Here is a 55,658-nt window from a genome sequence, read left to right as displayed (position 1 = left end):
GTTCGGCCTCCCGCCCCGTGTCCTAGGGGTGGACTCGGCCGCCCGCCGGTCGTGCCCATCGTCGACCTGGCGTCGAGACCCCCTGCGCCGCGTCGGTTCGCTCAGTGCACGGGAGGCGTGCGGTGGCCCGACAGTCACAACCTTTTCCAGATCGCCTACGAACCACCCTCGGACAGCAGGAATGGCTGGACCGGCCGAGTTACCGGGTCGAGCACGGTCTGACCTTTCTTTTCGCCGCCCTGGGCCGCTACCGGGACCGGGTCAGCAACGCGCTGCACGGCACCTGGCTCGGTCATCCGCTGCACCCGGCGCTGACGTCCGTGCCCACCGGGGCGGTGGCCACGACGGTGGCCATGGACGCCGCCGGCCTGCTGCCGGGTCGCGCGCCGGGATGGCGTGACGCGTCGAGGTTCGCGTTGGGCGTCGGGATCGTCGGCAGCGTCGGCGCGGCCGCCACCGGCCTGACGGACTGGCAACACACCCACGAGCGGTCGCGGCGGATCGGCCTTGTCCACGGGGCGCTGAACGGCGTCGCGACGGTCCTGTACGCGGTGTCGTGGTGGGACCGTCGCCGCAACCGTCACCTGCGTGGCATGGCGAGCAGCGCCCTGGGTTATGGCCTCACCCTCGGTAGCGGGTATTTGGGTGGCGCGTTGGTGTTCGGGTCGGCCGCCGGGGTCGATCGCGCCGGCGCCAGGCTGAGCGGCGACCGCTGGACGCCGGTGCTGCCGGCGACGGCGCTGGACGGCCAGCCGCGGCGGGTCGAGGTCGACGGCGTCGGCCTGGTCCTGTACCGCAACGACGGCCGGGTGCTCGCCGTCGGTGAGCGCTGCCCGCACCTGGGCGCGCCGATGGGCGACGGCTGGATCGACCGCGACCGCATCGTGTGCCCGTGGCATGGTTCCAGGTTCGCGTGCGAATCCGGGCAGGTGCTGCGCGGTCCGGCGACGGCGCCGCTCCCGAGCTACCCGGTGCGGGTCCGCGACGGGCTGGTCGAGGTGCGCGGAGTCGCGAAATGAGCGCCTACGACGTGCTTTTCGAACACCACAAGGTCTTGCGCGGGCTGTGCGAGCAGATCACCGCGATACCGCCGGACGCCGATGAGCGCCAAAGCGCACTGGACGAACTGTTGATCGAGCTGGACATCCACATGCGGATCGAGGACGACCTGTTCTATCCGGCGGTCTCGGCGGCAACCGAACTCGTGGCGATCGCCCACGCCGAACACCGGCAGGTCTGGGATCAGCTTGCCGTGCTCCTTCGGACGCCGCCGACCGCACCCGGTTATGAGGACGAATGGCGCTCGTTCGTCCTGGTGCTGGACGCCCATGCCAGCGAGGAGGAGCGCGACCTGTGCCCGCCCCCAATCGATTTGGACGGCGACATGCTCGAGGCACTGGGGAATCAGATGGTCGAGCGCATCGCCCGGTTGCGGCAATCGGACCTGCACAAGCTGCGGGTGCGGGGCCGCAAGGCCTTGCTCAGCGCGCTGTAGCCGTCAGCTCGCCGCGCCGGTCTCCGCCGTCCACTGCGCGTACTCGTTGCCGGCCGCGAGGTCCCAGAACGTCGACGTGTGCAGCGAGCCGTCGTCGCCGAACCTGTAAATCTCGATGCTCTGAATGACGGCCGGCTCGCCGTTCACGGCGCCCGAGTTGCGAATGACGGCCGCGCCGGTCGCGCCGCACACGTAGAGCAGGTCGATGCCCAGTTTCCAGTCGGCGTTCGGCGAGGCGTCCCACACCTCCCCCATGACGTCCCACCCGCGTTTCACCGGCGTGCCGACGGGGTCCTCCATCGTGACCTCACCCGGCACGACGCGCTTCCAGTGCGCGAGCCACGCCTCCTTGTCGCCGGCGTTCCACAACTGGACGTGCCGCTCGAGCGCGGCGCGGATCTCCTCGGCCGTGGGTGCTGACATGTCGTCCTCCTAGTCCGGCCCCCACCTGCGTCGAGCATTGCGCGCGGCGGCGGGTTTGCATAGGGGCCGCGGCTCGTTTCGGCTTTCGCCAATTGGGGTAGGTCCGGTCAATGAATAAAGGTTTAGTGTTTGCCGCCGCGGCACTGACCGCGACCGTCGCACCGTTAGCCGCATGCGCCAACCAGAGCGGTAACCAGTCCGCGACGTCGTCCAGCGCGCCGCCGGGCACCGAGCGGATGACCACGCAGGTGAAGAGCTCCGACGGGACTCAGGTCGCCACCGCCACCTTCGATTTCGCGAACGGCTACGCGACCGTGACCGTGGAGGCCGGCCCCAATCAGGTCCTGAGCCCCGGTTTCCACGGGCTGCAGATCCACTCGGTGGGCAAGTGCGAGGGCAGCGATTTCAGCTCCGCCGGAAGCGTGTACCAGGCGCCAGGCCACACCGGTTACCCCGCCAGCGGCGACCTGACCGCGTTGCAGGTGCGCTCCGACGGTTCGGCGAAGCTCGTCACGACCAGCAACTCGTTCACCGCCGCGGACCTGAGAAGCAGCTCGGGCACCGCGCTGGTCATCCACCAGAGCGCGGACAACCTCGGCTCCGCCCCCGCCGGCGAGTCGAGCAAGCACATCGCTTGCGGTGTGATCGCCGCGGCGTCGGCGACGACGACGTCGTCGACCACGGAGACGACGAGCGTCACCACGGTCACGACGACCACCGCCGTGCCACCGCCGTCGACGAGCACCAGCACCAGCACCGTCACGGTCACCAGCGCCCCGACGGTCACGACCACGCCGAACTACACCGTGACGACGCCTCCCAGCCTTCCGCCCAGCCGCTGACCGACGTGGTCAACCCGGCTAGCGCCAGCAGCGATCCGGTCCGTCCCGAAGACGCCGCGGCGAACGCCGCGGTCGTCGGTTCGGTGGGGACGGTGGCCAGCGCCGCCGTCGCCGGTTCGGCGGGCACGGTGGCCAGCGCCGCGGTGGCCGGATCGGCGGCGACCGTGGCGAGTACGGCGGTGGCCGGATCGATCGCGACGGTAGGCAGCGCGGCCATCGCCGGCAGCATCGCGTGTGTGGCGTGCGCCTTGTGCCGGCGTTGTGTCGCGTGTCTGGGCTGCTTCGGCTGCACCAATTGCGTTGGGTGCGTGGGGTGCTACAACTGCTCGGGCGTGCGCTTCGCCGCCGGGCTTCGCGACGTGCACGTCTGACGCGCCGGCGCGTCAGAGGTTCGTCGGATTGGCGAGGGTGCCGGGTGCGCCCGCGCCGCGTTCGGTGAGCAGGTGGTGCATCTTGGTGGCGTCCCGCGCGGCGGCCACGGCGGCCCGCAGGTGCCACTCGTCGCCGTCTTCGGTGTAGGCGACCATCTGCCGCGCGGCAAAGCTGTACAGCGATTGGATCATCGGGAGGTTCCTCTTGCCGGCCACGTCGGCGATCCACAAATAGCTCGACGCCTGCCTGAGCGCCTCGGCCAACTGCGGTTCCGGGACCACAACCACACGCTCGCACACGGGCCCCGCGCGGAGTTCGCCCGGCGTCCCGCTCATATGCCTCTCATATTTTTGCCGCGATCGGCGAAGGCGGCGGCGGGCGCGGCCCCACGCCCCTACTGTGCTGACATGCAGACGGTGCTCTTCACGCTCGGATTGGTCCTGTTTCTCCTCGGCCTGCTCACCGGGTTTGCCATTCCCGCACTGAAGAACCCCCGCATGGGGCTGTCCAGCCACCTCGAGGCGGTACTCAACGGCATGTTCCTGGTGGTGCTCGGCCTGCTCTGGCCACACATCCACCTGCCCGCCGCGTGGGGGATCACGGCGGTCGCGCTGATCGTCTATGCCGCCTTTGCGAACTGGCTGGCGACGCTGCTCGCCGCAGCATGGGACGCCGGCCGCAAATTCGCGCCGATCGCGGCGACCGACAACGTCGCCTCGGCGGGCAGGGAAGGGTTGGTCGGCTTCCTGTTGGTGTCGCTCGCGGTGTCGATCGTGGCCGGGGTGGGCATCGTCATCGCCGGGCTCTGACGGCCACACCTCCGGGTCAGCTCGCGCCGGCCGCGATCACCTCGTCCACCTCGCTGGCCCGGTCGGCCATCTCGGCGTGCGCCTTGTCGAGCGCGTCGGCCTGGTCCTCGTCGGCCTTCATCAACGCCTCGATGTCGAAGCCGGCCATGTCGAGCACGCCCATGTCCCGGAAGGCCTGCTGGACCTTGTCGCCCCACAACCCGATGTCCTTGACGATCGGCACGATGCGGCTGAACAGGTGCGAGCGGAACTGGATCATCAGCGGCGACGAGTCGACCCACTCGGCGCACGCTTGGACGTCCATGCCGAGCGTCTCGAAGACCTCCTCGCCGCGGAACCGGTCGCGCATCAGGTAGCAGGCGTCCACGACGAACTCTTCCCGCTCGTCCCGTTCGGCCTTGGTCAGCGCGGCGTAGTAGTCCTTGAGCGAGATGCGGCCGAAGGCGACGTGCCGGGCCTCGTCCTGCATGACGTAGGCCAGCAACTGCTTGGCCAGTGAGTCCTGCGGCGCCATGTCGCGCAGCACCCCGAAGGCGGCGAGCGCGAGTCCCTCGATGAGCACCTGCATGCCGAGGTAGGGCATGTCCCAGCGCGAGTCGCGCAGGGTGTCGTCCAGCAGCGCGGTCAGGTGCTTGTTGATCGGGTAGACCAGGTCGACCTTCTCCTGCAGGAACCGCGAGAACGCCTCGACGTGCCGGGCCTCGTCCATGGTCTGGGTGGCCGCGTAGAACTTGGCGTCCAGGTCCGGGACGACTTCGACGATCTTGGCGGCGCACACCATCGCGCCCTGCTCGCCGTGCAGGAACTGCGAGAACTGCCAGGCCTGGAAGTGCTGGCGCATCTCGGCGCGACGCGCGTCGTCGGCGGCGTCCCACATCGGGCTGCCGAACAGCGGGTGGAATTCGTCGGGCAGCCCGACCGGGTTCATCGGGTCGACGTCTTGCGCCCAGTCGATGCGCGACTGGGCGTCCCACTGCTTGTCCTTCCCCTTTTGGTAGAGGGACAGGAGCCGCGCGCGGCCGTCGTCGTACTCCCACGTGAAGCGCGCGTCGCCGACGCTGGGAACCTCCCACGAGTACGGGGTCGGCACCTCTGTGTACTTGTCCTTGGTGGTCACGGACGGCCGCCTTTCTGCCACGTATGACCAGTGGTCATATGACGAGTATCACAGTGCACCCGAGCGCGGGGGCGCGTCAACCCTGTCGAAGGAGCCCGTCCCCGACCACCGGGGCGGACTAACCGTGTACGAAGGTGACGGTCTCGTCGAGCGGCGCCCGCCCGGTTCGTGCGTAGCCGACGGCTGGGTCCTCATACCCGATCGACCTGCCGCAGAAGAGGATCAGCCCGCTTCCCTGGTCGCCGTCCTCGTTGCCAACCCAACCAGAGACCGAGCCTCACGCCCAATGCACATGACGCCGACCGTGGGGCTTATGCATGAAAACCGTTGGGCTTTCGTACGTTAGCCCCACGGCCCAGCGGGCGTCGACTTCTCCTTCAGGGCTCGGGATCAGCCGAGGGGCGAGCTCCGCTGGCCGATCTTGTCAGTCGTTTCCATCGGAACCCTGGTGCCGTTGAGAAACAGACTCAGCAGGCTGAACCACGCAATGGTGGCGATGTATTTGCGCGTGGTCGTGGTCCCGAACCTGTCGAGCAGAGACCGCAACGTGTCGTCCGTCAGCGTGGCGGACGTGAGGAGCTCATCGGTGGCCGCGATCAACAGCCGATAGTCGGCGTCGAGGTCAGCCAGCCCCCCAGGGGCGTCGCCGGCGACGGCGTCTATCTCGGATGCCGTGAGGCCCGCGTTGCGGGCCATCAGTTCGTTCGCCTGCCACTCGTAGGGGCAGTTGAGTACCGACGCGGCGCGCAAAATGATGACCTCACGGTGCTTGGCGTCGATGTCTGGCTCACCAAAGACGGCCTTCACCATGCCGATCAGCGCGGGAAAGAAGTCTCCCGTCCCGCTCATCATCTTCAGGACGTTCAGCGTGGTGTCGGGGTCATACCCATCGCCGATGGATCGAGCGATCTCGTCCTCGTCCGGAAGTGGAACGACGACCGATGAGTCGTACGCAGCAGGCTTTCCCATGGGTCCTTTCTCCTCACTGTTCCGCAGAGTCGACGTTAGTGCGCAGCATTGCGAGTGAGCATCACGGACGGCCAAAAGAGAAACACCCCCGGCGATGAACCGGGGGTGTTTCCTTGGCACTACCTAGTGATGGTGGTGGTGATGCCCATGCCCATGGCCGTGGCCGTGGTCGTCGTCCGCCTCCGCGGGCTTGTCGACGACGGCCGTCTCGGTGGTGAGCACCATCCGGGCCACCGACGCCGCGTTGACGACGGCCGAGCGGGTCACCTTGACCGGGTCGATGACGCCTGCGCCGAGCAGGTCGCCGTACTCGAGCGTCTCGGCGTTCAGCCCCTGCCCGACGGGCAGCTCGCTGACCTTGTTGACCACGACCGAGCCGTCGAGCCCGGCGTTGGTGGCGATCCAGTACAGCGGGGCCGCCAGCGCCTCGGAGAACACGTCGACCCCGAGCGCCTCGTCGCCGCTCAGCGTCCCGCGCAGTTCCTTCAGCGCCTTGCGGGCGTGGATGAGCGCCGTTCCGCCGCCGGCGACGATGCCCTCCTCGACCGCGGCCTTGGCGGCCGCGACGGCGTCCTCGACGCTTTCCTTGCGCTCCTTGAGCGCGGTCTCGGTCGCGGCACCGACCTTGATGACGGCCACGCCGCCGGCCAGCTTGGCCAGCCGCTCCTGCAGCTTCTCGCGATCCCAATCCGAGTCGCTCTTCTCGATCTCGGCGCGCAGCTGCTTGATGCGGGCGTCGACCGCGTCCTTGGAACCGCCACCCTCGACGATGATGGTGTCGTCCTTGCTGACCACCACGCGGCGGGCCGAGCCCAGCACGTCGGTGTCGACCTCGCGCAGCAGCAGCCCGGCGTCGGGGTTGATCACCTGGCCGCCGGTGACCACCGCGAGGTCCTCGAGGAACGCCTTGCGGCGGTCGCCGAAGAACGGCGCCTTGACCGCGACGGCCTTCAGCGTCTTGCGAATCGAGTTGACCACCAGGGTCGCCAGGGCCTCGCCCTCGATGTCCTCGGCGACGATCAGCAGCGGCTTGCCCGATTCGGCGATCTTCTCGAGCATCGGCAGCAGGTCGGGCAGCGAGCTGATCTTCTCCTGGTGCAGCAGGATCACCGGGTCGTCGAGCACGGCCTCCTGCGAGTCGAAGTCGGTCACGAAGTACGCCGACAGGAAGCCCTTGTCGAAGCCGACACCCTCGGTGAACTCCAGCTCGGTGCTCAGGGTCGAGGACTCCTCGACGCTGACCACGCCGTCGGCGCCGACCTTGGTCATGGCCTCGCCGACCAGCTCGCCGATCTGCGGGTCGCGCGACGACACCGTCGCCACCTGCGCGATGCCCTCCTTGCCGGCCACCGGGGTGGCCTCCGCGAGCAGCGCCTCGGACACCGCGTCGCCGGCCTTGCCGATGCCGACGCCGAGTGCGATGGGGTTGGCGCCGGCGGCGACCATGCGCAGGCCGTCCTTGACCAGCGCCTGCGCCAGCACGGTCGCGGTGGTGGTGCCGTCACCGGCGACGTCGTTGGTCTTGGTGGCCACCGACTTGACCAGTTGGGCGCCCAGGTTCTCGAACGGGTCCTCCAGGTCGATGTCGCGTGCGACGGTGACGCCGTCGTTGGTCACCGCCGGTCCGCCGAACGCCTTGGCCAGCACCACGTGCCGGCCGCGCGGGCCCAGCGTCACCCGCACCGCGTCGGCGAGCTTGTTCACGCCGGCCTCCATGGCGCGGCGCGCGGTTTCGTCGTACTCGATAACTTTGCTCATCAGGTTCCTTCGTCCCGAACGCATGCCGCCCCGGAAATCACCCGCGGTGGTGTGCGGGGATCGCCGGGGCGGTACACGGTCCTTACTTGGATACGACAGCCAGCACGTCGCGGGCGGACAGGATCAGGTACTCCTCGCCGTTGTACTTGATCTCGGTGCCGCCGTACTTGCTGTAGATGACGGTGTCACCCTCCGAAACGTCCAGCGGGATCCGCTTCTCGCCGTCCTCGTCCCACCGGCCCGGGCCGACTGCGACGACGGTGCCTTCCTGCGGCTTCTCCTTGGCGGTGTCAGGAATGACCAGACCGGACGCGGTCGTGGTCTCGGCCTCGTTGGCCTGCACGAGAATCTTGTCCTCGAGTGGCTTGATGTTCACCTTCGCCACGATTGGAGCCCTCCACTAGTTTGTCGGGTCCGGGGCACGGTGCCCCGGCCGGAATTGGCGGTCGGTCCGGGGCAAGCCCCGAACCGCCCGAATTATCAGTTGATCCAGCATCCATCCGTTGCCCGAGCGCCGTCGTCGCGGGTGCCGGCGCAGGGCGTGGCCGATTGCCACCTAGCACTCTATACATGCGAGTGCTAGCACTCAAGGGCGCCCCGGTGCTTCTGAAACATTGGCGTGTCCGCGCTGAGCGAACATCAGTTCACCTGCGCTTTTACCACCGGCAGGCCGGGGTCGCTGGGCACGTCCAGGGGCGAGGGCGGCGCGCCCGCGGCCACCAGGTGCGCCGCGAAGGCGGCGATCATCGCCCCGTTGTCGGTGCACAGCCGGGGGCGGGGGATCCGCAGGGTCAGCCCCGCGGCCGCGCAGCGCTGCGTGGCGAGCTCCCGCAGCCGCGAGTTCGCGGCCACTCCCCCGGCGATGAGCAGCGTCGAGACGCCCAGCGCGGTGGCCGCGCGCACCGCCTTCATGGTGAGCACGTCGGCGACGGCCTCCTGGAAGCCGGCGGCGATGTCGGGGGTCGCCGCGTCGGGATGGCTCTCGACGTACCGGGCGACGGCGGTCTTCAGCCCGGAGAAGCTGAAGGCGTACGCGTCGTCGGCCGGGCCGGTCATGCCGCGCGGAAAGGCGATCGCGTCGCGGTCGCCGGTGCGGGCCAGGTCGTCGAGCACCTTGCCGCCCGGATAGCCCAGCCCCAGCAGCCGCGCCACCTTGTCGTAGGCCTCGCCGGCGGCGTCGTCGACGGTGCTGCCCAGCTCGATGATCGGTTCGCCGAGGGACCGCACGTGCAGCAGGTGCGTGTGCCCGCCGGACACCAGCAGCGCCACGCACTCGGGCAGCGGCCCGTGCTCGTAGACGTCGGCGGCCAGGTGCCCGCCCAGATGGTTGACGGCGTAGAACGGCACGTCCCAGGCGGCCGAATACGCCTTGGCGGCGGCGACTCCCACCAGCAGGGCCCCGGCCAGCCCGGGCCCGATGGTGGCCGCGACGACGTCGGGCTTGTCCAGGCCGGCGGCCGCCAGCGCGCGGCGCATGGCCGGGCCCAGCGCCTCGAGGTGCGCGCGGGAGGCGACCTCGGGGACGACGCCGCCGAAGCGGACGTGTTCGTCGACGCTGGAGGCCACCTCGTCGGCGAGCAGGGTGACGGTGCCGTCGGAGTCCAGGCGCGCGATGCCGACTCCCGTTTCGTCGCAGGAGGTTTCGATGGCCAGGATGACGGTCATTGGGGTTCCCGCCGCATCGTGTACGCGTCGGCGCCGCTGATTCGGTAGTAGCGCTTGCGCAGGCCGATCTGCTCGAATCCCGTGCTGCGGTACAGCGCGATGGCCGCCTCGTTGTCGGTGCGCACCTCGAGGTAGACGGCGCCGCCGTCGGCGAAGGCGAGCAGTTCGTCGAGCAACCGGCGGCCGATGCCCCGGCCCTGATAGGCCGGGTCCACCCCGATGGTGTGCACCTCGTACTCGAACGGCGGGGTGCGGCCCAGCCGCGAGATGCCTGCGTAGCCGACCAGCGTGCCGCCCACGCGGGCGGCCACGTAGTGGTTGTGCTTGGCGGCCAGTTCCCGGTTGAACGCGACCGCGGGCCACGGATCGTCGCCGGGGAACAGCTGCGCCTCCAGCTCGGCGCAGCGCGCGGCGTCGGCGGGCGCCAACGCGCCGAGGGTCACCGGCTCGCTGGGGGCGGTCATCGGGGAGCCGCCAGGGGTTTGGCGTCGGGCCGGCGCAGATAGAGCGCCACGAGCGGCAGCGGGCGCTCGGACCAGTCGGGCACCGCCGCGACCAGGCCGGCGGGCGTCGGGTGGACGGGGCCGCAGACGGGCAGGCCGAACAGCGCCGCGTGGTCGGGCGAGCCCGCCACCGCCCGCGCCGGCCCGGGGTCGACGTCGGCGGGCGCATCGACTCCCGGTCCCGCCATGCGGAAGCCGTCGCGGTAGCGCGCCCAGTACACCTCGCGGCGGCGGGCGTCGGTGACCACCAGGACGTCGCCGCTGGTGCGCACCCCGATCGCGTCCAGGCTGCACACCCCGCGCACCGGGATGCCCAGCGCGTGGCCGTAGGCGGCGGCGGTGGCCATCCCGGCGCGCAGGCCGGTGAACGGGCCCGGCCCGCAACCCACCACGACGGCATCGAGGTCGGCCATCGTCAGCCCGGCGTCGGCGAGGGCGGCGAGCGCGTTGGGTGTCAACCGCTCGGCGTGTGCGCGGGCGTCCACGGTGACCCGCTCGGCCAGCACCTGATCGGGCAGCCGTACGACGCCGGCGGTCACGGCCGGGGTCGAAGTGTCCAGGGCGAGAACGAGAGTCACGGCCCACCCCATTCCCAGGTGGCGATCCGCACGTCGGACTGGCTGACCCGCTCCAGGCGGACGTCGAGGTGCCGCTCGGAGAGGCGTTCGGCGAGTCCCTCACCCCACTCGACCACGACGACCGCGTCGTCGAGATCGGTGTCGAGGTCGAGGGAATCGAGCTCGCCCAGCAGGTCGGCGCGGCCCTGATCGAGGAGCCGGTACATGTCGACGTGGATCATCGCCGGCGCGCCGGACCGCCGCGGCGGGTGCACCCGGGCCAGCACGTACGACGGCGACGTGACCGGCCCGTCGACGTCCATCGCCGCGGCAATCCCCTTGGCCAGCACCGTCTTTCCCGCTCCCAGCGGGCCGGAGAGCACCACCACGTCACCGGCCCGCAAGTCCCGGCCCAGCCGCGAGCCGAGCGCGACGGTGTCCTCAACGCGCTCGAGCGTGGCCGTGCCGCCCTCACCCCGCGGCGATCGCAAGCGCGGCGCAGCCGGGCGCGGCGGGTCGACGCCCTCACCCATGGCGCCGCAGCCGTTGCTTGAGCCGCCGGTACCGCAGGGCCCACTTGCCCGGGACGGCCCGCCGCACCAGCCGAACCAGCCCGTCGTTGATGGCCTCTGGCTTGTCCAGCAGCGCCAGGTGGCTCGCGCCGCTGACGATGACCAGCTCGGAGCGCGGCAGCGAGGCCGCCATCTTCCGCGAGTATTCGTCCGGGGTGAGCAGATCGTGGTCGCCGCAGGCGATCAGCGTGGGCACCCTGAGCAACGTCCACAGCCCGGCGGTTTCGTCGTGCTTTTCCAGCGCGTCCAGGAAGCCCACCATGGTGGCGATGGGGGTGCCGTTCATCATCCGCTGGGAGAACGCGTCCAGGCTCCGGCTGACCTGCAGGTCGCTGTAGGACGCGGCGCGCAGGATCGGCCCGATCAGCGACCGCGACACGTTGCGGCCGCGGTGCATCAGCTTCGGCGCGGAGCGGGCGGTGAACCGGAACGCTTCCAGCGCAGGGTTTTTCAGGATCTCGCCCAGGGGCGAGCGGGTAACCCCCTCGGCCGCCGAGGAAATGATCGCGGCGCCGACGATCCTGCTGCCGTAGTGCTCGGGGAACTGGCGGGCGTGCGACAACACCGTCATGCCGCCCATCGAATGGCCGACCAGCACGACCACCCCGCGCGGGGCGACCTCGGCCAGCACGGTCTCCAGGTCCTCGCCCAGTTGGGTCAGCGTGTAGGTCTCGGGCTCGGCGGCGCCGGAGCGCCCGTGCCCGCGCTGGTCGTAGAACACCATCCGCACGGGCGCGCCCAACCGGTTGGGCAGCCGGGTCCGCTGGAAATGGAAGGCGCCCATCCGCAGGCAGAAACCGTGGACGAAGACCATGGTCACGTGGGCGTCCACCGGCCCCGCCTCGCGCACGGCCAGCGGCACCCCGTCGGGTGTGGTCACCACGTAGGCGCGGTCGTGGTCGATCCGCTCGAAATCCTCGTCGGCGTAAGGGTCTTCGAGAGCGGTGGCGCGCTGGGTCATCGACCGGCGGGCGGAGGCCCCGACGATGGTGGCGACGGCGGTCACCCCGGCGCCGCCCGCAAGCCAGGCCCTGCCCCTCTGGCGCCTGCGGGTCCTCTCAGCGCTCAACGGTTTCGGCCTCGCGATAGGTTCTGGTGATCCGCCCCCGGGGGCTGGTGACCACTTCGTAGTGGATGGTGCCGAGCAGGTCGGCCCAGTCTTGCGCGGTGGGTTCGCCGCTGGTGCCGGGCCCGAACAGGATCGCCTCGTCGCCCTCGGCGACGTCGAGCGGCCCGGGACCCAGGTCGACCACGAACTGGTCCATGCAGATCCGGCCCGCGCCTGGCCGCCGCCTGCCGTTGATCAGCACCTCGAGGCGCCCGCCCAGCGAGCGGAACACACCGTCGGCGTAGCCGATCGGCAGCAGCGCCAGGTTGGTGTCGGTTTGCGCCGTCCAGGTGTGCCCATAGGACACGCTCTCGCCGGCGCGAATCGACTTCACCAGCGCGACGGGACATTTCACCGTCATCGCCGGGACCAGCCCCATGTTGCCGAGCCCGGGCACCGGGCTCAGGCCGTACACCGCGATGCCGGGCCGCACCAGATCGAAGGCCAGGTCGGGCCGCGACATCGTGGCCGCCGAATTCGCCAGGTGGGCAACCTCGAACCGCACGCCCTCGGTGCGCGCCAGCGCCAGCATGTCGGAAAGCCGTTGGGCCTGAACGTCGTTGATGGGGTTGTCGGGCTGGTCGGCGTACACCATGTGCGACATCACTCCCCGCAGCCGGATGGCGTCCTCGGCGACGGCGGCGCGCAGCGCGCTCAGCATCGCGGGGTACTGCGCCGGGGCGACGCCGTTGCGGTTGAGCCCGGTGTCCACCTTGACGGTCACCGTGGCCGTCCGCCCGGTCCGGCGCACGGCGTCGACCACCTCGTCGAGCTGGCGCACCGAGGACACGGCGATCTCGACATCGCCCAGCAGGGCCGGCGCGAAGTCGATGCCGGGCGGGTGCAGCCACGCCAGCACCCGCGCGGTGATGCCGTCGGCCCGCAGCGCCAGCGCCTCGTCGACGGTGGCGACGCCCAGCTCCGCCGCCCCGGCGGCCAGGGCAGTGCGGGCGACCCGCGTCGCGCCGTGGCCGTAGCCGTCGGCCTTGACCACGGCCATCACTCCCGCGCCGCCGGCGTGCTCGCGCAGCACCCGGACGTTGTGCGCGACGGCGCCCAGGTCCACGACGGCCTCGGCGAGGATGCCGGGCGTCAGGGATATCGGCGTAGCGGACACGCCCGCCATTGTCCCAGAAGCGCCGCAAGCGTCGTCGAGCGTCGACTTGTTGTCGGGGATTCGGCCTGATCAGCGCCACAAGTCGACGTTCGGCGCTGAACGCCTAGTGGGCGAAGTGCTGGGCGTCGTAATGCCCGCCCGGCTTGAGCTTGTCCAGCGACGCCAGCGCGCTGCGGGCGTCGTCGTGCAGCGCCCGGGCCAGGTCGGCGGAGAGCCCCTCGCGCACCACGATCCTCAGCACCGAGACGTCGGTGGCGTTGTCGGGCATGGTGTAGGCGGGCACCTGCCAGCCGTACCCGCGCAGCTCGTGGGAGACGTCGAATTCGGTGTAGCCGCGGTCCTTGGCCAGCCGGAAGCTGATGACCGGGATCGCCGAGCCGTCGGAAATCAGCTCGCAGTGCTCGCCTTCGCGCAGCTGCTCTCCGAGCCAGCGCGCCGTCGACGACAGGCTCTGCATGACCTTGGTGTAGCCCTCGCGGCCCAGGCGCAGGAAGTTGTAGTACTGGCCGACCACCTGGTTGCCGGGGCGGGAGAAGTTCAGCGTGAAGGTCGGCATGTCGCCGCCCAGGTAGTTGACGTGGAACACGAGATCCTCGGGCAGATGCTCGGCGCCGCGCCACACCACGAACCCGACGCCCGGGTACGTCAGCCCGTACTTGTGGCCGCTGACGTTGATCGACACCACCCGCGGCAGCCGGAAGTCCCACACCAGCTCCGGGTGCAGGAACGGGACCACGAAGCCGCCGCTGGCCGCGTCGACGTGCACCGGGACGTCCACGCCGCCGCCGGCCGCCAGCTTGTCCAGCGCCTTGCAGATCTGTGCAATCGGTTCCAGCTCGCCGGTGTAGGTGGTGCCGAGGATCGCGACGACGCCGATGGTGTCCTCGTCGACGGCGTCGACCACCTGCTCGGGGGTGATGACGTAGCGCCCCTCCTCCATCGGCAGGTACCGCGGTTCGACGTCGAAGTAGCGGCAGAACTTCTCCCACACCACCTGGACGTTGGAGCCCATCACCAAATTGGGAGTGCGCGTGCGCCAATCCTTTCCGACCTTCTGGCGCCAGCGCCACTTCAGCGCCAGCCCGCCCAGCATGACCGCCTCGCTGGAACCGATGGTGGACACCCCGATGGCGCTCGAGGGGTCGTCGTCCTTGAGGCCTTCGGCGTGGAACAGGTCGGCGACCATGCAGACGCAGCGCTGCTCGATGGCCGCGGTGGCCGGGTATTCGTCCTTGTCGATCATGTTCTTGTCGAAGGTCTCGGCCATCAGCTTGCCGGCCTCGGGATCCATCCAGGTGGTGACGAACGTGGCCAGGTTCAGCCGCGAGCTGCCGTCGAGCATCAGTTCGTCGTGGATGAAGCGGTACGCCGCGTCGGGATCCATGGACTCGTCGGGGAGGCGCAGCGCGGGCACCGGCGCGGTGAACAAGCGCGTGGTGTAGGCGGGGGCGATCGAGTGGGCGGGCACGGACGGATGGCGTGGCACGGCGGATCCTTTCGGGTGCTAGAGGGCGGCCAGGGCGGCCCGGATGTGCGGGACGATCCGCGACGACGACGTCGGCGCCTCGCCGGGGCCCGGGTCGGCGGCCGACAGCGCCGCCGCCCGCGCGTGCACGAAGGCCGCGGCCGCGGCGGCCTCGGCGGCCGGCAACCCCGACGCCAGCAGCGCGCCGATCATCCCGGACAGCACGTCGCCGGATCCGGCGGTGGCCGCCCACGACTGCCCGGCGGGATTGAGGTACACCGGGCCGCCGGGGGCGGCGATGATCGTCACGTTGCCCTTGAGCAGCACCGTGGCGCCGAACGTGTCGGCCAGCTTGCGGCACGCGCCGACGCGGTCGTCCCCCGGTGGGTTACCCGCCAGCCGCGCGAACTCACCCGCGTGTGGCGTCAGCACCGTCGGTGCGCTGCGATCGACAACGAGCTCGGGGTGGGCCGCCAGGATGGTCAGCGCGTCGGCGTCGACGATCACCGGCAGGTCGGTGTCCAGCGCGAACCACAGCGCCGCGGCGCCGGTCTCGTCGGTGCCCAGCCCAGGTCCCACGACCCAGGACTGCACGCGGCCGGCCGAGGCCGGGGTCGGCGACGCGATCACCTCGGGCCACTGCGCCAGGACCTGCGTGTGCGCGCTACCGGCGTAGCGGACCATGCCCGAGTGCGTGGCGACCGCGGCGCCGGTGCACAGCACGGCCGCGCCGGGATAGGTGGACGAGCCGGCCATCACCCCGGTCACGCCCTGGGTGTACTTGTCGTCGTGCGGCCCGGGCACCGGCCAGCGCGCGAGGACATCGGCGGCCTCGAAACCCAACACGTCGGTCTTCGGTAGGTCCAGGCCGATGTCGATCAGTTCGACGCGCCCGCAATCGGCCAGCGCGTGCACGGGTTTGAGCCCGCCGAAGGTGACGGTCAGCGCGGCGTGCACCGCGGGGCCGGTGATGGCGCCCGTCGCCACGTCGATGCCGCTGGGGATGTCGACGGCGACGACGGGGATGCCCGCGTCGTCCACCGCGGCGAACACCTCGGCCGCCGCGGGCCGCAGCGGACCCGAACCGGAGATCCCCACCACCCCGTCGATGACGAGATTGGTTGTGGGCGAGACACTTTCAACGATACGGCCGCCGGACTTGCCGAACGCGGCCAGCGCCTTGCGGTGGGTGCGCTCGGGGTTGAGCAGCACCGCGTCGGCGGCAGCGCCGCGGCGGCGCACGAAGGTCGCCGCCCATAGCGCGTCACCGCCGTTGTCTCCCGAGCCGACGACCGCGCACACCCGTCGTCCGGCGACCCCGCCCGCCCGGGCGGTCAGCTCGGCGAGGATCTCGGTCGCCAGCCCGAACGCCGCGCGCCGCATCAGCGCGCCGTCGGGCAGGCTCGCCAACAGCGGGGCCTCGGCGTCGCGGATCGCGTCAACGCAGTAGTAATGCCGCATCACCGCAAGCATTCCATGTCCGGGCGTACAGTCGCGGGCGGCTTGATCCAAACGGCAGACGGGGGGCGCGCATGGCCCGGACCGACAACGACACCTGGGACCTGAGTAACGGCGTCGGCGCCACCGCCACCGGCGTCGCGGTGGGGCGCGCGCTGGCCAGCCGCGCGCCCAACCCGCTGATCAACGATCCCTTCGCCGAGCCACTGGTGCGCGCCGTCGGCGTCGACTTCTTCACCCGGCTGGCCAGCGGCGAGCTGGATCCCGCCGAGGTCGACGACAACGGCGACTTCGGCATGGCGCGCATGGGCGACATGATGGGGATCCGCACGCGGTTCTTCGACGACTTCTTCATGGCCGCAGCCGATGACGGGATCCGCCAGGCGGTGATCCTGGCGTCGGGGCTCGACGCCCGCGCCTACCGGCTGCCCTGGCCGGCCGGGACCACGGTGTACGAGATCGACCAGGCGCGGGTCATCGACTTCAAGACGACCACCCTCGCCGGGCTGGGCGCCTCACCGATCGCCGAGTTGCGAACGGTGCCGGTCGACCTTCGCCACGACTGGCCCGCGGCGCTGCGCGCGGCCGGACTGGACCCCAGCCAGCCCACCGCGTGGAGCGCCGAGGGCTTGCTGCCGTTCCTGCCGCCGGACGCCCAGGATCGGCTGCTGGACAACATCACTGCGCTGAGCCCCGCGGGAAGCCGGCTGGCCACCGAGAACCTGCGTGGACCCAGCGACGCGGTGCAGATCATGGCCGATCGCATGCGTGACGTCACCGACCAGTGGCGCGAACACGGCTTCGACATCGAGATGACCGACCTGTGGTACACGGGCGAGCGCAACGACGTCATCGAGTACCTGAACGGCCACGGCTGGGCGACGTCGGCCCGCAGTGTCGCGAGCCTGCTTGCCGCCCAAGGCCTCTCGCTGCCTCCCGATGCCGACGAGGACACCGAGACGCTGAGCGGACTGCACTACGTCACCGCCAAACGCGCTTAGGCGAACGCGTCGGTCAGCCATTCGGTCATCGCCGCGGCCAGCGCCTCGTGGTTCTCGCGCTTGACGATCTCGTGGCCGTCGTCGGCGAACAGCAGGTAGCGCACGGTGCGGCCGGCTTGTCGCAGCGCCGCGACGATCTGCTCGGATTCGCCGACCGGGACGTTGGTGTCGTGGGCGCCGTGCACCACGAGCAGCGGCGCGGTCAGGGCGTCGACCCGGCGTAGCGGGGACAGTCGCTCGAGCAGTTCGCGGTCGTAGACCGGGTGGCCGTACTCCGGGTAGGCGGCAGCGGCGATCCACGGCTCGGTGTTGCGGTAGAACGTGGTCAGGTCGCTCATCCCGCAGATGGTGACGCCCGCGGCGAACAACTCCGGGTAGAACGTCATGGCGGCCATCGTGAGGTAGCCGCCGTAGGACCAGCCCGCACAGGCGATTCGGCTGGGGTCGGCCACCCCGTTGTCCACCAGGAAGCGCACGCAGTCGGCGACGTCGTCGATGGCCGCGAACCGCTTCTCCTTGTTGTCGGCGTGCACGAAGGTGCGGCCCAGCCCGCCGGAGCCGCGCACGTTCGGCGTCAGCACGCTGATCCCGGCGTTGAGCACCTCCGGGAAGATCTCGCTGTAGTCGGGCCGGGCCTGCCCCTCCGGCCCGCCGTGCAGGTACACCAAAGCGCCTGGGCGGGAAGCGGTTACGGAGGACCGGTACAGCCACGACGGCAGGTTCAGCCCGTCGCGCGCGGTGATCGTCTCCAGCGTGGGCCGCGCGGAAAAGCCGCGGGCCAGCGGGCCGCGGCTGGGTTCGCGGTCCACGAGTTGCCATTCCCCGGTGCGCGGGTCGACCAGTTCGACGGTGCGCGGCATCGCCGGGCCCTGCACGGTCATCGCCACCATCGAGCCTCCGGCGCTCAGCGACAGCTCGCCCGCGACGTCGCCGGGCAGTGGAATCGGTTCGGCCAGCGTGTAGTCGGTGTGGTCGAGTATCTGTAACTCGCTGCGGCCCTGCAGGTTCCACAGCAGCGCGACGGTGGACATGTCGGCGCTGACGGCGAACTCGTCGAGATCGCAGTCGGGGCGCTCGGCCACCACGAAGTAGCTCACGCCGTCCAGCGTGGCGACCACCTCGAGCAGCCGGGCGTGTTCGCAGCCGTTGTCGCTGATGAGCAGCGCGCGGAAGTATCCGTCGGCGCCCACGCCGGGGTTGTACAGCCTGGTCAGTTCGCCGGTCGGGCCGTAGCGCAGGCGGCGGGGATGGTGGTCGTCGAGGATGGCGCCCTTGGCCGTCACGGCCCCGGGATCGGAAGGCAGCAGCGCGATTTCGGTCTCCCCGTGCAGCATGACCATTTCCTGGTAGCCGCGCGGCCCGACCCGGATCAGCGCCGCGCCCGCCCACGCGTCGACCAGCCGGGCGCCCGAACGCCGGTCCAGCACGGCGCAGTCGCCGTCGGCCGGATCGATCAGGCACGACCGGCCCACCCCGTCCTCGCCCGTCAGGATGGCCGCGATCCGGGTGCCGTCCCACCCGATCAGCTCGGCGGTCCCGTCGTCCTCGCGGTCGGCGCGCCAGGCCATCCGGTCCTCGGGATCGGTGGTGACGACCCAGATCTGCCTGCGGGTGCCGCCCTCGGGGGCCACCTCGCAGGCCAGCCAGTGACCGTCGGCGGAGTGGAGGACCCGCGAGACCGGGCCCTCGACCGGCAGCTCGACGTTGCGTGCCGCGCTGAACTGGCGGCCGTGCAGGAAGCGCTGCACCGCATGGGGATAGCCGCCGTCGTCGACGAGGTGGGCGAACGCGGTGGCGTCGGGTGACAGCGATGCACCGTAGAGCGCGCGGACCCCCATCGCTACCCCTCGCGCGAACCGATTCGCCGGAAGGCGGCTCGCAGGTGCGCCGGGTTCAGCGCCGGACGCTTGCGTTCGCGCGCCATCGGGTAGAAGCAGAGCCCGATGAGGATGGCGGCGAAGTGGCCGATCGCGGTGAAGTTCACGCCGTGGCGGGTCATGGTCAGCAGCGGAAAACCGAAGATGACGAACAGCACGCCGAGGTAGCCCCAGCGCCATGGCCGCGCGATGTGGTAGGTCAGCACGGCCATCACACCGACCAGGAAGTAGCTGACCCCGATGTCGCGGGCGTGCACCAGCCGCTCGGACGCCTCGTGCTCCTCGATCGCGTAGTACAGGATGCCCTCGCTGATGTAGGTCGCGAGAATGTGGGAGGTCAATCCCACCGTGAGCCAACGCAATTGGCCGAGCCAGTGCTCGGCCGGCGCCAGAAACAGGGTGAACAGCAGCAGGTACGGTTCCAGGTTCTTGCCGTCGAGCCACAGCAGGCTGGAAAACAGGACGTCGAGCGGATCGGTGCCCAGCGCGTGAATGTTGGTGGATCGGTGCAGCAGCACCGAGTGCAATTGGCGGCCGGGCAGTTCGTTCTGGATGATCGTGGTGATCGTCAGGACGACCAGCCACGCGTAGGTCAGCGGCGCGGTGACGACGAAGCGCCATGTGGCATGCCAGATGCGCCGCAGCCGCGTGCTCACCGATGCGTTTGCCACAAGTTCAACTGTTGCATGCCCGGCGTTGCTACGCGACGGTGACCGGCTCCGGTCTCAGGTGCCGCCACCAGCAGAAGATGTAGAGCAGCATCGCGTTGACGAGCGCGACGATCACCCACAACGTGACGGTGACGTCGACCCATGACCCGATGGGCGGCGCGTCGGGCAGCGCGTTGCGCAGCGGCATGATCGCGAACAACATCGCCGCATACCACGTCGTCATCGGCGGCTGGAATTTTCGCCGGTCGAGCGCCGTCAGCACGGCGACCGACAGACCGATCGCGGCGATCGCGATCATCATGGCGACGATGACGGCGGCGAACGCGGCCGTGCTCGGAGAGCGGCGCAGTTCCACCCGGTAGGGCGCGGAGATCGGCGCGGCGATATCCGATCTGCCGCTGACGGGTATGTCGACCCGCCAACCCGGAATGCGGTCGATGAACGTGACCGACGCCCGTTGCGGCACCGGGGAGGCGCCGCGGAACAGGTCAACGGTGATCGGCCCCGAGTGGTAGTGATCGAAGGGCCAGTCCGACGGGTCGCCCGTGATGGTCAGCGGAACGGGGGACACGCCGGGCACCGTGCCCTTCGGCCAGCTGCGCTTGGTGGGGGTCATCGCGGAATGGACCCAGACGGTGAGATCGTCGGTCAGGCCGCCGGTCTGCGGATCGAGCAGCTCGCGCCCCGGGGAAACGGTGACGTTGCCGTTCAGCCCGCCCTTGACCGACTGGAGCTCCTGCAGATCGATTGTCACGGTGGTCCCGTCGGTCGCCGCCTGCCCCTGGGTGATTTGGCGGGGGCAGCCGCACCCGGATCTGGCGTAGAGCCCGACCGTGATCGCGTAGGTCGCCACGAACAGCACCACCAGGCCGATGATCAGCAATCTTCCGGAGCGCCTGTCTCGCTTCGCCGAACCATCCGCCGACAATGTGCCTCCCCGTTCGCTCGCGTGACTTGACCGCCCGGAGATTGTACGGGCTATTCGACGGTGACGGACTTAGCCAGGTTTCGCGGCTTGTCGACGTCGTAACCGCGGGCCTGCGCGACCGACGCGGCGAACACCTGCAGCGGGATGGTCGACAGCAGCGGCTGCAGAAGCGTTGACACCGAGGGGATTTCGATGAGGTGGTCGGCGTAGGGGCGCACGGTGTCGTCGCCCTCCTCGGCGATCACGATGGTGACCGCGCCGCGGGTCTGGATCTCGCGAATGTTGGACAGCAGCTTGGCGTGCAGCGTGGCCTGCCCCTTGGGCGAGGGCATCACGACGATGACGGGCAGGTCGTCTTCGATCAGCGCGATCGGGCCGTGCTTGAGCTCGCCGGCGGCGAACCCCTCGGCGTGCATGTAGGCCAGTTCCTTGAGCTTCAGCGCGCCCTCCAGCGCCACCGGGTAGCCGACGTGGCGGCCCAGGAACAGCACGGTGGAGGACTGGGCGAACCGGTGCGCCAGCGCGGCCACCGGCTCGATCGTCCCCAGCACCCGGGCCACCATGTCGGGCATCGCCTCCAGCTCGCGGTACTCGCGCTCCACCTCGTCGGGGTACTTGGTGCCGCGGGCCTGCGCCAGCGCCAGGCCGACCAGATAGTTGGCGGCGATCTGCGCGAGGAAGGTCTTGGTGGACGCCACGCCGATCTCCGGGCCGGCGCGCGTGTAGAGCACCGCGTCGCATTCCCGCGGGATCTGCGAGCCGTTGGTGTTGCAGATCGCCAGCACCTTGGCCTTCTGCTCCTTGGCGTGGCGGACCGCCTCCAGGGTGTCGGCGGTCTCCCCCGACTGCGAGATGGCGACGACGAGGGTGCTGCGGTCCAGCACGGGGTCGCGGTAACGGAACTCGCTGGCCAGCTCGACCTCCACCGGCAGCCGGGTCCAGTGCTCGATGGCGTACTTGGCGAGCAGCCCGGAGTGGTAGGCGGTGCCGCAGGCCACCACGAACACCTTGTCGATCTCGCGCAGTTCCTGGTCGGACAGGCGCTGCTCGTCGAGGACGATCCGGCCGTTGACGAAGTGCCCGAGCAGGGTGTCGGCCACCGCGGTGGGCTGCTCGGCGATCTCCTTGAGCATGAAGTACGGGTAGCCGCCCTTTTCGGCGGCGGCCAGATCCCAGTCGATGTGGAATTCGCGGTACTCGACGTCGACGTTGCCGTGAAAGTCGGTGATGCGGTAGCCGTCCGCGTTGATCACGACGGCCTGGTCCTGGCCCAGTTCCACGGCGTTGCGGGTGTGTTCGATGAACGCCGCCACGTCGGAGCCGACGAACATCTCGCCGTCGCCGACCCCGATCACCAGCGGCGTCGAGCGCCGGGCCGCCACGATGGTGCCCGGCTCGTCGGCGTTGGCGAACACCAGGGTGAAGTGGCCCTCGAGCCGGCGCAGCACCGCCAGCACGGAGGCGACGAAGTCGCCCGCCGTCTCGCCGTGGCGGTACGCCTGGGCCACCAGGTGCACCGCCACCTCGGTGTCGGTGTCGCTGGCGAACTCCACGCCGGCCGCCTCCAGCTCATGGCGCAGCTCCGGGAAGTTCTCGATGATGCCGTTGTGGACGACGGCGATCTTGCCGGCGGCGTCGCGGTGCGGGTGCGCGTTGCGGTCGGTGGGGCGCCCGTGGGTGGCCCAGCGGGTGTGGCCGAGGCCGGTGGTGCCCGCCTTCGACGCCAGCGCCATCTCCGCGACCGCCTCTTCCAGGTTGGCCAGCCGGCCGGCGCGACGCCGGACGGTCAGTTTGCCCTGGCCGTCGACCAGTGCGATCCCCGATGAGTCGTAGCCGCGGTACTCCATCCGGCGCAGCGCGTCCATGACGACCTCGCAGGCCGGACGGTGTCCGACGTAGCCGACAATCCCGCACATCCTGAACAGGGTAGTGCAGCGAGCGCACCGAACCCGCCAGCACGCCGCCGACCTGCGGTTATCTCCGCCGGGGCGCGCCAAGAAATCGTTGAGAATCCCTGAAGGCGCGGGTCCGAAGCTAGAGCCATCGACACCAGGCACGGGAAGGACCGCCGCGATGCATTCACACCGCCTTCACGAAGGATCGGCGCTCATTTCACCGGATGTATTCGTGTCGTTCCCATTGGCTTCCGCTACCCAGCAACCGGTCGCTTTACACTGCGAAATGTCGGGTAACAGCTGGCAACAACCCGCGGCCAGCGGAAAGAACAACGGGGGTGACGGTCGGCCGCTACCGGCGAATCTACCTGCTAGACAAGGATTTAGCGCGACGCTGCGCCGCCGAAAATCCGGCCGGTAGTCCTTCGCGAAATGCCGATAGTTCAACTTTTCGTAAACCTCAAGAAAATGACCATCTAGCAAATGTTAATAACAGAAATCCGGGAGTCGGTAAACGACCCGTAAAGAGCTTTCAGGAGGGAATCATGACCGCTGTTCTGTTCGACGAAGTGGTGACCGCCACCGCGCCTCGGCCGAGCGTAGCGCCCGCCGCGAAGCGGACCCCTCGCCCGCCGGTCGGCGGGGGCGACCCGATGGTCGACGCGGCCTCTCGTTTGCTGAGCATCCCGCTGCGCCACCTGTACGCGGCGCTGTGGCGGGTGGGCGTCATCGAGGTCACGGCCTAGCGGCGCCATGCGCTAACGTCGACGGGTGGCTCGGATCCGGAAGCTCGTCGCAGCCCTCAGCCGCCGTGGCCCGCACCGAGTTTTGCGCGGTGACCTGGCCTTCGCCGGTTTGCCGGGGGTGGTGTACACGCCCGAGTCGGGGCTCAATCTGCCCGCCGTGGCGTTCGGCCACGACTGGCTCGCCGGCGCCGCCCGCTATTCGGGCCTGCTCGAGCACCTGGCGTCGTGGGGCATCGTCGCCGCGGCGCCCGACACCCAGCGGGGCGTGGCGCCCTCGGTGCTCAACTTCGCCTTCGACCTGGGCACCGCCCTCGACATCGTCGCCGGCGTGCGGCTGGGGCCCGGCAAGATCAGCGTGCATCCCGCCAAGCTCGGCGTGGTGGGCCACGGTTTCGGCGGCTCGGCGGCCGTGTTCGCCGCGGCCGGCATGCCCGACAAGCCCGCGGCGGTGGCGGCGCTGTTCCCGGCGGTCACCACTCCCCCGACCGAGCAGCCCGCCGCGACGCTGAAGGTGCCCGGCCTGATCCTGACCGCGCCGGGAGATCCGAAGTCGCTGAACTCCAACGCCCTGGCGCTGGACGCCGCGTGGGACGCCGCGACGCTGCGCATCGTGCACAAGGCCGAACCCGGCGGCCTGGTCGAGGGCCGCCGGCTGGCCAAGGTGGTCGGGCTGGCCGGCCCGGACCGGCGCACGCAACGATCGGTTCGGGCGTTGCTGACCGGCTACCTGCTCTACGCGCTGGGCGGCGACAAGACCTATCGCGCCTTCGCCGATCCGGACGCAAAGCTGCCGCGGACCGATCCTGTCGATCCCGAGGCCGAGCCGATCGGCCTGGAAGACAAGGTCGTCGCGCTGCTCAAGTAGGCGCGCGGGCGGCGCGTCAGCCTGCGGCGTCGCCCAGGCAGTGGCCCTGGTCCTTGAGGATCGTCCCGCCATGGGCGGCGGCCAGTGCCGCGCCCTCGGCCTCGTCGCTCGTCGGGCCCCAGCCCCCGAAGTACTTGGTTTGGGCGGCGTTCTTGGCCAGCGCGACGCAGCCGCCCGGCCCGCTGGCCAGAACACGGCAGTCGCTGACCCGCTTGCGGCACTCCGACATCACCAGCTGCTCGGCGGCGGATCGGCTGGATTGCCCCACATACATTCCCGAGATATGCCCCGTGGAATCCGATATCGCCATCGCGATCCAATTGTCGTCGGCATTCGCGATGGGCGTTGCTGCGAAGGCCCCGCCAATGGCGATCGCCGCCGCTACCAGCTTCTTCATCAGTCTTCCCGCCCCAATTTCTTTTGCCCCGCATTGTTGCCGCGCAAGCAAGAAGACTATTACAGGAGACGACTTCCCGCGACGGGAGCAATTCTGCGCAACGCCCGGCCGACCGCGGCGCGCCGCCGCCGTGGTATCTGTCGTGGATGCGAATCGGGATCGCTCTGGACTACTCGGGCGGGTTTCACGACGGCGTCGACCGCATCGTCGAACTCGAAAAGGCCGGCATCGACGTCGCGGTGGTAGCCGAGGCCTATTCCTTCGACGCCGTCAGCCAGCTCGGGTACCTGGCCGCCAAGACCAACACCGTCGAGCTGGCGTCGGGGGTGTTTCCCATCTACATCCGCACGCCGTCGCTGCTGGCGATGACCGCCGCCGGCCTGGATTTCGTGTCCGACGGGCGCTTCCGGCTCGGCATCGGCACGTCCGGGCCCCAGGTGATGGAGGGGTTTCACGGCGTCGAGTTCGACGCCCCGCTGGGCCGCACCCGCGAGATCGTGGAGATCTGCCGGCAGGTGTGGCGCCGCGAGCGGGTGCAGTACGCCGGCAAGCACTACCAGATCCCGCTGCCCGCCGATCGCGGCACCGGCCTGGGCAAGGCCCTGCAGCTGATCAATCACCCTGTGCGCGAACGCATTCCGATCTCCATTGCGGCGCTGGGCCCGAAGAACGTCGAGCTGACCGCCGAGATCGCCGAGGGCTGGCAGCCCGTCTTCTACCTGCCGGAGAAGGCCCACTTGGTGTGGGGCGAGGCGCTGGCCGCCGGGGCCGCCAAACGCGATCCGGCGCTGGGGCCGCTGGACGTCATGGTGCACGCGTCGCTGGCCATCGGCGACGACGTCGAGGAGCGGCTCGCCTGGGTCAAGCCGCAGCTTGCCCTCTACCTGGGCGGCATGGGCGCCAAGGGCCGCAACTTCTATCACAACCTGGCCACCCGCTACGGGTTCGGCGAGGTCGCCGACCGGATCCAGGAGCTCTACCTGTCCGGGCGCAAGGGCGAGGCGATCGCCCTGGTGCCCGACGAGCTGGTGCGCGGGATGTCGCTCGTCGGGCCCCGCGGGTATGTCGCCGAACGCCTGGCCGCCTTCGCCGAGGCCGGCGTGACGACGCTGTTGGTGAGCCCGCTGGCCACCAACGCGCGCGAAGGCCTGCGCTTCGTCGAGGACGCGCTGGCGCTGCGGCCCGCCTGAGCGCTCATCGCCCCGCCTGCGGGAGTTGGTCCGCGGCGATCTGGCACGGCGTTGCTGCCTCGGTCGCCGGGGGCGGCGGCTCGGCAACCGGAGCGGCCGGAGCGTCGACCGGAGCGGCCGGAGCGTCGACCGGCGCGGCCGGCGCGTCGACCGGCGCCGCCGGCGCCTCGTCCGGTATTGCCTGCTCGGCGGGCTGGGCCGCCGCGGTGTCCGGCGCCTTCTCGGCCTCGTTGACCTCTTTCGGCGCGTCGGGCTTGTCCTTGGTGTCTTCCGCATCATCGGGTCGGAACGGATCCTCGTCGCCGAGGGCATCTTCGGGGTCCGCCGGGTCACCCGCCGAATCCAGCAGGGAGCCCATCGCCTCGACGATCCGGTTGGCCAGCCCGCCCAGACCCCCCAGACCGCCCAGGCCGCCGCCCACGTCGCCCGCGGGCATGGCCGAGGCGGTCCCCAGGTCGGGCAGGGGCGGCGCCGGGATCGGCGCAGTTGGCGGCGGAATCGGCGTGGGTGGCGACGGGATCGCCGCGGGCGGAGCCGGAATGGGATCCGCCGCCGAACCGGGGAACGCCGCGGCGGGCGTGACCACCGCGGGCGGGGCCGGCGGGCTCGCCGGGCGCGGCTGGTAGTCGGGCCCGAAGTCGCCGGGCACCTCGAAACGCGCCGGCGGCGCGGCGGCCATCCGGTCGATGACCATGTCGTAGGACGTGTCCACCCCTTCGACGGTCGAACGCATCGTCGTCAGCCAGTCGTCGCGAATCTCGTTGTCCACGTACGGCTGTATCTGCTCACGGACCACGCCCTCGGCGCTCGTCCGGTCCCCCACCCCGGTGGTGACTGCGGCCGCCGCGGCCAACCACCCCGGTTGCTGGGCCCGCGTGCGATCGTCGATGGCGATGGCCGCCGCGACCTTCGAGTCGACCAGGTACCACAGGTTGTCGCGCAGGGACTCGCACCGCTGGGCCGCCGCGCGGACTTCCATGACCACCGCGCCCGCCGCGTCGCAATGACGCTCCAGGAACCGGACCGCGGATTCGCCGCCCGGGCCCGCCCACGCTGCGGCGAGGTCGGCAAGCTGGGCGCGCTGCAGTCGCAGCGCTTCGGCGACCGCCGCGCCCGCCGCCCGCAGCTCGGTGCAGTCGCGATCGAGCGCGCGAAGGTCGAGGCCTTCTTCGGTGTCGTACCACTCGCGAATCCGCAAGGGATGCGACGTCATTTCGGGATATTGGTAGCCGAGCGCGTGGCACGCCCGCACGTAGGTCTGGGTGTGCTCGACGGCGGGCCGGCCCTCGGCGAGGCGCTCGGCGACGTCCAGCCGTTCGGCCACGGTCAGGCGATCCGCGCCGCGGCGTACAGTTCGGCGTCGGCGTAGCGGTCGGCACCCGCGCGCAGCGCGGCGGCGGTCTCCGCGGCCGCCCGCGACCACCGCGTCACCTCGGCCGTCAATCGCTCCAGCTGGACGCGCAGGGCGTCGCCGCGAGCGGTGTGCGCCCGGCCCGCGCAGGCACCGCCAAAAGCCAACCGCGCCAAATGATCTCCCACGGCGCGGTCGAGGAGTTCGGCGACAGCGCCCAGCTGATCGGCGACCCTGTGTACCCCTGAGCTATCGAGTCTCATGCCTAATCCGACGCCCGGCTCGGCGTCGGGGTTCCCGCGCGAAACGATCAGCGCGCGGCGCTCACCGCTTCCGCGACGCGGGTGGCGACACGATGCGCGACATCTTCTTCGGGCGCCTCCACCATGACCCGGATCATCGGCTCGGTTCCCGAGGGGCGCAACAGGATTCGGCCGGTGTCGCCGAGTTCGGCCTCGGCCTTTTCGACGGCGGTCTGCACCGAGGGCGCCGCGGCGGCGGTGGCCTTGTCGGCGACCTTGACGTTGATCAGCACCTGCGGCAACGACCGCATCACCGAGGCCAGGTCGGCCAGCGACGAGCCGGTCTGCACCATGCGCGTCATCAGCCGCAGCCCGGTGACGATGCCGTCGCCGGTGGAGCCGACCGCGGGCATCACGATGTGGCCCGACTGCTCCCCGCCGAGGCTGTAGTCGCCGGCACGCAGCTCCTCCAGGACGTAGCGGTCGCCGACGCCGGTGGTGCGCACCGCGATGCCGGCCGAGCGCATCGCCAGGTGCAGCCCGAGGTTGCTCATCACGGTGGTCACCAGCGTGTCAGAGGCCAGCTCGCCGGCGTCCCGCATCGCCAGCGCCAGCACGACCATGATGTGGTCGCCGTCGACGAGGTCACCGTTGGCGTCGATGGCCAGGCAGCGGTCGGCGTCGCCGTCGTGCGCCAGACCGATGTCGGCGCGGTGCTCGAGGACCGCCGCCTTGAGCGAGTCCAGGTGGGTCGAGCCGCAGCCGTCGTTGATGTTGAGCCCGTTGGGCTCGGCGTTGATCGCGATCACCCGGGCACCGGCCGCGCGGTAGGCGCGCGGGGCCACCGACGACGCCGCACCGTGGGCGCAGTCGACCACCACGGTCAGGCCGTCCAGCCGCAGCGTGCAGGTCTTGGACAGGTGGCGCAGGTAGCGGTCGGCGGCGTCCTCGGCGTCGATGCGGCGGCCGATGCCGGCGCCGACCGGGCGCAACCCGGGCCCGGCCGCGACCAGCTCCTCGATCTGATCCTCGGTGTCGTCGTCGAGCTTGTGGCCGCCGGGGCCGAAGATCTTGATGCCGTTGTCGGGCATCGGGTTGTGCGACGCCGAGATCATCACCCCGAAGTCGGCGTCGTACGCGCCGGTGAGGTAGGCCACCGCGGGGGTGGGCAGCACCCCGACCCGCAGCGCGTCGACGCCCTGGCTGGTCAGCCCGGCGATCACGGCGGCCTCCAGCATCTCGCCGCTGGCCCGGGGGTCGCGGCCGATCACGGCGACCCGCCGGCCCGGCCGCTCGGAACTCGCCAGGTGCCGGGCCGCCGCGGCGCCCAGGGCCAGCGCCAGCTCCGCGGTCAACTCGCGATTGGCGACCCCGCGGACACCGTCGGTGCCGAATAGTCGACCCATGCGCTAAAACCTCTCACAGTTGCCGGTCGTTCACCTAACGTGCCCGTTCTTTTCTGACCGAAACCACGCGCGTGGGTGCGCAGACACGCCGCAACGTTGCCAAGTTGCGGCCAGAAAGAGACGCCGATCAGCGCTTGCTGTACTGAGGCGCCTTGCGCGCCTTCTTCAGCCCGTACTTCTTGCGCTCGGTGGCGCGCGGGTCACGCGTGAGGAAGCCGGCCTTCTTCAGGGCGGGCCGGTCCTCCGGGGAGGCCAGGATCAGCGCCCGGGCGATGCCCAGGCGCAGCGCGCCGGCCTGACCCGACGGGCCGCCGCCGTGCAGCAGGGCGAAGACGTCGAAGCTTTCCACCCGGTCGACGGTCACCAGCGGGGCCTTGATCAGCTGCTGGTGCACCTTGTTGGGGAAGTAGTCCTCCAGGCTGCGGCCGTTGAGGTCGAACTTGCCGGTGCCGGGCACGATGCGCACCCGCACCACGGCCTCCTTGCGGCGGCCGACGGTCTGGATGGGCCGCTCGAACACGAACGACTCGGCGGGACGGGCGGCCGGAGCCTCGGCCGGGGTCTCCGGGACCTCCGGGGTTTCCGGGGTCTCGAGCGCCTCGGTTGTTTCGGTCACTGGGCCACCTGCTTGATCTCGTACGGAACCGGCTGCTGAGCGGTGTGGGGGTGCTCCGGGCCGGCGTAGACGCGGAGCTTGCGCTGAATCTGACGGCTGAGCTTGTTCTTGGGCAGCATGCCGACGATGGCCTTCTCCACGACGCGGGTCGGGTGCTTCTCCAGCAGCTCGCCGGTGGTGCGCTTGTGCAGACCGCCGGGATACCCCGAGTGGCGGTAAGCCAGCTTCTGCTGCAGTTTGTCGCCGGACAGGGCGACCTTCTCGGCGTTGATGACGATGACGAAGTCACCGCCGTCGACATTGGGCGCGAACGTCGGCTTGTGCTTGCCGCGCAGCAGGTTGGCCGCCGCGACGGCAAGGCGGCCAAGCACCACGTCCGTGGCGTCGATGACGTACCACGACCGCGTGGTGTCACCCGCCTTGGGCGCATAGGTGGGCACAGCGCTTACCTTCTCTTCTTCTCGAGGTGGATCCCGGGTCGAGCCGGGTGCCGGTCAGGCGTTCGCGGTGGGGGTTGATCTCGGCGACCGACATTGACCCGAGGCCCCGGCGTACCGCACGCCAACCGAGCAGCTTACAGAGGCGCGTCCCCGCAGGTCAAAATCGGATCCGGACGCTCAGCCCTCCCGGTAGGACCAGGCGCGCAGTCTCGCCGCGATCTCGTCGAGATCCCGCACCGTGCCGGCGGCCGTTCCGACCACGAAGTCGAAGCGGTCGTCCTCCGGCGCGCCGATCCACTGCCCGTTGATCGCCAGGAACGTCCGGCAGGCGGTCCACGCGAGGCGTTTGTTCCCGTCGACCAGCGCGGGGTTGCGTATTAAGGAGTGCAGCAGCGCGGCGGCCTTCAGGTGCAGATCGCGGTAGGCATCCTCCCCGAACACCGAGGCGCGGGGCCGCGCCAGCGCCGATTCCAGCAGGCCGTAGTCGGCGACGACGACATCTGGACCGACCGCCGCCCGGGCGACTTCCATCAGGTCATCGAGATCCAGGTACTCGGTCACGCGTCCTTGAGTCGCTCCAGGACCGCGGCCTCCTCGCTCACCACGCGCCGCAGCGCCCCGGCGACCTTGGCCTGGTGCGCACGCCGGGCGATGTACTCGTCGAGGCCGAGAGCACGACGGCCTGCATCGAGCGCCCCTCCGCGGCCGCCTGCCGGCTTGATACCAGCTGACTGTGTGGTCCCGGCGGCTCTCCACCGCCGGGACCACACAGGGGCCAGCAGAGCTACCTCGCCCAGACGCCGGCGGCCCGGCGGTCGGCGTTCGCCATCTCCTCCGCGCCGTCACGCACCGCATTCCCGAGGTCGACCAGTATCTCGTTCAGCGCAGTCGCCGCCTGATGCCACTTCAGCTGCGCGACCTGGTACGCGGCGGCCGCCTCGCGGGTCCACAGCTCTCGCAGCGGGGCGATCTGCGAGCTCAACTCGTCCAGCGCCGCGTTGAAACGGGCAGCCGTGGCATGGATTTCCTGGCGAACCGAGTGTTCGATTTCGCCGAAGTTGTAGGACAGGACCTGATCCACCGTGATCCCTCCCTCACAGGTTTGCGCCGGCGGCGGCGATGCGATGGGCGTGGTTCTCGCCGGCCTCCAGCAGCGCGGCCTCGTTCTGCCGGATCGTCTCGGCGATCGAATGCAGGACGTGGTAGAGCCGCGTCGACTCGGCATTCCAGCGATCCACCACGTCTTTGAACCGAGCGGCCGCGATCCCACCCCACACAGAACGCGGCACCGTGTCCATGCGGCCGATGAAGGCCTGCAGCATCGCCCGGATCTCGTCGTTGCGCGCGTCCGTCGTGGCAGCGACCGAGCGCATGAGGCCGAAGTCGGTACTCAGAGTGTTCGCCATATCAGATTGGACCGTGCGGGACGCCATACGGTTCCGCCCGATTCGTCGGCTCAACCGATCGCGTGGGCGGATCGCACCGCCTGTTCGCACGCGTCGCGGACGGCCCCTTCGTCGGCGGGACGGCTCTGGCACCCGACGCTGATCCGCACCGGCCCGTCCAGCAGCACGGTCCATCGCACGTGGTGTGTGGCGCGCATCTCCCGGTAGGTCACCGCCGGGCGGCCCGCGCTGCTTCCCGTCGGGTTGAAGTCGACGAATACGCCCGTGGGTTCCGCGTCGATCGCACGTTTCAGACGCTCGGCGGTGCCACTCAGCGTTTCGCCGGGCACCGGCGACTGGGTGACGTGCAACGCCACTTCGGGATCCGACGGGGACGTGACCTGCACCCGGGCGGACCCGGGCCCGGTGATCACCCGCTGCGCGGACCAGTTCGCCGGCACCGTCAGCGCCACGCGGCCTTCGACCAGAAACGTCGTGGGCGCCATCGACACCGCGACCGACGGCGAGGGGCCATGCCCGCCGCGGGACGCCCCGCCCGACATCACCATCGGCAAGACGGTGAGCAGCAGGGCGGCCGCCGCCAGCCCGCCGGCCGTCCGCGCCCGGGATCGAACGCCAACGGTTCCGGCGCTGCCCGTTGAATCGCGCGTATCGTCCGGCAGCGAAGCAGCCGCCTGGGCCAACCGTGCCAGCCGGGCGTCTCCGATCTCGACCGCGGTTCGGCCGTTCTTGCGGACGGCCGCGGCGATCAACGCCGCCAGGGCCGGTGCGCCGGCCACCGTGCCGGGTGCGTCGATCACGACCACCGCGGCGCTCATGCCCGCGATGAGCGTCACGACCTCGTTGGCAACCGAATGCGGTTCTGCCACCCGCGGTATCGCGGCGACCTCTGAGCCGGTGATCGCGACGAGTCGCTCGGCGATCTCCACCGTCACGACTGCCCCGGCGCCACTCCGGGCCTCGGGCGCCCGCGCCAGCAGCCACGACCTGTGCCGGGCCATGGCGTCGGAGCCGAAGGTCTTGGCGGCGCGGGCCACCCGGTCGACACGCGCCGACGGCCACCAGGATGGATGAACGACGAGCAGGCCGTCGCCGTCGGCACACTTCACCGACCGCAGCGCGACGCACCACAGCGAATCGACGGTCACCGGGCGGCCATCGACCAGCGCCACCCGATCGTCTACCGCTGCCAGCGCCTCCCGCACGACCTCGCCAAGGTTTTCTTCGGCGGGTTCGCCTGTCCCGCAACACAATCGGCGGATGGTGCCCGGTCCGGCCTCGAGCACCGCCCGGTGGCGTGTCATGGCGGCGGGCTCCAGGCCACTTGCACAACTTGTTCGCCACCCGCGCGGGTCACCAGAACGCCACGCCCGGGAGGCATTGCCCGCGGGCGCCCGCCGCCCCACGATGCGCCCTCGTCCGGGCGCCGGCTCATCATCAGCGTCATGCAGCCGAGGTCGCGCAGGGCCGCCAACAACGGCTCGAACAGGGCACGCTCGGCGCCGCCGCTGCGCCGCGCCACCATCAGGTGCAAGCCCAGATCCCGTGCGTGGGGCAGGTATTCGACGAGGGCCGCGAGCGGGTTACCCGACGCGGCGGCCACCAGGTCGTAGTCATCGACCACGACGAACAGCTCGGGCCCGGACCACCACGACCTGGCGCGCAGCTGCGCCTGGCCGACATCCGGTGGCGGCATCCGGCGCCGCAGCGAATCGAGCAGGCCGGGTAACAGTCCTCCCAGCGCGGCCAGGGAGATGGCGTAGCCACCGAGGTGGTCCGATTCGACGACGCCCAACAGGGCGCGGCGATAATCGACGACCAGCAGCTGGGCTTCGCCTGCGGTTGTCGTCCGCACGATCTCGCGGCATAAGGCCCGCATCGTGGCCGTTTTCCCGCACTCGTTGCCCCCCATGATCAACAGATGCGAGTGTTGACCGAAATCCAGTGCGACCGGCGCCAATTCGCGCTCCTCCAGGCCGAGCAGGATCCGCGCACCGAGTTGCGCACCCGCTGCCCGGACGACGGCGTCGTGGTCCACGCGCGGGGGAAGCAGCGCTATCGGGGGCGCGGCCTTTCCATCATCACGGATTCGCTCGGTGGGCAATGCGATGATCATGTGCAGGCCCTCGCGGGATAGGCCACGGCCCGGGCTGTCGAGGGGCACTTGCTGTGCCCGCCTGCGGTCTATCTCGGAATCCGCGGGATCGCCGAGCCGCAACTCGATGCGGGTGCCGATCTGATCTCGCAGCGCGGGCCTGATCTCGGCCCAGCGCGATGCCGACAACACCACGTGCACACCGAACGAAAGCCCCCGCGCCGCAAGGGCGGCGACCGGGGCCTCGAGTTCCTCGAATTCCTGCCGTAGGGTCGCCCACCCGTCGACGACGAGGAAGACATCGGCGAGTCGATCGTCGTCTTGCTCGTCGTCACCCCGGTGGTTCTCTCGTTGGCGGACAACAGCTTCCATCTCCGCGACCATCCGCCGCGCCAGCCCCGGATCGGCCCGTCCGGCGACGGCGCCCACGTGCGGCCAGGGGCGCAGCGAGCCCAGCGCTCCGCCACCGAAGTCCAGGCAGTAAAAGCGCACCCGCCCCGGGCCGTGGGTGGCAGCCAACGCCGTGATGAGCGTGCGTAGCGCCGTCGATTTGCCCGATCGGGGCGCCCCGACGATCGCCACGTTGCCCGCGGCCCCCGACAACTCCACCAGCAGAGGCGTGCGGGACTGCTCGAAGGGACGGTCGACAATGCCGATCGGTACGGCCAGGCCGCCCGCCGCCGTCGGGGCGTCGTGCAGCAAGGTGTCCACGGCCGGCGCCTCACCGAGCGGCGGCAGCCAAACGTGGTGCGCCGGCGGCCCATGCCCGGCCAGCCGGTCGAGAACGGATTCCAGGACGGTCCGAGTGGCCGAGCCGTCACGCCCGGCCCTGCGCGCCAGGGGACCGGCCGGCCGAGTGCTGAATAGCCGCACCGACGCCGCCGGCGCGGACGTCTGCGTGTCCGCCGGCACCGTTCCCGACACGAACGAGGCCTGGAAGCGAACCGGCTCGCCGCCGCTCGCACGCAGAAAGCCCGCGCCGGGCGTGCCCGGTAGCTCATACGCGTCAAGCGTGCCCAGCACCGCACGTGATTCGGCGGCAGACAGGGTCTTCAGGCAGATCCGATACGAGAGGTGGGCGTCCAGGCCGCGCAGCCGCCCCTCATCGAGGCGCTGACTGGCCAGCAGCAGGTGAATGCCCAGCGACCGGCCGAGCCGGCCGATCGCGACGAACGTGTCGGCGAACTCTGGGTGGCGGCTGAGCAGTTCGGAAAACTCGTCGACGATGATCAGCAGCGCGGGTAGGGCGTGCAACCGGCCGCCGGCGCTGCGCGCGCGTTCGTAGGCCGCGACGCTGGCGCACCGCGCCGCTCGCAGAATTCGTTGCCGGCGGTCCATCTCGCCGGCCAACGCGTCATGCATCCGCGCCACCAGCGGCGCCTCGTCGGCGAGGTTGGTGACGACGGCGGCGACGTGTGGCGCGCGCGCCAGATCGAGAAACGTTGCGCCCCCTTTGAAGTCGATGAGCAGCAGGTTGAGCGCCGCCGGGGAGTTCCGGGCGACCATCCCCAGCGCGATGGTGCGCAGCAGCTCCGATTTGCCCGAACCGGTGGCGCCCACGCAGAGCCCGTGCGGGCCCTGGCCCTTTTCCGCCGCCTCCTTGATATCCAGTTCCAGTGGCGCGCCGTCGAGCGCGATCCCGATGGGAACGCGCAGCCGATCGCGGTCACCTTGGCTGCGCCACAAGGCCGCCGGATCGAAATCGGTGAGCCTGCCGATCCCCGCCGAGTCCTGCCAGGCGCCGTGCGGCGCGGGGCCGACCCGATACCCCGCGAGCCGGCGGGCACACGTCAGGGCGTCGACCATGTCCATCGCATCGGGGCAGTGCAGCGGTTCGGCCTCGTCGCCGCGCCGGATCGTCACCGGCGTGCCCTCGCCGCCGGCGCCGACCTCGAGGAGCGTGACGTCCGTGATCGCAGCGGGGGCCGCAGGCTCGCCGAGGTCGGCGACGACGATCGCGTGCGATCCCACGTCGGCGAGCGCGCTCCGCGCCTCGGCCGGACTGCGATACACCATCCGGGCGGAACCCACCGCATCGGTGGCGGTCGGATGTTGGTTGTGGGGCAACCACTTCAGCCAATCCCAATGCTCGCGATTCGCGTCGCTGACCACCCCGGCGATCCGCAAGTGATCCGGCGGGTGCAGCGCGGCGAGTTGGCAGATCATCGCGCGCAACAGTGCGCGCACCGCGGGCACATCGCCGTCGATCCTCACCGTCCCGGCGGCGGACAGGGCGATCGTGATGGGCACATCGGGCACAGTGGAATGCGTTTGCAGGAAGCGGCTCAGGGCCGCGGCGGTGACGGGATCCCAGGGCTCATGGGACGAGGGCTCCGCGGCCAGCAACCGGGTGGGCAGCGGCCGGCTGCCGACGCCGACTCGGGCCACGCAGAAATCCGGGTCCGAAGCGCTGCGCTCCCACATCCGCGCGCCGCCGATCAACGTCCACAACGTGTCGGGATCCGGATTGCTCCGCGCCAGCGAAAGGCGGTGCGCAGCCTCGATTTCGGTGACGGTGAGGCGGAGCCGGCTCAGGTAGCAGAGATAGTCGGCGCGGTCGGCGTCGACGCCTCGCCCCTGCCGTTGGCGACGTCCGGCGGCCATCGACACCGCCATGGAAACCAGCGTCATGGCCGGAAATGCCAGGAGCGCCGGATTGCGAGCGACCGTCGACCCCGAGTAGACGGCCGCCGCCATGACGCCGAGGGCCGCCACCGACGCCACAACGGGCAGCCATCCGGGTGATCGTGGCGGCGGACGACCTGACGGCGCGTCGATGACGATGTCGGCCGCGTCGTACGCCTGCGGCGGCCGCCGCGCCACCGGCGCGAACCACTGAGTCATCCCGGCCCTCCCACGGTTGGGGCGACGGTATGCAGTGCCGAAGTGGGCGGCAAGTCGCCTGTGGATAGCGGGATCTCGCGCGACGGGGAACCGGTTACCGTGCCCCTAGTCCGACAAAAGGAGGCATCGTTGCCGGGGACCGATCGGGGGCTACGCCGTGTGTCGGTCCACGCCGGCGGCACCGCCGTCGACGTGGCGCTGCCCGCGGACGTGCCGGTCGCCGTCCTGATGCCGTCGATCATCGACATCCTGGACGGCCGCGACGACGGCGCTTCCGCTGAACCCGTGCCGAGGCGCTACCGGCTGTCCCGGCCCGGCGCGGCCGCGTTGAGCACCTCGACGACGTTGGCGCAGCACGGTGTCCGGGACGGCGAAGTGCTGGTACTGACCGAGTCCGCCACGCCGCCACCCGCTCCGCGTTGCGAGGACGTGGCGGAGGCCGTTTCGGCGGTGCTGGACTCAACGGCGCGGCCCGGCAGCAGCTTGGGGCGCCGGCAAGCGATTCGCCTGACCGGCGCGCTCGCCGCGACCGTCCTGACCGGCATCGGTGGGCTGACACTCATCCGAAACGCGTTCACCGCCAAGGCCACCGGCGAGGCCGTCGCCGTCATGGTGTCGGCCGGGTTGGTGGCCGTGCATTTCGCGCGGATTGCGCACCGCACGCATGGGGATGCGTTGGCCGGGCTCACGCTGAGCGTGATCGCCACCACGTGCACTGCGGTCGCCGGCTACCTCGCGGTGCCCGGTGTGCCCGGTCTCCCCCACGCGGTGCTGGGCGCGATGACGGCGGCCGTCACCGCGGTCCTGGCGCTCCGCCTATCCGGCTGCGGCGCGGTCACATTGACCGCCCTCGCGTGCGTCGCGACGATCGTCGCGGCCGCGGCGCTGGTCGGTCTGATCACCGCCGCCCCGCCGCACGTCATTGGCTCGGTATCGGCGCTCACGTCCCTGGGCCTGCTCGCCCTGGCGGCGCGGATATCGATCGCCATTGCCCGGTTGTCGCCACAGCTGCCACCGGCACCGGACCTGGACGCCAAAGCGGTCCGGGCCCGGACCTGGTTGACCAGCTTGCTCGCCGCGTTCGCGTGCGCGGCCGCGCTGGGCGCCGTCGTGACTGTGCTCGCCGCCCCGCACGGTCCGCCCCGCATCGTTTTCGGCGCGCTCACGGGGGTGCTGCTGTTGCTGCGCGTTCGGCGCGGCGACGGCAGGGACGCCCCGGTGTTCGCCACGTGCGGAACGGCGGTCATCGCAACGACTTTCGTCGCATTGGGGTCATGTGGGGCATGGACGGCGGCGACGACGACGGCGCTGGCCGCCGCCGCGATGTGCCTGGGCTTTGTGGCTTCGGCGGCATCCCCATCGCCCGTGCTGCGCCGCACCGTCGACGCACTGGAGGGACTGGCCCTGGTGGCAATGGTGCCCATCACGTGCTGGGTATGCGGCCTCTACGGCGCCGTCCGCGGCTTGAGTCTCCCGTGAACGCGTCACGCGCCGCGCGGCTCTTGGCGGCGTCGGCACTGGTAGCGCTGGCTCAGCTGGGGGCCCCGACGGCACACGCGGTTTCGCCGCCGAGCATCGACGACAAGTGGCTGCCCAAGCCGGCTCCGCCGGCGCCGCCGTGGCCGACCCTGCAGCGCGAAACCTGCGCGCCGATGACGACGGACGCGACACGCGGCGACCGGGCCCCACTCGTCGGCGACCTGCCCCAGGTTTGGCGGCTTACCCGCGGCGCGGGACAACGCGTCGCGGTGATCGACACCGGGGTCTCACCGCACCCCAGGCTGCCGAACCTGGTGGCCGGCGGCGACTATGTATCGACCGGCGATGGGACCCAAGATTGCGACGCGCACGGCACCCTGGTGGCCGGAATCATCGCCGCCGCAGGCGATTCCACGCCCGACGGCTCCGCCGGGGTGGCGCCCGAAGCCACCGTGATCAGCATCCGCCAGTCCAGTTCGAAATTCGTCTCCGCCGGCGACCGTTCGCGGTCAGCGGTCGGCGACGTGGACACCATGGCAAAGGCCGTCCGCACCGCCGCCGACCTCGGCGCCTCGGTGATCAACATCTCCTCGATCGCTTGCGTTCCGGTCGGCTCGACCCTCGACGACCGAGCGCTGGGGGCCGCCTTGGCGTATGCGGTCGACGTCAAGAACGCCGTCGTCGTGGCCGCGGCCGGCAACAGCGGCGGCGCCGCCCAGTGCCCGCGCCAGCGGTCCGACGCGACCTGGCAGACAACCACTGTCGTGGTCAGCCCGGCCTGGTATGACGACTACGTGCTGACGGTCGGCTCGGTCAACGCCGAAGGCGCGCCGTCGGACTTCACCCTCGCCGGCCCCTGGGTCGATGTCGCGGCGCCCGGCGAGACCGTGACTGCTCTGGGCACACAACCGGTTTCGGGCACCAGCTACGCGGCGCCCGTCGTCAGTGGGCTGGCCGCGCTGATCCGAGCGCGCTTTCCGGCGTTCACCGCGCGACAGGTGATGCAGCGCATCGAGTCAACCGCGCACCACCCACCCGACGGATGGGATCCGCTCGTCGGCAACGGCACCGTCGATGCGCTGGCCGCGGTCAGCACCGACTCCAGTCCCCCCGAAACCGCCAGGCCGACACCGTCGCCCGTGCCGATCGTCACGCCGCCGCAACCGACACGCCCGGATCGGCACGCCCGTGACGTCGCGCTGCGGGGCGCCGCCATCTGTCTCGTTGCACTGATAGGGCTCCTGGCAGCGGGACGGTTACGGGCGTCCGCCCACCGTGTCGCGGGCGACTGACGCGCCCTGCCTGCTCAGTTCCGGTCCGGACGGCAGGGCCGCCAGCACCGGCCACGGCGCCGGAATAGGCTCCGGAAGGCCAAGATCGCGCGCGGCGTCGTCATCGTGGACGGCGAACCGCACCCCCGTGTCGGTGACGAGGTAGCGCGTGCCGGTTCGGTTACCGTCCCGCACGTAGGCGCTCCGGCCGGGCGGCAGATATGCCCCGTCCAGCGCGGGCCCGCGGCCATCGGCTTGAGCCAGGGTCACCGGGGTCCGACCGGCCGGCACCGGCAGGCCGCCGCCGATCAGGAACGCGGTGTCGAAATCTCCGGACGGCGCGGGCAGGGATGCGACGCACAGCGTGCCGCCAACGTCGAGTTCCGGTGCCCGGTCGGGGAAATCGCCCACCGGCAGCACGTTCGCGACCGCTGCGGCGCGGATCGCGTCGGGCGCGACGGTGATGGCGTTGGCGGTGCCCTGCGAATCGCGGAAACGCAGGAGGTCCGCGGCCACGCGCCCGATGCGCTGGACCCCGGCGGGCAAGACGACGTAGTACTCGTCGGCATCACCACGCGCGATGCGCAGCACGCTGCCGACGGAAAACCCGGGCAGCCCGGCCGCGGTGGTGCCCAGTCCGCGAATCCGTGGAGCGCGTATCGCCGGACCCTCGGGCACCGCGTTGAGCAACGCCTGCGAGACGAGTTGCGGTGCGCGGCCCTCCAGCCGGAGTGCGCGCACCACCGCGGCGTCGGAAAGGTCCACCACCGCGCGTTGCCCGTTGAAAAGCAGGTAGGCCGGCGAGCCCGATGCCGGCGTAACCAGGAGCCCGTGGCCGGAGGCCAGCCGGTGGGCCGGCGATCCTGCGGTGGGACCGACGACGACGGTCGTCCCGCCGCTGCCGTCCGTGTCGCAGATCGTCCAGGCCGATTCGTCCGCTCGCAGCGGCTCCCCGATCAGCTGCGGGGCGCCCGGAATGCCGAGCAACGGACCGCGCTTGGTGCGCGCCAAATCGGACTCTCGGACCGGCCGGGGGTTCGCGGCCGTCTGCGCGATCAGCCGCGCCGACGCCAGGTTCAGCACCGGATGCCAGGCCTCGCCCACCCGCACATACAAGGCGCCGGATTGTTGGCCCATGATGATCCGGGCCTGCGCGAGGTCCGCCTGCGGCCGCAGCACGCCCAGTAACGCGCAGCCCGCCACCGTGATGGCGGCCAGAACGCACCCGACTCCGAGCGCCGCCGAATCCGCGCGCAGCGGTTCGTCTGCGGCGTGAATGTCGCGCCCCAGCAACGCGCACTCGAGGCGGCGCAGCAGAAATCGGTAACCGCCGACCGGTAGCCGGGTCGTCGCCCGGCGCAGCTGCGAACGGTCCAAAATACCCTCGAAAAACTTGTGGAATCCGTCTCCCGGCTTTAGTTAAGCCGCAGGTAGACCGCGGCCGCGCCGGTTATCCACAGGCCGCCGAATTTCGATTCCCGCTGGTTGCCGGTAATATTTCGGCGTGTCTTCCCATCGCATAGGTCGCTGGGTGGGCCCGGGGGTTTCCGCAGTGCTCACCGCCACCGGCCTGCTCCTGTCCCCGACGGCGACGCCGGTCGCCTCCGCCTTCGACTGCCCGGACGTCGAGGTCATCTTCGCCCGCGGCACCAACGAGCCGCCCGGCCTAGGCCGCGTCGGTGACGCGTTCGTCGACTCGCTGCGCCAGCAGACCGGCCTGAACATCCTGCCCTACGGGGTGAACTACGCGGCCAGCAAGCTGCAGCTGCACGGCGGCGACGGCGCCAACGACACCATCGACCGCGTCAAGAAGAGCGTCGAGACCTGCCCCAACACCAAGATCGTGCTGGGCGGCTACTCGCAGGGCGCCTCGGTGATGGACATCGTGGCCGGCGTGCCGATCGGCGGCATCAGCTGGGGCAACTCGCTGCCGCCGCAGTACGCCAACAACATCGTGGCCGTCGCCACCTTCGGCGACGTGGCCGACCGCGCCGGCGGGACGCTGCCCGCCCAGAGCGCGCTGCTCGGATCCAAGGCGATCGACCTGTGCAATCCGCAGGACCCGATCTGCCACGCGGGTCAGGGCAACGAGTGGAGCGGCCACACCGAGGGCTACGTCCCCGCCTACACCACCCAGGCCGCGGCCTTTGTCGCGTCCAAGCTGATGGCCGGGACCAGTCCGCAGGTGCCCGGCTACGGCCCGCAGACGCCCGGCTATCCGCCGCAGTCGCCCGGTTACGGCCCGCAGACCCCGGGTTCCGGCCCGTCGGTGCCCGGCAACGTCCCGGCGCCCAACACGCCGAACACGCCGTACGCGCCGCCGACGCCGAATCCTCAAGCGCCGCTTGTCTAAATCGTTACCGGGCCTTGATTTTGGCCCCTTAGCCTCGTTGTGTGAGGCTTATCCGCTTGGGGCTGACCGCCGCATTCCTTGCGGCGGTCGCGCTTTTCGTCGTCCCTAAGCTGTTGCCGCTGGCGTCGGCGTCGTGCCCGGACGTCGAGGTGGTGTTCGCCCGCGGCACCGACGAGCCGCCGGGCGTCGGGAAGGTGGGCCAGGCCTTCGTCAACTCGCTGCGCCAGAACACCCGCAAAAGCGTTGGGGCGTACGGGGTTAACTACCCCGCGAACAAGGACTTCCTGGCCGCCGCCGACGGCGCGAACGACGCCAGCAACCACGTCCAGCAGATGGCCAACAACTGCCCGAAGACCAAGATGGTGCTCGGCGGGTATTCGCAGGGCGCCGCCGTCATCGACATCGTCACCGCCGCACCGCTTCCCGGCCTCGGCTTCCACCAGCCGCTGCCCGCTGCCGCGGCCGACCACGTCGCCGCCGTGGCCCTGTTCGGGAACCCGTCCGCGCGGGCGGGCACGCTGATGAGCGCGCTGACCCCGGATTTCGACGGCAAGACCATCGACCTGTGCAACCCCGGCGACCCGATCTGCTCCAACGGCAACAAGTGGAGCGCGCATTTGGGCTACGTGCCCGGGTTCACCAACCAGGCCGCCACTTTCGTCGCCAGCCGCGTCTAGCGCCGATGGTGGCGACCCGCATCGCCCGGCTAGGCCGCGCTCGCGATCGCCACTAGCCTCGCGTGCGCAGATCGCGCGTGATCAGAATCCGCGCGGCCAGCTGGTCGTCGGGCGGGTAGTCGACGCCGACCATCGTCAGCCCGTGCGCGGGCGCGGCGGCGAAGTCGCTGGACCGGTCCGTGGCCGAGAGCAAGTCGCGGCACCAGGACGCCGGGCGGCGGTGCTCGCCGACGGCCAGCAGCGCCCCGACCAGCGACCGCACCATCGACCAGCAGAACGCGTCGGCGGTGACGTGCGCCGTGATCAGGTCGCCATCACGTGACCAGTCGAACCGCTGCAGGTCGCGGATGGTGGTGGCGTTCTCGCGCTGCCGGCAGAATGCAGCAAAGTCGTGCAGTCCCACCAGATCCCGCGACGCGGCGGCCATCGCCTCGACGTCCAGGTCGCGCGGCCAGGCGGTGACATAGCGCGCCTGCTGTGGCTCCACCCCGTAGGGAGCCGTCGACAACCGATACACATAGTGGCGCCGCAGCGCCGAGAACCGGGCATCGAAAGCCGCTGGGGCGCGGGCGATGTCGAGCACCCGGACGTCGGTGGGCAGGAACCGGCCCAGGCGGCGCACCAGCGGCAGGAACTCCGGCTCACCGACCCGCGGCGCGCGCGGGTACGCGTTCGGCAGCGCGTCGGCAGGCACGTCGACGTGGGCGACCTGCCCGGTGGCATGGACCCCCGTGTCGGTGCGCCCGGCCGCGCGCAGCCGCACTGGAGCGCGAAAGACCGTCGTCAGCGCCTCATCGAGGACGCCGGCGACGGTCCGCTGCCCGGCCTGGGCAGCCCAGCCCGCGAATTCCGTTCCGTCGTAGGCGATGTCGAGCCGCAGACGGACCTGAAAATTCGGGTCGTTAACTCTCGTCAGCCTCGTCCGCTTCGGCGGCCTCGGCCTCGGCCCGCGCCGCGATGGCCTCGTCGTGCTTTTCCTCAGCGGCAGCCTCGGTCTCCGTCGCCTCGGTCTCCGTGCCTTCGGTCTCCGTGGCCTCGGTCTCGGCCGGCTCCACGACATCGTCGGCCGTCGGCCCCTCGGCCGCCTCCGGCTCGACCGCCGCCTGCGGCGCCGCGGCCGCGGCCACCGGCGCCTCCGCCTTCTTCGACGCCTTCACCCGTCGCGCCCGGTCGGCCTCCGACGTCACCGTCTTCTCCCGCACCAGCTCGATCACGGCCATCGGGGCGTTGTCGCCCTTGCGCGGCTCGACCTTGATGATGCGGGTGTAGCCGCCGTTGCGGTCGGCGAAGAAGGGCCCGATCTCCGCGAACAAGGCGTGCACCACGTCCTTGTCGCGGATCTTCTTGAGCACCTCTCGACGGTTGTGCAGCGTGCCCTTCTTGGCGTGCGTGATGAGCTTCTCCGCGTACGGCCGCAGCGCACGAGCCTTCGGCTCGGTCGTCTTGATCCGGCCGTGCTCGAACAGCGACGTCGCCAGGTTGGCCAGCAGGGCCTTCTGGTGGGAAGACGACCCGCCGAGGCGAGGGCCCTTGGTGGGCTTGGGCATTGCGCTATCTCCTAAGTGGGGCCGACCCCCGTATCAGGTAGGGCCGGGACGGACTTCAGTTATTGGTATCCGGTTCCTCAGCGGCCGCTGCACGGCCGCATCGTCACCGGACGGCTATTACAGCTGTTCGGTTTCCGCGTAGTCCTGGTCGTCGTAGGCGGCCTCGGTGGACCAGGTGCCGGTGGCGACGTCGTAGCCGGCGACCTCCGACGGGTCGAAGGTCGGCGGGCTGTCCTTGAGCGACAGGCCCAGCTGGTGCAGCTTGACCTTCACCTCGTCGATGGACTTCTGGCCGAAGTTGCGGATGTCGAGCAGGTCGGACTCGGTGCGGCTGACCAGCTCGCCGACGGTGTGCACGCCCTCGCGCTTGAGGCAGTTGTACGAGCGCACCGTCAGGTCCAGGTCGTCGATCGGCAGCGCGAACGACGCGATGTGGTCGGCCTCGGCCGGCGACGGCCCGATCTCGATGCCCTCGGCCTCGACGTTGAGTTCCCGTGCCAGGCCGAACAATTCGACCAGCGTCTTGCCGGCCGACGCCAGCGCGTCGCGCGGGGTGATCGAGCTCTTGGTCTCGACGTCCAGGATCAGCTTGTCGAAGTCGGTGCGCTGCTCGACACGGGTCGCGTCCACCTTGTAGGTGACCTTGAGCACCGGCGAGTAGATGGAATCGACCGGGATGCGGCCGATTTCGGCGCCCGACGCCCGGTTCTGCACGGCCGGCACGTAGCCGCGGCCGCGCTCGACGACGAGCTCGACCTCGAGCTTGCCCTTGTCGTTCAGCGTCGCGATGTGCATGGCGGGGTTGTGCACGGTCACGCCGGCCGGCGGCACGATGTCACCCGCGGTGACCTCGCCCGGACCCTGCTTGCGCAGGTACATGGTGACCGGCTCGTCCTCCTCCGAGGACACGACCAGGCCCTTGAGGTTCAGGATGATGTCGGTGACGTCTTCCTTCACGCCGGGCACGGTGGTGAACTCGTGCAGCACGCCGTCGATGCGAATGCTGGTGACGGCCGCGCCGGGGATCGACGACAGCAGCGTGCGGCGCAGCGAATTGCCGAGGGTGTAACCGAATCCGGGCTCCAACGGTTCGATGACGAACTGGGACCGGGTGTCGGTGAGGACTTCCTCGGACAGTGTGGGTCGCTGTGAGATCAGCATGGTGTTTCTTCTTCTCCTTCTCGGCACCCGCTATTTGATGCCGCTGTGTTGTCCGCTCCGACTCGCTGCGCCCGGCTTTGCCGCGCTTGCGATCGTCGCGAACCTGCGCCGGGTTCAGCGCAGGGGGTCTTTACTTCGAGTAGTACTCGACGATCAGCTGCTCGGTGAGCGGCACGTCGATCTGCGCGCGCTCGGGCAGCTGGTGGATGAGGATGCGCTGGCGCTCCCCCACGACCTGCAGCCAGCTCGGGATCGGGCGGTCGCCCGCGGTCTCCCGCGCGATCTGGAACGGCACCGTGTTGAGCGACTTGTCGCGCACCTCGACGATGTCGTACTGCGACACCCGGTAGCTGGGGACGTCCACCTTCACGCCGTTGACGCTGAAGTGCCCGTGGCTCACCAGCTGGCGGGCCATCCGTCGGGTGCGCGCCAGGCCGGCGCGGTAGACGACGTTGTCCAGCCGGCTCTCGAGGATGCGCAGCAGTTCCTCACCGGTCTTGCCGGGCTGCCGCACGGCCTCTTCGTAGTAGCGGCGGAACTGCTTTTCCATCACGCCGTAGGTGAAGCGCGCCTTCTGCTTCTCCTGCAGCTGCAGCAGGTACTCGCTCTCCTTGATCCGCGCGCGGCCGTGCTGGCCGGGCGGGTAGGGGCGCTTCTCGAAGGCCTGGTCGCCGCCGACGAGGTCGGTGCGCAGCCGGCGCGACTTGCGGGTGATGGGTCCGGTGTAACGAGCCATGTTTTTCTCCTCCTAGACCCTGCTAGACCCGACGTCGCTTCGGCGGACGGCATCCGTTGTGCGGCTGCGGCGTGACGTCGGAGATCGCGCCGACCTCCAGGCCCGCCGCCTGCAGCGACCGGATCGCGGTCTCCCGGCCCGAGCCCGGGCCCTTCACGAACACGTCGACCTTGCGCACGCCGTGCTCCTGGGCCTTGCGCGCGGCGTTCTCCGCGGCCAGCTGGGCGGCGAACGGGGTCGACTTGCGCGAACCCTTGAACCCGACGTGACCCGACGACGCCCAGGCGATGACGTTGCCCTGGGGGTCGGTGATCGTCACGATCGTGTTGTTGAACGTGCTCTTGATGTGCGCGGCGCCGTGCGGAATGTTCTTCTTTTCCCGCTTCCGGGTCTTGTGCTGCCCCTTCTTAGCGGAGCTTCCCTGCGCTTTTTTTGCTGGTGGCATCCGGTGTTACCTGGCCTTCTTCTTGCCCGCGATGGTGCGCTTCGGGCCCTTGCGGGTGCGCGCATTGGTCTTGGTCCGCTGGCCGCGCACCGGCAGGCCGCGGCGGTGCCGCAGGCCCTGGTAGCAGCCGATCTCGATCTTGCGGCGGATGTCGGCCTGCACCTCGCGGCGCAGGTCGCCCTCCACCTTGAGGTTGGCCTCGATGTAGTCACGCAGGTGGGTCACCTGGTCATCGGTGAGGTCCCGGGTGCGCAGGTCCTTGTCGATGCCGGTGGCGGCCAGGATTTCGTTGGCGCGGGTACGCCCGACGCCGAAGATGTACGTCAGCGCGATCTCCATCCGCTTGTCACGCGGGAGATCGACGCCTACTAGTCGAGCCATATGTGGCGTTTCCTCTTTTTCTAGGCGGAGGTCTTATCCCAGTCCGTTCCCGCTTCGACAGTTCGAGGCGGGGCCCGGCCTCCGTCCGGGCGTGGATGAGCGGGCCCATCTCTAAAGATGCGAGCCGCTCAGTGGTGCTGGGAGGTCTGCATTCAGTTGTGGGTGTTACTTGGCCCCGGCTTGCTGGGCATATAACGGCGACCCGCCGCGCCCGGCTACGCCGCGCTTGCGATCGCCGCTAGCCTTGCCGCTGCTTGTGGCGCGGATCGGAGCAGATCACCATGACCCGCCCATGCCGACGGATCACCCTGCACTTGTCACAGATTGGCTTGACGCTCGGGTTCACCTTCACGGCTGGTCGATCCTGTTCTGTCTTCTCGTCGGTGGTCGGTTCGGGCTTTTTGTCACTTGTACCGGTACACGATGCGGCCCCGGGACAGGTCGTAGGGAGACAACTCCACCACCACCCGGTCCTCGGGCAGGATGCGGATGTAGTGCTGCCGCATCTTGCCGCTGATGTGGGCGAGCACCTTGTGGCCGTTCTCCAGCTCAATGCGGAACATCGCATTGGGCAGGGGCTCGACCACGCGGCCCTCGACCTCGATGGCACCGTCCTTCTTGGCCATACTTGTCAGCAATCCTCGTCATTCGTTTCGTTCGCGTCAGCGCCCGGATCGGCGCGACATACACACCGACTTCAAAACGTGAGCCGGTGACAGGAAATTCCTAGGGACTGGGCACACAAAAAGTCGGCGCGGAAACCGCACCGTTGGTCAACGATACCTGGTAATGGGCCCTTACCCAAAATCGCTGCCAGAGAAATCCGGCCCGCCTTTACGACCTGCCAAACCGGGCCTGACGAGGGCATACTTAACGCCGATGAGCAGTCCCGCAGACTCCGCCGTGCAGCCCCGCAAACCCGTCCTGCTGACCGTCGACGACGATCCCTCGGTTTCCCGCGCCGTCGCCCGCGACCTGCGCCGCCATTATGGCGACCGGCACCGCATCGTGCGGGCCGAATCGGGCCCCGACGCCCTCGAGACGCTCAAGGAGCTCAAGCTGCGCGGCGAGACGGTCGCGGTGCTCATCGCCGACTACCGCATGCCGCAGATGAGCGGCATCGAATTCCTCGAGCAGGCGATGGACCTGTACCCGGCGGCACGGCGGGTGCTGCTCACCGCCTACGCCGACACCCACGCCGCCATCGACGCGATCAACGTCGTCGACCTCGACCACTACCTGCTCAAACCGTGGGACCCGCCGCAGGAGAAGTTCTACCCCGTCATCGACGGGCTGCTGGACGCGTGGCTGGCGGCGCCCGAACACCCCATCCCGCACACCAAGGTGATCGGGCACCGCTGGTCGGAGCGGTCCTGGCAGGTGCGCGACTTCCTGGCCCGCAACGGGCTGCACTACTCGTGGTTCATGGCCGACGATCCCGACGGCGAGCGGTTGCTGAAGGCCGCCGGCGCGGACTGCCTGCGGCTCCCGGTCGTCGTCACCGAGCGCGGCGACACCCTGGTCGAACCGACCGACGCCCAGCTCGCCGACACCCTGGGCCTCACCACGACGCCGTCGCAGGAGTTCTACGACCTGATCGTCATCGGCGGCGGACCCGCGGGCCTGGCCGCCGCCGTCTACGGCGCGTCCGAGGGCCTGCGCACGGTGCTGATCGAACGCACCGCCACAGGCGGGCAGGCCGGCCAGAGCTCGCGCATCGAGAACTACCTCGGCTTCCCCGACGGCGTATCGGGGGGCCAGTTGGCCGAGCGCGCCCGGCGCCAAGCCGAGAAGTTCGGGGCGGAACTCATCACCGCCCGCACCGCGACGGCGCTGGAGGTCAACGGCGCCAAGCGCACAGTGCGGTTCGCCGACGGCGGCTCCATCGACGCGCACGCGGTCATCCTGGCCACCGGCGTCGCCTACCGCCAGCTGCCCGCCGAGGGCTGCGGCGAGCTGACCGGCCGCGGCGTCTACTACGGGGCCGCGGTCTCCGTCGCCTCCGAGTGCGCGGGCGAGGAGGTCTACGTCGTCGGCGGGGCCAACTCCGCCGGGCAGGCCGCGATGTACCTGTCCCGCGAGGCCAAGTCGGTCACCATCGTGGTGCGCGGCCCCTCGCTCGAGGCCTCGATGTCGTACTACCTGATCCAGCAGATCGAGCAGCGACCCAACATCACCGTGCGCACCTGCACCGAGGTGCGCCGCGCCGTCGGGGAAGACCACTTGCAGCGCCTGACCCTGGTCGACAACCGGACCGGGGACACCGAGGACGTCACCTGCGCGCGGATGTTCATCTTCATCGGGGCGGCGCCGCGCACCGAGTGGCTGGACGGGGTGGTCGCCCGCGACGACCACGGCTTCATCCTCACCGGACCGGACCTGCGCAACGTGTGCGGCTGGGCGCTGGACCGGCCGCCCCACCACCTGGAGACCAGCGTCCCCGGCGTCTTCGCCACCGGCGACGTCCGTGCGGAGTCCGCCAAGCGCGTCGCCGCGGCCGTCGGCGAGGGATCCATGGCGGTGATGCTGGTGCATCGCTACCTCGCCGAATCATGACCGAGACGCCGTGTCAGCCCGGCGAGCTGCGCAGCCTGTTCCTCTTCGAGGCCCTCTCCGACGAGCAGCTCGAAGCGTTGTGTGCCAGCGGGCACATCGCCCAGTACCAGCCCGGCCCGATCTGCGTCGAGGGTGAACCGGCGACGTGTTTGTACGTCCTCATCGAGGGCGAACTGGCGATGTTCAAGCTCTCCGGCGGCCAGGAGATCGAGACGAACCGGACCGCACAGCGCGGCGTGTATTGCGGCGCCTGGCGGGCCTTCACCGGGAACCTGCAGCACCAGAGCTACGACGCGACCGTGTACGTCACCAAGCCGTCCCGGTTCTTCGTGCTCGACGCGCCGGCGTTCGCCCACTTCATGAAGGATCAGTTCCCGATGGCGGTCCACCTGCTCGACGGGATGGCCGTCGGCCTGGAGCGCACCCGCCGGATCATCGACAACCGGGAGAAACTGCTCGCCCTCGGCCAGCTGTCCGCCGGGCTGACGCACCAGCTGAACAACCCGGCCGCCGCCACCGTCCGCGCGGCCTCCGAGCTGCGGCAGCGGGTCGCCGGCATGCGCCAGAAACTCGCCATGCTCGCCGACGGGACCGTCACCCCGGAGGCGCTGCGGGCGCTGGTTGCGCTGCAGGAAGAGGTCGCGGCCCAGGTGACGAAGTCGGCGTCGGTGAACATGACGGCGATCGAGACGGCCGACATGGAGGACGCCGTCGGCGAATGGCTGGAAGACCATGGCGTCGAGGGCGGTTGGGACATCGCCCCGACGTTCGTCGAGGGCGGCCTCGACACGGATTGGCTGGAACGCATCGCGGCGGCGACCGAGGAGCTCGGCGCGTCGACCTCGCTGGAGAAGGCCATCCGCTGGCTGACCTACACCGTCGAGGGCGAGCTGCTGCTGAACCAGATTCTGGAGGCGAGCAAGCGGATCTCGGCGCTGGTCGCCGACGCCAAGCAGTATTCGCAGATGGACCGCGCCCCCTTCCAGGTGGCCGACGTCCACGAGCTGCTGCACAGCACGCTGACGATGTTCGCCGACCGGTTGGGCCCGCATTCGAGCACCGACGCCAAGGTGGCGGTGGTCAAGGAATTCGACAAATCGCTTCCGGAAATCCCCTGCTACCCAGGCGATCTCAACCAGGTGTGGACGAACATCATCGACAACGCGCTCGCCGCGATGCGCGACGAGGGCGGCACCCTGACCATCCGCACCGGCCGGCAGGGCAACATGGCCCGAATCGAGATCTGCGACACCGGGCCCGGGATCCCCGACGACGTGCGCGACCGGATCTTCGAACCGTTCTTCACCACCAAACCGTTCGGGGAAGGCACGGGCCTGGGGCTGGACCTGGCGTTCAACATCGTCGTCAAGAACCACCGGGGTGACCTGCGGGTGGAATCGGCGCCGGGCGACACCCGGTTCATCGTGCTGCTGCCGCTGGAGGCGCCCGCAGCCCCCGACGTGGAGGCTCTCGACCCCGCGGAATAGGCGCGTCACCGCCCCGGTTGGGAACAACCATGACCAAGCCCAACCTCGGCCGGTTCGGATCGTTCGGACGCGGCGTGACGCCCCAGCAAGCCAAAGAAATCGAATCCCTGGGTTACGGGGCCGTCTGGGTGGGCGGTTCCCCGCCCGCCGAGCTGGCCTGGGTGGAGCCCCTGCTCGAGGCCACGACGACGCTGCAGGTGGCCACCGGCATCGTGAACATCTGGACGGCGGCCGCCGGGCCGGTGGCCGAGTCGTTCCACCGCATCGACCAGGCCTACCCGGGTCGGTTTCTGCTGGGCATCGGCGTCGGCCATCCCGAGGCGCACACCGAGTACCGCAAGCCCTACGACGCGCTCGTCGGATATCTGGACCAGCTCGACGAGTACGGCGTGCCGGCCGACCGGCGCGTGGTGGCTGCGCTGGGCCCCCGGGTGCTGAAGCTGTCGGCCGACCGGTCCGCCGGCGCCCACCCCTACCTGACCACCCCCGAGCACACCGCGCAGGCCCGCGAGCTGATCGGCCCGTCGGCGTTCTTGGCCCCCGAACACAAGGTGGTGCTGACCACCGACGCCGAAAAGGCCCGCGCGGTGGGCCGCAAGGCGCTCGACATCTACTTCAACCTGGCCAATTACCGCAACAACTGGAAGCGGCTGGGCTTCTCCGACGACGAAGTCGTCCGCCCGGGCAGCGACCGCCTGGTCGACTCGGTGGTGGCCTACGGCACCGTCGAGCAGATCGCGGCGCGGCTGAAAGAGCACCTCGACGCGGGCGCCGACCACGTCCCCGTGCAGGTCCTCACCAAGGATGAAAACCTGGTGTCGGCGCTGGCCGAATTGGCGGGGCCGCTCGGACTGAGCTAACCGGACCGGAGGGGGACACCGATGACCGAGGCAGTGGCACTGAAACCCGATCTGGGGCGGTTCGGGGTTTGGCTGCCCACCCGCTCCATCACGCCCGAGTTCGCGGCCGAGATCGAGGCGCTCGGGTACGGCGCGATCTGGGTCGGCGGGTCGCCGGACGCGGACCTGGCGTGGGTGGACCCGGCCCTCGCGCAGACGACGTCGTTGCAGCTGGCCACCGGGATCGTCAACATCTGGTCCGCGCCGGCGCCGGCGGTCGCCGAGTCCTACGCGCGCATCGAAAGCGCCCACCCCGGGCGCTTCCTGCTCGGGGTCGGGGTGGGCCACCGGGAGCGCACCGAGGAGTACATCAAGCCCTACGACGCCCTGGTCAACTACCTCGACGCGCTCGACGCCGCGATGGTGCCGACCAGCCGGCGGGTGCTCGCGGCGCTCGGGCCGCGGGTGTTGCAGCTGGCCGCGGAACGCAGCGCCGGCGCCCACCCGTACCTGACCACGCCGGAGCACACGGCCAAGGCGCGCGAACAGCTGGGTAAGTCGGTGTTCCTGGCGCCCGAGCACAAGGTGGTGCTGACCACCGACGCCGCCGAGGCCCGGGCGATCGGGCGGCAAACGGCCGACCGCTACCTGGGGCTGAGCAACTACGTCAACAACTGGCTGCGGCTCGGCTTCACCCAGGACGACGTGCGCAAGCCCGGCAGCGACAAGCTGATCGACGCGGTGGTGGCCCATGGCACGCCGGAGGACATCGCGCGGCGCCTGGGTGAACATTGCGAAGCCGGGGCCGATCACGTGGCCGTCCAGGTGCTGGGCACCTCGAACGACGAGGCGCTGGTGTCGGCGTTGCGCGAGCTGGCGGGACCATTAGGGCTAACTGCCCCAAACTGATCATCAGGCTCGGTTAGGGTGTGTGACCATGCGATTGCTGGTCACCGGTGGAGCCGGCTTCATCGGCGCGAATTTCGTGCACAGCACGGTGCGGGAGCATCCCGAGGATTCCGTGACGGTGCTTGACGCCTTCACCTATGCCGGGCGGCGCGAGTCGCTGGCCGACGTCGAGGACGCCATCACGGTGGTCAAGGGCGACATCGCCGATGCCGCGCTGGTCGCCGCGCTGGTCGCCGAGTCCGACGCGGTCGTGCACTTCGCCGCCGAGACCCACGTCGACAACTCCCTGGAAGACCCGTGGACGACCCTGCAGACCAACGTGGTCGGGACCTTCGCGATCCTGCAGGCGGTGCGGCGCCACGACGTGCGGCTGCACCACGTCTCCACCGACGAGGTCTACGGCGATCTCGAGCTCGACGAGCCCAGCCGGTTCACCGAGTCGACGCCGTATAACCCGTCGAGCCCGTACTCGGCGACCAAGGCCGCCAGCGACCTGCTGGTGCGGGCCTGGGTGCGGTCCTACGGCGTGCGCGCGACGATCTCCAACTGCTCGAACAACTACGGGCCGTATCAGCACGTCGAGAAGTTCATCCCCCGGCAGATCACCAACGTGCTCACCGGGCGCCGCCCCAAGCTGTACGGCGCGGGCGCCAACGTTCGGGACTGGATCCACGTCGAGGACCACAACAGCGCGGTCCGGCGAATCCTGGAAAAGGGTGAGAACGGCCGGACCTACCTCATCGCTGCCGAGGGTGAGCGCGACAACCTGACGGTCATGCGCGCGATCCTAGAGGCGCTGGGGCGCGATCCCGACGACTTCGACCACGTCACCGACCGTGTCGGCCACGACCTGCGGTACGCGATCGACCCGACCACGCTGTACAACGAATTGGGTTGGACGCCAAAGCATGCCAACTTTGAGGAGGGCCTGCGCGCCACCATCGACTGGTACCGCGAGAACGAGGCGTGGTGGCGGCCCCTCAAGGAGGCCACCGAGGGCCGCTACGAAGAACGGGGTCAGTGACATGGGCGCGCGCGAGCTGAAGATCCCCGGGGCGTGGGAGATCACGCCGACCATCCACGGCGATTCCCGCGGCATGTTTTTCGAATGGCTCACCGACCGGGCGTTCACCGAGTTCGCCGGCCACCGGCTCGACGTCCGGCAGGCCAACTGCTCGGTGTCCTCGGCCGGCGTGCTGCGCGGCGTGCACTTCGCGCAGGTGCCACCGAGCCAGGCGAAATACGTGACCTGCGTGTCCGGTTCGGTCTTCGACGTCGTCGTCGACACCCGGGTCGGCTCCCCGACGTTCGGCCAGTGGGACTCCGTCCTGCTCGACGACAAGGACCGCCGGACGGTCTACATCTCCGAGGGCCTGGGGCACGGGTTCCTTGCGCTGCAAGACAATTCGACGATCGTGTACCTGTGTTCGTCGGAATACAACCCGCAGCGCGAGCACACCATCTGCGCGACCGACCCGACGCTGGCGATCGACTGGCCGCTGGTCGACGGCGCCGCCCCCACGCTGTCCGACCGCGACGCCGCGGCGCCGAGCTTCGAGGAAGTGCGCGCGTCCGGCGTCCTGCCCACCTGGGAGGAGACGCAGGGGTTCATCGCGGGTCTGCGCGATACCTGAGCGATCGATGAAGCGCGGATGGCTGATCGCCTTCGCGACCGCGGCCATCGCCACGGGCCTGGGCGGCTGCGCCAAGGCCGACAACCCTTCGAGCGCAACGCCTTCCGCCGCGACCTCATCCGGTAGCCCCGCCGCGGCCGGGCCCGTGCGGGTCACCATCGGCGGGCGGCCGCAGAACGTCGGCGGCCCGGTGGTGTGCGGCACGAACAACGGCAAGTTCTCCATCGCGGTCGGCGACATGGCCACCGGCATCATCGTCGGGCTCGAGCCCGACGGGTCGGTGGTCCACGGCGCGGGGCTCGGCACCGTCGACGGGGTGGTGATGAGCTTCACCGAGGGCGTGCCCGGCGAAAGCGCCACCGCCACCAAGACCGGCAACACCTACAAGATCACCGGCACGGCCAGCGGCACCGACAACGCGGGCGCGCAGGTGCACAAGCCTTTCGAAGTCAGCGTCACCTGCCCGTAGGCGAGTTATCCTGCCCCAATGGCGTCGAGCTTCTCGGGCAAGATCGCATTCGTCACCGGCGGCGCGTCCGGCATCGGCGCCGCGCTGGCCACCAGGCTGGTCGACGAGGGGGCCGAGGTGTGGATCGCCGACCGCCAGATCGGGGCGGCGCAGGAGCTGGCGGAACGCCTGGGCAGCGGTAACGCGAAGGCGCACGCGATCGAGCTCGATGTGCGCGACGACCCGGCGTTCGAAAGCGCAGTCGCGGAGGCGGTCCGGCACTCCGGGCACATCGACTACCTGTTCAACAACGCCGGCATCGGCGTGGGCGGCGAGGTCGACTCGTACACGCTCGACGACTGGAACGACGTCTTCGACGTGAACCTGCACGGCGTGGTGCACGGCATCCAAGCGGTATATCCGATCATGATCCGGCAGCGCTCGGGCCACATCGTGAACACGGCGTCGATGGCCGGCCTGCTCGCCTCGCCCGGCGCCGTGAGCTACACCGCCGCCAAACACGCCGTCGTCGCGCTGTCCCGAGCCCTGCGATTGGAGGCCGAGCGCCACGGCGTCGTGGTCTCGGTGCTGTGCCCCGGCGCGATCCGGACACCGATCCTCACCGGCGGGGTGTACGGGCGAATGACGAAGACCGGCGCCGGCGACGAGGCGCTGCTCAAGTTCTGGGAGCCGATGCGGCCGATGGCACCCGAGAAGTTCGCCGAGCGTGTCCTTCGTGCCGTGTCGCGCCGCGACGCGATCATCATCGTGCCGGGCTGGTGGAAGGCGTTGTGGTATCTGGAACGTTTCTCGCCGGCCTTGTCGGCGTGGAACGCGAGGCTCGCGCTCCGGCGCCTCCGGGCGATGGATTCCGGTGGCTCCGAAGCGGAGCCGAATAACGCTTGAAAACAACCGCTTTCGCCGACTAGTGGCGTTACGATCACCCTTGTCGCAGTAGTCGGGCCGCGACCGCTTCACGTGAGCCGTTGAGGGGTCGGATGTCGTTTGTGCTTGCGGTTCCGGATGTAATGGCCGATGCGGCAACACGTTTGGCGAGCATCGGCTCGGCGATCGGCGCCGCCCAGTCGGCGGCCGCCGCACCGACGACGGGGGTGCTGGCGGCGGCCGGTGACGAGGTGTCGGCGGCCGTCGCGGAGGTGTTTTCGGGTTACGCCTCGGCGTATCAGGCGCTGGGCTCTCAGGCGGCGGCATTTCACAGCCAGCTGGTGCAGACCCTCACCGCGGGTGCGGGCGCCTATCTGGCGGCCGACGCCGCCAACGCCTCGCCGCTGCAGACCCTCCAGGACGACCTGCTGGGCCTGATCAACGCTCCCACCAACACGCTTTTCGGGCGTCCGCTGATCGGCAACGGCGCCAACGGCATAACCAACGCCCAAGGGATCGGAACACCCGGCGGCGCCGGCGGATTCTTGTCCGGCAACGGCGGCAACGGCGGCAACAGCACCGCCGTCGGCGCGCCCGGCGGGGCGGGCGGGCCCGCCGGCCTGTTGGGCAACGGCGGGAACGGCGGGGCG

Annotated in this window: 60 protein-coding genes and 1 pseudogene; 21 read left to right on the top strand and 40 right to left on the bottom strand. The window is 70.2% G+C overall.

The features are described 5' to 3' along the window. Window positions 1-122 precede the first annotated feature (122 nt). Both AWB89_RS00840 and AWB89_RS00835 read left to right on the top strand, forming a co-directional pair. On the top strand, window positions 123-1,019 hold the full coding sequence (locus AWB89_RS00840; protein ID WP_085171161.1) for a Rieske (2Fe-2S) protein: 897 nt from the start codon (window positions 123-125) through the stop codon (window positions 1,017-1,019). Then, window positions 1,016-1,495, top strand: coding sequence for a hemerythrin domain-containing protein (locus tag AWB89_RS00835; protein ID WP_085171160.1), 480 nt, complete (start codon window positions 1,016-1,018; stop codon window positions 1,493-1,495). Before AWB89_RS00840 ends, AWB89_RS00835 begins: the two co-directional genes overlap by 4 nt. A 3-nt stretch (window positions 1,496-1,498) precedes the next feature. Here the strand turns inward: AWB89_RS00835 and AWB89_RS00830 are convergent, their stop codons facing one another. Beyond that, window positions 1,499-1,918, bottom strand: coding sequence for a nuclear transport factor 2 family protein (locus AWB89_RS00830; protein WP_085096353.1), 420 nt, complete (start codon window positions 1,916-1,918; stop codon window positions 1,499-1,501). A 110-nt stretch (window positions 1,919-2,028) separates the two neighbouring features. Here AWB89_RS00830 and AWB89_RS00825 point away from each other — a divergent pair, with 110 nt between their 5' ends. Next, window positions 2,029-2,760 (top strand): superoxide dismutase family protein, encoded by a 732-nt coding sequence (locus AWB89_RS00825; protein ID WP_085171159.1) that lies wholly within the window; start codon window positions 2,029-2,031, stop codon window positions 2,758-2,760. Here the strand turns inward: AWB89_RS00825 and AWB89_RS28415 are convergent. Further along, window positions 2,702-2,977: a hypothetical protein gene (locus AWB89_RS28415; protein ID WP_158089793.1), complete on the bottom strand. Its 276-nt coding sequence runs from the start codon at window positions 2,975-2,977 to the stop codon at window positions 2,702-2,704. The genes AWB89_RS00825 and AWB89_RS28415 overlap by 59 nt on opposite strands. A gap of 166 nt (window positions 2,978-3,143) precedes the next feature. Continuing rightward, the gene (locus AWB89_RS00815) at window positions 3,144-3,413 is read right to left on the bottom strand and encodes a hypothetical protein (protein WP_158089792.1); all 270 of its coding nucleotides are present in this window, start codon (window positions 3,411-3,413) and stop codon (window positions 3,144-3,146) included. 126 nt (window positions 3,414-3,539) lie between these two features. Here AWB89_RS00815 and AWB89_RS00810 point away from each other — a divergent pair, with 126 nt between their 5' ends. After that, window positions 3,540-3,941: a hydrogenase gene (locus AWB89_RS00810; RefSeq protein ID WP_085171156.1), complete on the top strand. Its 402-nt coding sequence runs from the start codon at window positions 3,540-3,542 to the stop codon at window positions 3,939-3,941. Between the two features lie 16 nt (window positions 3,942-3,957). On the opposite strand, the gene AWB89_RS00805 is transcribed toward AWB89_RS00810, so the two are convergent. The 13 genes and pseudogenes from AWB89_RS00805 to AWB89_RS00750 all read right to left on the bottom strand — a co-directional run bounded on the left by AWB89_RS00805 (window position 3,958) and on the right by AWB89_RS00750 (window position 16,233). Continuing rightward, window positions 3,958-5,058 (bottom strand): ferritin-like domain-containing protein, encoded by a 1,101-nt coding sequence (locus AWB89_RS00805; RefSeq protein WP_085171155.1) that lies wholly within the window; start codon window positions 5,056-5,058, stop codon window positions 3,958-3,960. 118 nt (window positions 5,059-5,176) lie between these two features. Beyond that, window positions 5,177-5,284: pseudogene (locus AWB89_RS27800) on the bottom strand (nitroreductase); the annotation flags it as partial. A 164-nt stretch (window positions 5,285-5,448) separates the two neighbouring features. Next, the gene (locus AWB89_RS00800; protein WP_085171154.1) at window positions 5,449-6,027 is read right to left on the bottom strand and encodes a carboxymuconolactone decarboxylase family protein; all 579 of its coding nucleotides are present in this window, start codon (window positions 6,025-6,027) and stop codon (window positions 5,449-5,451) included. 123 nt (window positions 6,028-6,150) lie between these two features. Beyond that, the gene (groL, locus tag AWB89_RS00795) at window positions 6,151-7,785 is read right to left on the bottom strand and encodes a chaperonin GroEL (RefSeq protein WP_085171153.1); all 1,635 of its coding nucleotides are present in this window, start codon (window positions 7,783-7,785) and stop codon (window positions 6,151-6,153) included. Between the two features lie 82 nt (window positions 7,786-7,867). Next, window positions 7,868-8,170: a co-chaperone GroES gene (groES, locus tag AWB89_RS00790; RefSeq protein ID WP_007167930.1), complete on the bottom strand. Its 303-nt coding sequence runs from the start codon at window positions 8,168-8,170 to the stop codon at window positions 7,868-7,870. Between the two features lie 254 nt (window positions 8,171-8,424). After that, complete coding sequence (gene tsaD, locus AWB89_RS00785; protein ID WP_085096370.1) at window positions 8,425-9,450, bottom strand: tRNA (adenosine(37)-N6)-threonylcarbamoyltransferase complex transferase subunit TsaD; 1,026 nt, start codon at window positions 9,448-9,450, stop codon at window positions 8,425-8,427. After that, complete coding sequence (rimI, locus tag AWB89_RS00780; RefSeq protein WP_085171152.1) at window positions 9,447-9,914, bottom strand: ribosomal protein S18-alanine N-acetyltransferase; 468 nt, start codon at window positions 9,912-9,914, stop codon at window positions 9,447-9,449. The genes tsaD and rimI overlap by 4 nt, the downstream gene beginning before the upstream one ends. Then, window positions 9,911-10,543 (bottom strand): tRNA (adenosine(37)-N6)-threonylcarbamoyltransferase complex dimerization subunit type 1 TsaB, encoded by a 633-nt coding sequence (tsaB, locus tag AWB89_RS00775; RefSeq protein WP_142282388.1) that lies wholly within the window; start codon window positions 10,541-10,543, stop codon window positions 9,911-9,913. The genes rimI and tsaB overlap by 4 nt, the downstream gene beginning before the upstream one ends. Next, window positions 10,528-11,043: a tRNA (adenosine(37)-N6)-threonylcarbamoyltransferase complex ATPase subunit type 1 TsaE gene (gene tsaE, locus AWB89_RS00770; RefSeq protein ID WP_085171151.1), complete on the bottom strand. Its 516-nt coding sequence runs from the start codon at window positions 11,041-11,043 to the stop codon at window positions 10,528-10,530. Before tsaE ends, tsaB begins: the two co-directional genes overlap by 16 nt. Then, entirely contained in the window at window positions 11,036-12,088 is a 1,053-nt protein-coding gene (locus AWB89_RS00765) for an alpha/beta fold hydrolase (protein ID WP_170929101.1), read from the bottom strand. Before AWB89_RS00765 ends, tsaE begins: the two co-directional genes overlap by 8 nt. 52 nt (window positions 12,089-12,140) lie before the next feature. Then, a complete protein-coding gene (gene alr, locus AWB89_RS00760) occupies window positions 12,141-13,307 on the bottom strand; it encodes an alanine racemase (RefSeq protein WP_193791097.1) in 1,167 nt (388 codons plus the stop codon). 103 nt (window positions 13,308-13,410) lie between these two features. Beyond that, window positions 13,411-14,793 carry a glutamate decarboxylase gene (gad, locus tag AWB89_RS00755; RefSeq protein WP_085171150.1) on the bottom strand — a complete coding sequence of 461 codons (1,383 nt, stop codon included), beginning with the start codon at window positions 14,791-14,793 and terminating at the stop codon, window positions 13,411-13,413. Between the two features lie 18 nt (window positions 14,794-14,811). Continuing rightward, a complete protein-coding gene (locus AWB89_RS00750; RefSeq protein WP_085171201.1) occupies window positions 14,812-16,233 on the bottom strand; it encodes an NAD(P)H-hydrate dehydratase in 1,422 nt (473 codons plus the stop codon). 71 nt (window positions 16,234-16,304) lie between these two features. On the opposite strand from AWB89_RS00750, the gene AWB89_RS00745 reads away from it, so the two are divergent. Then, window positions 16,305-17,231: a class I SAM-dependent methyltransferase gene (locus tag AWB89_RS00745; protein ID WP_085171149.1), complete on the top strand. Its 927-nt coding sequence runs from the start codon at window positions 16,305-16,307 to the stop codon at window positions 17,229-17,231. Here AWB89_RS00745 and AWB89_RS00740 read toward each other — a convergent pair. The 4 genes from AWB89_RS00740 to glmS are packed head-to-tail and all read right to left on the bottom strand — an operon-like array spanning window position 17,228 to window position 22,623. Further along, window positions 17,228-19,069 carry an alpha/beta hydrolase family protein gene (locus AWB89_RS00740; protein ID WP_085171148.1) on the bottom strand — a complete coding sequence of 614 codons (1,842 nt, stop codon included), beginning with the start codon at window positions 19,067-19,069 and terminating at the stop codon, window positions 17,228-17,230. The genes AWB89_RS00745 and AWB89_RS00740 overlap by 4 nt on opposite strands. A gap of 2 nt (window positions 19,070-19,071) precedes the next feature. Beyond that, entirely contained in the window at window positions 19,072-19,779 is a 708-nt protein-coding gene (locus AWB89_RS00735) for a rhomboid-like protein (RefSeq protein WP_338152732.1), read from the bottom strand. A gap of 28 nt (window positions 19,780-19,807) precedes the next feature. Further along, window positions 19,808-20,707: a DUF4436 domain-containing protein gene (locus AWB89_RS00730; protein WP_085096386.1), complete on the bottom strand. Its 900-nt coding sequence runs from the start codon at window positions 20,705-20,707 to the stop codon at window positions 19,808-19,810. A gap of 50 nt (window positions 20,708-20,757) precedes the next feature. Then, window positions 20,758-22,623 (bottom strand): glutamine--fructose-6-phosphate transaminase (isomerizing), encoded by a 1,866-nt coding sequence (glmS, locus tag AWB89_RS00725; RefSeq protein WP_085171147.1) that lies wholly within the window; start codon window positions 22,621-22,623, stop codon window positions 20,758-20,760. A 524-nt stretch (window positions 22,624-23,147) separates the two neighbouring features. Here glmS and AWB89_RS00720 point away from each other — a divergent pair. After that, on the top strand, window positions 23,148-23,348 hold the full coding sequence (locus AWB89_RS00720) for an Rv1535 family protein (protein ID WP_085171146.1): 201 nt from the start codon (window positions 23,148-23,150) through the stop codon (window positions 23,346-23,348). 25 nt (window positions 23,349-23,373) lie between these two features. Continuing rightward, on the top strand, window positions 23,374-24,213 hold the full coding sequence (locus tag AWB89_RS00715; RefSeq protein ID WP_085171145.1) for a dienelactone hydrolase family protein: 840 nt from the start codon (window positions 23,374-23,376) through the stop codon (window positions 24,211-24,213). Between the two features lie 16 nt (window positions 24,214-24,229). On the opposite strand, the gene AWB89_RS00710 is transcribed toward AWB89_RS00715, so the two are convergent. Next, window positions 24,230-24,610: a DUF4189 domain-containing protein gene (locus AWB89_RS00710; RefSeq protein ID WP_085096395.1), complete on the bottom strand. Its 381-nt coding sequence runs from the start codon at window positions 24,608-24,610 to the stop codon at window positions 24,230-24,232. A gap of 146 nt (window positions 24,611-24,756) precedes the next feature. Between AWB89_RS00710 and AWB89_RS00705 the strand changes: the two genes are divergently transcribed. After that, entirely contained in the window at window positions 24,757-25,800 is a 1,044-nt protein-coding gene (locus tag AWB89_RS00705) for an LLM class F420-dependent oxidoreductase (protein WP_085171144.1), read from the top strand. A gap of 4 nt (window positions 25,801-25,804) precedes the next feature. Here the strand turns inward: AWB89_RS00705 and AWB89_RS00700 are convergent, their stop codons facing one another. The 10 genes from AWB89_RS00700 to eccCb form a co-directional block, all read right to left on the bottom strand. Beyond that, window positions 25,805-27,124, bottom strand: a complete 1,320-nt coding sequence (locus tag AWB89_RS00700; RefSeq protein ID WP_085171143.1) for a hypothetical protein — start codon at window positions 27,122-27,124, stop codon at window positions 25,805-25,807. A 2-nt stretch (window positions 27,125-27,126) separates the two neighbouring features. Beyond that, complete coding sequence (locus AWB89_RS00695) at window positions 27,127-27,414, bottom strand: hypothetical protein (RefSeq protein ID WP_085096401.1); 288 nt, start codon at window positions 27,412-27,414, stop codon at window positions 27,127-27,129. 47 nt (window positions 27,415-27,461) lie between these two features. Beyond that, window positions 27,462-28,799, bottom strand: a complete 1,338-nt coding sequence (glmM, locus tag AWB89_RS00690; protein WP_085171142.1) for a phosphoglucosamine mutase — start codon at window positions 28,797-28,799, stop codon at window positions 27,462-27,464. Between the two features lie 127 nt (window positions 28,800-28,926). Further along, on the bottom strand, window positions 28,927-29,415 hold the full coding sequence (rpsI, locus tag AWB89_RS00685; protein ID WP_085171141.1) for a 30S ribosomal protein S9: 489 nt from the start codon (window positions 29,413-29,415) through the stop codon (window positions 28,927-28,929). After that, on the bottom strand, window positions 29,412-29,855 hold the full coding sequence (rplM, locus tag AWB89_RS00680) for a 50S ribosomal protein L13 (RefSeq protein WP_085171140.1): 444 nt from the start codon (window positions 29,853-29,855) through the stop codon (window positions 29,412-29,414). The genes rpsI and rplM overlap by 4 nt, the downstream gene beginning before the upstream one ends. A 177-nt stretch (window positions 29,856-30,032) precedes the next feature. Continuing rightward, window positions 30,033-30,416 carry a type II toxin-antitoxin system death-on-curing family toxin gene (locus AWB89_RS00675; protein WP_085171139.1) on the bottom strand — a complete coding sequence of 128 codons (384 nt, stop codon included), beginning with the start codon at window positions 30,414-30,416 and terminating at the stop codon, window positions 30,033-30,035. Between the two features lie 223 nt (window positions 30,417-30,639). Next, a complete protein-coding gene (locus tag AWB89_RS00670; protein WP_142282393.1) occupies window positions 30,640-30,942 on the bottom strand; it encodes a WXG100 family type VII secretion target in 303 nt (100 codons plus the stop codon). Window positions 30,943-30,949: 7 nt separating this feature from the next. Continuing rightward, the gene (locus AWB89_RS00665; protein WP_142282387.1) at window positions 30,950-31,261 is read right to left on the bottom strand and encodes a WXG100 family type VII secretion target; all 312 of its coding nucleotides are present in this window, start codon (window positions 31,259-31,261) and stop codon (window positions 30,950-30,952) included. Between the two features lie 50 nt (window positions 31,262-31,311). Next, the gene (locus tag AWB89_RS00660) at window positions 31,312-32,565 is read right to left on the bottom strand and encodes a type VII secretion-associated protein (RefSeq protein ID WP_085171137.1); all 1,254 of its coding nucleotides are present in this window, start codon (window positions 32,563-32,565) and stop codon (window positions 31,312-31,314) included. Next, window positions 32,562-36,200: a type VII secretion protein EccCb gene (eccCb, locus tag AWB89_RS00655; protein WP_085171136.1), complete on the bottom strand. Its 3,639-nt coding sequence runs from the start codon at window positions 36,198-36,200 to the stop codon at window positions 32,562-32,564. The genes AWB89_RS00660 and eccCb overlap by 4 nt, the downstream gene beginning before the upstream one ends. A gap of 159 nt (window positions 36,201-36,359) precedes the next feature. Between eccCb and eccD the strand changes: the two genes are divergently transcribed. Both eccD and mycP read left to right on the top strand, forming a co-directional pair. Beyond that, window positions 36,360-37,679 carry a type VII secretion integral membrane protein EccD gene (gene eccD, locus AWB89_RS00650; protein ID WP_277621909.1) on the top strand — a complete coding sequence of 440 codons (1,320 nt, stop codon included), beginning with the start codon at window positions 36,360-36,362 and terminating at the stop codon, window positions 37,677-37,679. Next, a complete protein-coding gene (gene mycP / locus AWB89_RS00645) occupies window positions 37,676-38,971 on the top strand; it encodes a type VII secretion-associated serine protease mycosin (protein ID WP_241520393.1) in 1,296 nt (431 codons plus the stop codon). Before eccD ends, mycP begins: the two co-directional genes overlap by 4 nt. Here mycP and eccB read toward each other — a convergent pair. After that, window positions 38,936-40,327 (bottom strand): type VII secretion protein EccB, encoded by a 1,392-nt coding sequence (gene eccB / locus AWB89_RS00640; protein ID WP_241520392.1) that lies wholly within the window; start codon window positions 40,325-40,327, stop codon window positions 38,936-38,938. The genes mycP and eccB overlap by 36 nt on opposite strands. 127 nt (window positions 40,328-40,454) lie before the next feature. Between eccB and AWB89_RS00635 the strand changes: the two genes are divergently transcribed. Continuing rightward, complete coding sequence (locus AWB89_RS00635; RefSeq protein WP_085096417.1) at window positions 40,455-41,303, top strand: cutinase family protein; 849 nt, start codon at window positions 40,455-40,457, stop codon at window positions 41,301-41,303. 50 nt (window positions 41,304-41,353) lie between these two features. Further along, window positions 41,354-41,980, top strand: a complete 627-nt coding sequence (locus AWB89_RS00630; RefSeq protein WP_372515369.1) for a cutinase family protein — start codon at window positions 41,354-41,356, stop codon at window positions 41,978-41,980. 52 nt (window positions 41,981-42,032) lie between these two features. Here AWB89_RS00630 and truA read toward each other — a convergent pair whose 3' ends face one another. From truA to infA, 8 genes are all read right to left on the bottom strand, one after another. Continuing rightward, entirely contained in the window at window positions 42,033-42,848 is an 816-nt protein-coding gene (gene truA, locus AWB89_RS00625) for a tRNA pseudouridine(38-40) synthase TruA (protein WP_241520396.1), read from the bottom strand. Window positions 42,849-42,882: 34 nt separating this feature from the next. Then, window positions 42,883-43,527, bottom strand: a complete 645-nt coding sequence (rplQ, locus tag AWB89_RS00620; protein WP_085171133.1) for a 50S ribosomal protein L17 — start codon at window positions 43,525-43,527, stop codon at window positions 42,883-42,885. Between the two features lie 117 nt (window positions 43,528-43,644). Continuing rightward, window positions 43,645-44,688, bottom strand: coding sequence for a DNA-directed RNA polymerase subunit alpha (locus AWB89_RS00615; protein WP_085096425.1), 1,044 nt, complete (start codon window positions 44,686-44,688; stop codon window positions 43,645-43,647). 130 nt (window positions 44,689-44,818) lie between these two features. After that, the gene (rpsD, locus tag AWB89_RS00610) at window positions 44,819-45,424 is read right to left on the bottom strand and encodes a 30S ribosomal protein S4 (RefSeq protein ID WP_085096427.1); all 606 of its coding nucleotides are present in this window, start codon (window positions 45,422-45,424) and stop codon (window positions 44,819-44,821) included. Between the two features lie 22 nt (window positions 45,425-45,446). Next, window positions 45,447-45,869, bottom strand: coding sequence for a 30S ribosomal protein S11 (gene rpsK, locus AWB89_RS00605; protein ID WP_066933867.1), 423 nt, complete (start codon window positions 45,867-45,869; stop codon window positions 45,447-45,449). A 6-nt stretch (window positions 45,870-45,875) separates the two neighbouring features. Next, complete coding sequence (gene rpsM / locus AWB89_RS00600; protein ID WP_066907568.1) at window positions 45,876-46,250, bottom strand: 30S ribosomal protein S13; 375 nt, start codon at window positions 46,248-46,250, stop codon at window positions 45,876-45,878. A gap of 238 nt (window positions 46,251-46,488) precedes the next feature. Beyond that, window positions 46,489-46,602: a 50S ribosomal protein L36 gene (gene rpmJ / locus AWB89_RS00595; protein WP_003879483.1), complete on the bottom strand. Its 114-nt coding sequence runs from the start codon at window positions 46,600-46,602 to the stop codon at window positions 46,489-46,491. A gap of 52 nt (window positions 46,603-46,654) precedes the next feature. Further along, the gene (gene infA, locus AWB89_RS00590) at window positions 46,655-46,876 is read right to left on the bottom strand and encodes a translation initiation factor IF-1 (protein ID WP_003418601.1); all 222 of its coding nucleotides are present in this window, start codon (window positions 46,874-46,876) and stop codon (window positions 46,655-46,657) included. A gap of 253 nt (window positions 46,877-47,129) precedes the next feature. Between infA and AWB89_RS00585 the strand changes: the two genes are divergently transcribed. The 9 genes from AWB89_RS00585 to AWB89_RS00545 all read left to right on the top strand — a co-directional run. Further along, window positions 47,130-48,806 carry an NAD(P)/FAD-dependent oxidoreductase gene (locus tag AWB89_RS00585; protein WP_085171132.1) on the top strand — a complete coding sequence of 559 codons (1,677 nt, stop codon included), beginning with the start codon at window positions 47,130-47,132 and terminating at the stop codon, window positions 48,804-48,806. Further along, window positions 48,803-50,293 carry an ATP-binding protein gene (locus tag AWB89_RS28210; RefSeq protein WP_085096430.1) on the top strand — a complete coding sequence of 497 codons (1,491 nt, stop codon included), beginning with the start codon at window positions 48,803-48,805 and terminating at the stop codon, window positions 50,291-50,293. The genes AWB89_RS00585 and AWB89_RS28210 overlap by 4 nt, the downstream gene beginning before the upstream one ends. A gap of 29 nt (window positions 50,294-50,322) precedes the next feature. After that, window positions 50,323-51,153, top strand: a complete 831-nt coding sequence (locus AWB89_RS00575; RefSeq protein ID WP_085096432.1) for an LLM class F420-dependent oxidoreductase — start codon at window positions 50,323-50,325, stop codon at window positions 51,151-51,153. Between the two features lie 21 nt (window positions 51,154-51,174). Further along, window positions 51,175-52,041, top strand: a complete 867-nt coding sequence (locus AWB89_RS00570) for an LLM class F420-dependent oxidoreductase (RefSeq protein ID WP_085171131.1) — start codon at window positions 51,175-51,177, stop codon at window positions 52,039-52,041. A 28-nt stretch (window positions 52,042-52,069) separates the two neighbouring features. Beyond that, a complete protein-coding gene (gene rfbB, locus AWB89_RS00565; protein ID WP_085096506.1) occupies window positions 52,070-53,065 on the top strand; it encodes a dTDP-glucose 4,6-dehydratase in 996 nt (331 codons plus the stop codon). 1 nt (window position 53,066) lies between these two features. Beyond that, entirely contained in the window at window positions 53,067-53,675 is a 609-nt protein-coding gene (gene rfbC / locus AWB89_RS00560) for a dTDP-4-dehydrorhamnose 3,5-epimerase (RefSeq protein ID WP_085096436.1), read from the top strand. A gap of 7 nt (window positions 53,676-53,682) precedes the next feature. Continuing rightward, window positions 53,683-54,144 carry a lipoprotein LpqH gene (locus AWB89_RS00555; protein ID WP_085171130.1) on the top strand — a complete coding sequence of 154 codons (462 nt, stop codon included), beginning with the start codon at window positions 53,683-53,685 and terminating at the stop codon, window positions 54,142-54,144. Window positions 54,145-54,162: 18 nt separating this feature from the next. Next, the gene (locus AWB89_RS00550; RefSeq protein ID WP_085171129.1) at window positions 54,163-55,029 is read left to right on the top strand and encodes an SDR family oxidoreductase; all 867 of its coding nucleotides are present in this window, start codon (window positions 54,163-54,165) and stop codon (window positions 55,027-55,029) included. A 92-nt stretch (window positions 55,030-55,121) separates the two neighbouring features. Further along, the coding region (locus AWB89_RS00545; RefSeq protein ID WP_142280083.1) for a PE family protein at window positions 55,122-55,658 on the top strand (537 nt) is incomplete at its 3' end.

The sequence above is a fragment of the Mycobacterium paraense genome, assembly GCF_002101815.1.
GTDB lineage: Bacteria > Actinomycetota > Actinomycetes > Mycobacteriales > Mycobacteriaceae > Mycobacterium > Mycobacterium paraense.
The sequence above is the reverse complement of the archived record's forward strand: the minus strand, read 5'-3'. Positions and strand labels throughout refer to the sequence as shown.

Excerpts from the sequence above, each read along its gene's own strand:
- AWB89_RS00835 (WP_085171160.1), top strand. The coding sequence starts at position 1,016 with ATGAGCGCCTACGACGTGCTTTTCGAACACCACAAGGTCTTGCGCGGG.
- AWB89_RS00830 (WP_085096353.1), bottom strand. The coding sequence starts at position 1,918 with ATGTCAGCACCCACGGCCGAGGAGATCCGCGCCGCGCTCGAGCGGCAC.
- AWB89_RS00825 (WP_085171159.1), top strand. The coding sequence starts at position 2,029 with ATGAATAAAGGTTTAGTGTTTGCCGCCGCGGCACTGACCGCGACCGTC.
- AWB89_RS28415 (WP_158089793.1), bottom strand. The coding sequence starts at position 2,977 with ATGGCCGCGCTGCCTACCGTCGCGATCGATCCGGCCACCGCCGTACTC.
- AWB89_RS00810 (WP_085171156.1), top strand. The coding sequence starts at position 3,540 with ATGCAGACGGTGCTCTTCACGCTCGGATTGGTCCTGTTTCTCCTCGGC.
- AWB89_RS00800 (WP_085171154.1), bottom strand. The coding sequence starts at position 6,027 with ATGGGAAAGCCTGCTGCGTACGACTCATCGGTCGTCGTTCCACTTCCG.
- groL (WP_085171153.1), bottom strand. The coding sequence starts at position 7,785 with ATGAGCAAAGTTATCGAGTACGACGAAACCGCGCGCCGCGCCATGGAG.
- tsaD (WP_085096370.1), bottom strand. The coding sequence starts at position 9,450 with ATGACCGTCATCCTGGCCATCGAAACCTCCTGCGACGAAACGGGAGTC.
- rimI (WP_085171152.1), bottom strand. The coding sequence starts at position 9,914 with ATGACCGCCCCCAGCGAGCCGGTGACCCTCGGCGCGTTGGCGCCCGCC.
- tsaB (WP_142282388.1), bottom strand. The coding sequence starts at position 10,543 with ATGGGGTGGGCCGTGACTCTCGTTCTCGCCCTGGACACTTCGACCCCG.
- tsaE (WP_085171151.1), bottom strand. The coding sequence starts at position 11,043 with ATGGGTGAGGGCGTCGACCCGCCGCGCCCGGCTGCGCCGCGCTTGCGA.
- AWB89_RS00750 (WP_085171201.1), bottom strand. The coding sequence starts at position 16,233 with ATGCGGCATTACTACTGCGTTGACGCGATCCGCGACGCCGAGGCCCCG.
- AWB89_RS00745 (WP_085171149.1), top strand. The coding sequence starts at position 16,305 with ATGGCCCGGACCGACAACGACACCTGGGACCTGAGTAACGGCGTCGGC.
- AWB89_RS00740 (WP_085171148.1), bottom strand. The coding sequence starts at position 19,069 with ATGGGGGTCCGCGCGCTCTACGGTGCATCGCTGTCACCCGACGCCACC.
- glmS (WP_085171147.1), bottom strand. The coding sequence starts at position 22,623 with ATGTGCGGGATTGTCGGCTACGTCGGACACCGTCCGGCCTGCGAGGTC.
- AWB89_RS00720 (WP_085171146.1), top strand. The coding sequence starts at position 23,148 with ATGACCGCTGTTCTGTTCGACGAAGTGGTGACCGCCACCGCGCCTCGG.
- AWB89_RS00710 (WP_085096395.1), bottom strand. The coding sequence starts at position 24,610 with ATGAAGAAGCTGGTAGCGGCGGCGATCGCCATTGGCGGGGCCTTCGCA.
- AWB89_RS00705 (WP_085171144.1), top strand. The coding sequence starts at position 24,757 with ATGCGAATCGGGATCGCTCTGGACTACTCGGGCGGGTTTCACGACGGC.
- AWB89_RS00695 (WP_085096401.1), bottom strand. The coding sequence starts at position 27,414 with ATGAGACTCGATAGCTCAGGGGTACACAGGGTCGCCGATCAGCTGGGC.
- glmM (WP_085171142.1), bottom strand. The coding sequence starts at position 28,799 with ATGGGTCGACTATTCGGCACCGACGGTGTCCGCGGGGTCGCCAATCGC.
- AWB89_RS00665 (WP_142282387.1), bottom strand. The coding sequence starts at position 31,261 with ATGGCGAACACTCTGAGTACCGACTTCGGCCTCATGCGCTCGGTCGCT.
- AWB89_RS00660 (WP_085171137.1), bottom strand. The coding sequence starts at position 32,565 with ATGACACGCCACCGGGCGGTGCTCGAGGCCGGACCGGGCACCATCCGC.
- eccCb (WP_085171136.1), bottom strand. The coding sequence starts at position 36,200 with ATGACTCAGTGGTTCGCGCCGGTGGCGCGGCGGCCGCCGCAGGCGTAC.
- rplQ (WP_085171133.1), bottom strand. The coding sequence starts at position 43,527 with ATGCCCAAGCCCACCAAGGGCCCTCGCCTCGGCGGGTCGTCTTCCCAC.
- AWB89_RS00615 (WP_085096425.1), bottom strand. The coding sequence starts at position 44,688 with ATGCTGATCTCACAGCGACCCACACTGTCCGAGGAAGTCCTCACCGAC.
- rpsD (WP_085096427.1), bottom strand. The coding sequence starts at position 45,424 with ATGGCTCGTTACACCGGACCCATCACCCGCAAGTCGCGCCGGCTGCGC.
- rpsK (WP_066933867.1), bottom strand. The coding sequence starts at position 45,869 with ATGCCACCAGCAAAAAAAGCGCAGGGAAGCTCCGCTAAGAAGGGGCAG.
- rpsM (WP_066907568.1), bottom strand. The coding sequence starts at position 46,250 with ATGGCTCGACTAGTAGGCGTCGATCTCCCGCGTGACAAGCGGATGGAG.
- infA (WP_003418601.1), bottom strand. The coding sequence starts at position 46,876 with ATGGCCAAGAAGGACGGTGCCATCGAGGTCGAGGGCCGCGTGGTCGAG.
- AWB89_RS00585 (WP_085171132.1), top strand. The coding sequence starts at position 47,130 with ATGAGCAGTCCCGCAGACTCCGCCGTGCAGCCCCGCAAACCCGTCCTG.
- AWB89_RS28210 (WP_085096430.1), top strand. The coding sequence starts at position 48,803 with ATGACCGAGACGCCGTGTCAGCCCGGCGAGCTGCGCAGCCTGTTCCTC.
- AWB89_RS00575 (WP_085096432.1), top strand. The coding sequence starts at position 50,323 with ATGACCAAGCCCAACCTCGGCCGGTTCGGATCGTTCGGACGCGGCGTG.
- AWB89_RS00570 (WP_085171131.1), top strand. The coding sequence starts at position 51,175 with ATGACCGAGGCAGTGGCACTGAAACCCGATCTGGGGCGGTTCGGGGTT.
- rfbB (WP_085096506.1), top strand. The coding sequence starts at position 52,070 with ATGCGATTGCTGGTCACCGGTGGAGCCGGCTTCATCGGCGCGAATTTC.
- rfbC (WP_085096436.1), top strand. The coding sequence starts at position 53,067 with ATGGGCGCGCGCGAGCTGAAGATCCCCGGGGCGTGGGAGATCACGCCG.
- AWB89_RS00555 (WP_085171130.1), top strand. The coding sequence starts at position 53,683 with ATGAAGCGCGGATGGCTGATCGCCTTCGCGACCGCGGCCATCGCCACG.
- AWB89_RS00550 (WP_085171129.1), top strand. The coding sequence starts at position 54,163 with ATGGCGTCGAGCTTCTCGGGCAAGATCGCATTCGTCACCGGCGGCGCG.